Source organism: Ralstonia sp. UBA689, assembly GCF_002298975.1.
Lineage (GTDB): Bacteria > Pseudomonadota > Gammaproteobacteria > Burkholderiales > Burkholderiaceae > Ralstonia.
In genome coordinates this window covers 1-42,195 of the sequence record NZ_DBMV01000023.1, presented here as the reverse complement: position 1 = coordinate 42,195, position 42,195 = coordinate 1, and the positions used below count along the sequence as shown (strand labels likewise).

Below are 42,195 nucleotides of genomic sequence, written 5' to 3'. Positions count from 1 at the left end.
GGGCGAATATTAGGCAGGTTTCCGGAGCTTGGCAACACCTTTATCGTGACCGGCTGATGACGACCCCATGAAGAATGCCCGCCAGCCCAGTCTGAGCCTGAGATTGCCGGCCAAAATCGACAGCAAAATGGCGCTCAGGATACCCGATGTAGTTACTCGGGTATTCCCGAAGTCACCCAGGCAACCTCTGCCCTCTGCCTATTGGTGTTTGAACGCCGGCGGACGCTTGTCCAGAAACGCGCGCATGCCTTCCTTCTGGTCCTCTGTCGAGAAGGTGGCGTGGAAAAGGCGGCGCTCCAGGTGTACCCCCTCGGTGAGCGAGGTTTCGTAGGCGGCGTTGATCGACTCCTTGATCATCATGACCGTGGGTAGCGAGAAGCCGGCAATGGTTTCGGCGGCGGCGATGGCTTCGTCGAGAAGCTTGTCGGCGGGAACGACGCGCGAGACCAGGCCGGCGCGCTCCGCTTCTTCGGCGCCCATCATGCGGGCGGTCAGGCATAGGTCCATGGCCTTGGCCTTGGAAACGGCGCGGGGCAGGCGCTGCGTGCCACCAGCGCCGGGCATGGTGCCCAGCTTGATTTCGGGCTGGCCAAACTTGGCGGTATCTGCAGCCAGGATGATGTCGCACATCATGGCCACCTCGCAGCCACCACCCAGCGCGTAGCCGGCCACCGCGGCGATCACCGGTTTGCGCACGCGGCGGATGGTTTCCCAATTGCGCGTGATGTATTCATTCTTATAGACGGTGGCGAAATCGTAATCGACCATGGCGGCAATGTCGGCGCCGGCCGCGAACGCCTTCTCGCTGCCAGTGAGGACGATTGCGCCAATATCAGGGGCGGCATCGAAGGCGAGCAGCGCAGCGCCCAGCTCATCCATGAGCGCATCGTTGAGTGCGTTGAGTGCCTTGGGACGGTTGAGCGTAATCAGGCCGACACGGCCGCGCGTTTCGACCAGAATGTTTTCGTAGGACATGGAAGCTCCAGTTGAAATCGATGTAGCATTTGCCGACCAACCGGTCGGTTAATCAATCGACCTGTGATCAGAAGGAGACAAGATGACAAACCCCACCATTCTGCTCGACTGGCACGACCGCGTGGCCACTATCACGCTCAATCGCCCCGACCAGCTCAACAGTTTTACGGCCGGCATGCACCGCGAACTGCGCGAAGCCCTGGACAAGGTGGAGCGTCAGCACGCCCGTGCGCTGATCCTGACTGGCGCGGGACGCGGCTTCTGCGCGGGGCAGGATCTCTCCGAACTCAGCTTCACGCCCGGGCAGATGACCGACCTGGGGCAACTCATCGACGAACAGTTCAATCCGCTGGTGCGCCGGCTGCGCGCGCTGCCGCTGCCGGTGATTGCGGCTGTCAACGGCGTGGCGGCGGGCGCCGGCGCCAACTTGGCGCTGGCGTGCGACATCGTGCTGGCGGCCGAGAACGCGTGTTTCCTGCAGGCCTTCGTGAAGATCGGCCTGCTGCCGGATTCGGGCGGCACGTGGTTCCTGCCGCAGCGCATCGGCGTGGCACGGGCGATGGGGCTAGCGATGCTGGGCGAGAAGCTAGATGCCAAGACCGCGCTGGCCTGGGGGCTGATCTGGGGCGTCTATCACGACGCCAAGATCCTCATGACAGAGGTCAATGCGACGGCCGACCACCTGGCCAAACAGCCGACCCGGGCACTGGCCGCCATCAAGCGCGCCATGCACGCGGCACCCACGCAGTCGCTCGACGCGCAGCTCGACCTGGAGCGCGACCTGCAGCGCGAGCTGGGCAACTCCCGCGACTACGCTGAGGGCGTGGACGCCTTCCTCAACAAGCGCGTAGCGCACTTCACTGGTGAATAAGGGAAACCCGAGCGTGACCGAGACCGCCCTCCAAGATGCGCAGGCCCTGGCCGAAGCCGCCTGCAAGAGCATGTATGACGCCGACGCCTGCACCCGCTGGCTAGGCATGCGCGTGGAGGCGGTCGGCCCCGGCTACGCCCGCCTGTCCATGACCGTGCGGCCCGAATTTCTCAACGGGCACCGCACGTGCCACGGTGGGCTGATTTTTTCGCTGGCCGATTCCACCTTTGCCTTTGCCTGCAACAGCCACAATCACAACACGGTGGCTGCCGGCTGCAGCGTCGAGTTCCTGCGGCCGGCGCACGGCGGCGACGTGCTTACGGCCGAGGCGACCGAGCAGATCCTGTCCGGCCGCCACGGTGTGTACGACGTGCGCGTATCCAACCAGACCGGCGAGGTGGTCGCCATGTTCCGCGGCAAGTCGGCGCAGATCCGGGGTCACGTCATTCCTGTACCTGACAGCACGGAACACTGAGCACCATCCAGCTCCCTATATGTAGATGTAGAGTCCTCGACAGCGCCCACCATAAGAGGACGCCGCATGACGGCGCCCCGAGGAGACCCGCATGCGCCCCCGCTCGACCGACCTGCCGCTTGATCCCATCGAGACCGCCAGCCGCGATGCCGTCCAGGCGTTGCAACTGGAGCGCCTGAAGCGCAGCCTCGCCCACGCGTATGACAACGTGGCGGCGTACCGGGCCAAGTTTGACGCGGCTGGCGTACATCCGTCGGACCTGCGATCGCTCTCCGACCTGGCGAAGTTCCCGTTCACGACCAAGGCGGATCTGCGCGACAACTACCCATTCGGCATGTTCGCGGTGCCGCAGGATCGGATTGCGCGCATCCACGCGTCGTCGGGCACGACCGGCAAACCCACCGTGGTCGGCTACACGCTGGCGGACATCGATACATGGGCCGGGCTGGTAGCGCGCTCGATCCGCGCGGCGGGGGCTCGGCGCGGCGACAAGGTCCACGTGAGCTACGGCTATGGCCTCTTCACCGGCGGGCTGGGCGCGCACTACGGCGCCGAGCGCGCGGGCCTCACCGTGATCCCGTTCGGCGGCGGCCAGACCGAACGGCAGGTGCAGCTCATCCGCGATTTCGAGCCGCAGATCATCATGGTGACGCCCAGCTACATGCTGGCAATTGCCGACGAGTTCGCGCGGCAAGGCGTGGACCCAGCGGCATCGAGTCTGGAGATCGGCATCTTCGGCGCCGAACCCTGGACGCCCGAGATGCGCACGGCCATCGAGGCGCGCTTGGGGCTGTCGGCGGTGGATATCTACGGCCTATCGGAAGTGATGGGCCCAGGCGTCGCCAGCGAATGCGCCGAAACCAAGGACGGCCCGACCATCTGGGAAGACCACTTCTATCCGGAGATCATCGACCCCGACACCGGCGCGGTGCTACCCGACGGCGAATTCGGCGAGTTGGTCTTTACGTCGCTGACCAAGGAAGCGATGCCGGTGGTGCGCTACCGCACGCGCGACCTGACGCGCCTGCTGCCCGGCACCGCACGCCCGGGCATGCGCCGCATGGAAAAGATCACCGGCCGCTGCGACGACATGATGATTGTGCGCGGCGTGAACGTGTTCCCGTCGCAGATTGAGGAGTTGGTCCTCAAACACGCGGCGCTGTCACCGCATTACCAGTGCGTGCTGGGCAAAGAAGGGCCGCTGGATACTCTGACGGTGCGGGTAGAAGCGGCGCTGGGCACGTCGGCGGATGCAGCCAGCGCGGCGAGCCATCATTTGGCGCACGAGATCAAGTCGATGGTCGGCGTGACCGCAGTCATCGAAATCCTGCCGACAGGCGGCATCGAGCGCTCAGTCGGCAAGGCGCGCCGCGTGGTGGACTTGCGACGCGGCTAATGGCGGCTGGCTAGCGCGACGCGACACCGACGGGGCCGCCCTTCGGCACCAGCACCCACAGGCGGCCGGCCTGCTTCATGCGCCCGGCCAGATCGCCGGCGGCATCGCCGTGGCCGAAGTAATAGTCGGCACGCACAGCGCCACGGATGGCCGAGCCGACATCCTGCGCAAACACCAGCTTCTGGATCGGCTCGGTCGACAGCGGCTTGGTCGTCGACAGGAACACCGGCGAGCCGAGCGGGATGTACGTCGGGTCCACCGCAATCGAGCGCTCGTCCGTGAGCGGCACGCCCAGCTTGCCGATCGGGCCATCGTTATTGCCAGGGTTTTCGGTAAAGAAGACGTAGCGCGGGTTGATGTTGAGCATCTCGTCAACGCGGCCTGGGTTGGCGCGCGCCCAGGCCTTGATGCCCTGCATGGTCGCCTGCACGGGCGTGATCTCGCCCTGGTCGAGCAGCCAGCGCGCGAACGAGCGAAACGGCTGGTTGTTGGTGCCGCCCACGCCCAGGCGCATGATGCCGCCCTCTTCCAACTGGACCTGGCCCGAGCCTTGGATCTGCAGGAAGGCCGCCTCGACAGGGTCATCCACCCAGACGACTTCCTGCCCCTGCAGCGCCGGGCTGCGGATCAACTGTGCGCGCGACGGCAGCGTCTTGCCGCGCCAAGCGGCGGGCATGCGGTACAGCGGCGTCTGGTAAATGCCGTGGCGGGTACGCGAGCCGCGCAGCAGCGGTTCGTAGTAGCCGGTGATCAGGCCGCTGTCGGTGCCGTCGTCCTTGACCACGCGGTACGGCGTGAAGTTGTCTTCAAAGAAGAGGCGCATGGCGATCGGGTCGCCGGCGTCGACCATCAGGCCGGCGGCGCACACGCGCGACCAGTCGGCGCGGCGCTTCATTGCCTGGCAGTTCGACTGCAGGGCAGGCCAGACGGAGGCGAGGTCGTCGGTGGTCCAGCCGGTCACGTCGACCCAGGCGGTCGGGTCCAGGTGGCCGCCGAGCGCGCCGGTGGGTGGCTGCGGCGTTTCGACGCGCGGCGGCGGCCCGCTCGTACACGCCGCGAGCAAGACGGCAACCAGCGCTGCCGCCAGGCTGCCCCACCCGCGCCGGCCGCTGGAGGGTTGATGAGAAGGCGATGCCACCGCTGCTGCTGTCATACGTCGTTCTTCCTGTCCGGCATGCCGATGGGCTTGGCTACAATGCCCGCACCCACGCTTTTGCCGTCGATCATGAGCGAATTCTTTGAAAACCATCCGATGATGCTGTTCGGCCTGGAGGCCGGCGTGGCGCTGTTCCTGCTGATCTTCATCGTGATCTGGACGATGTCTGGCGCCAAGAAGCACCCGCGCCCGCTACGTGCCCCGCCCAGCCACCCATCACGCCAGGGTGAACAGAACCAACAATCCGCCAAGCCCTCGGAATCGACCGAGACGGCGCAAAAAGATTCGCAGCCGCCGCAAACTTCATCGTAGTCAGTGGAGCATGCGCGGCATCACCAGCGCAAATTCGGGGATCGGCGCTTCGAAGCGGTGACCGTCCTCGGCCACACAGAAATACTCGCCGCGCATCGTGCCCACGGGCGTCTTGATGGTCGCCCAACTCGTGTATTCGAACGATTCACCCGGCGGCAGCAGCGGCTGGTGGCCGACCACGCCCAGGCCGCTGACCTCCTGCACCTGATCTTCGGCATCGGTGATGATCCAGTGGCGTGAGATCAGTTGGCTCGGCACGTCGCCAGTGTTGCGGATGGTGATGGTGTAAGCAAAGGCGTAGTTGCCTTGCTCCGGCTCGGATTGCTCCGGCAGGTAGCGCGCCCGGACCTGGACGGTGAGTTCGTAGCTCGGCATGTCAATCCACAATTAGAATTGGCGCCCATTGTGCGGCATGGCCGTGGCAGCGGCAAGGCACGGACGGACGTCTGAACCGGCTAAAATGGCGGCCTCTTCTTCGCACCTTCGCGCGCATGACGCGCGTCTTATCCGTCTCCCATCATGCCCGCAGCCATCGATCCGTCCGGTTTCCGCATCGCCCCGTCCATCCTGTCCGCCGACTTTGCCCGCCTGGGCGAAGAAGTGCGCCGCGTACTTGAGTCGGGCGCCGACTGGATCCACTTTGACGTGATGGACAACCACTACGTCCCGAACCTGACGGTCGGCCCGCTGGTGTGCGAGGCAATCCGCCCGCACGCGCAGAAGGACGGCAAGCCGGTGCCGATCGACGTGCACCTGATGGTCAGCCCGGTCGACCGCATCATCCCCGACTTTGCCAAGGCCGGTGCCGATCTGATCACCTTTCACCCGGAAGCGTCCGAGCACATCGACCGCTCGCTGGCGCTGATCCGCGACAACGGCTGCAAGGCCGGCCTCGTGTTCAACCCGGCCACGCCGCTGCACTATCTCGATCACGTGATGGATCGTCTGGACATGGTGCTGATCATGTCGGTCAACCCGGGCTTCGGCGGGCAGTCGTTCATCCCTGAGGCGCTGAACAAACTGCGCGCGGTGCGCCAGAAGCTCGACGCGTACCAGGACAAGACCGGCCGCAAGATCCTGCTGGAGATCGATGGCGGCGTGAAGGCCGACAACATTGCCGAGATTGCCAAGGCAGGTGCTGACACCTTCGTCGCCGGCTCGGCCGTGTTTGGCAAGCCGGACGCAGATGGCGCCTATCGCGGCACGGTCGGCGCGCTGCGCCAGGCCCTGGCAGGCATCGCGGCATGACGGGCTTGCTGCCGGCGGGCCCGGTCCGCGCCGTCATCATCGATCTGGACGGCACAATGGTCGACACGGCGGGTGACTTCCACGCCGCCATCAACGCGATGCTGGAAACGCTGGGGGCCGTACCGGACATGTCGGCGGAAGAGGTCGTCAGCTACGTCGGCAAGGGCTCGGAAAACCTCGTGCGGCGCGTGCTCGATGCGCGCCTGCCGCCGGCCCGGACCAATAGCCGCTTCGCCGAGGCGCTGGACGCCTATCAACGCGCCTACATCGCCATCAACGGCCAATACGTGAACGTCTATGACGGCGTGCGTGAGGGATTGGAAGCGCTGCGCGACATGGGCCTCGCCCTCGCGTGCGTGACGAACAAGCCACACGATTTCACGCAGCCGCTCCTGACGCAGTTGGGGCTGGCCGAGCATTTCGACCTGATTTACCCGGGCGATGCGCTCCCATACCGCAAGCCCGATCCGTACCCCATGCTGCGGGTGGCCGAAGCATTTGGCGTGACGCCAGCCGAAGTGGTGGCCATCGGCGACTCCGAAAATGACGCCCGCGCGGCCCGCGCGGCCGGCATGCGCGTCCTGGCGGTGCCGTATGGCTACAACCACGGCCAGCCTATACAGGACGCGGGAGCCGATGCTATAGTCGACACACTTTTTGCGGCATCGCAATTGATTCAGCCTTACGCCGAGTCACACAACGCGACTTCTGCCGCTTCCAACTGACGATCCATGTTCCTGAATCGCAAACGCGTCGACGCTGGTAGTGACCGGGGGGCTTGGCCCTGGCGGCCCTGGCACGCCCTCGTCCGGGCGTAAGCGTTTGCACGGCTGCTGATCGTTCTCCCTCGGTTTTGGCTTCGGTTTTGTAACTTGACGCGTCACGAGCGCGCCTGCCTGAGCCACCACCGCATCTCCTGCCCCAAAACGCTGACCGCCCGCCGGTCTTCCGCTGGCAGTCGTTATCGGCTTGCGGACGACCCTTGCGGGATCGCACGGTTTTTCGCGTTCCCATCCCTGATGTTCTGCTAACGTTCCGTCGTCGACCCTGTGTGTCGCCACGGCGCGAAACGCATGCCGGTGGGCGCGCACTTGCCCGTCTGGCGAATCGACCTGACCGCTCATGACCGAACTCGAATTCAAATCGCTGGCCGACCAGGGCTACAACCGCATCCCGCTGATTGCCGAGGCACTGGCCGACCTGGAGACGCCGCTGTCGCTGTACCTGAAGCTGGCGCAATCGCACGACCGCGGCACGCACACGTTCCTGCTGGAATCGGTGGTGGGCGGCGAGCGCTTCGGGCGCTACTCGTTCATTGGCCTGCACGCGCACACGCTGCTACGTGTGAAGGGCAACCACACCGAGGTGGTGACCGACGGCAAGGTGGTGGAAACGCACGAGGGCAACCCGCTGGACTTCATCGCCGCCTTCGAGCGCCGCCAGAAGGTGGCGCTGCGCCCCGGCCTGCCCCGCTTCTGCGGCGGCCTGGCAGGCTACTTCGGCTATGACGCCGTGCGCTTCATCGAGCCCCGCCTGGCTGAGACTGCCCCGCCCGACGACCTGCAACTGCCCGACATCCAGCTCATGCTGTGCGAAGAGCTGGCCGTGATCGACAACCTGTCAGGCAAGCTTTACCTGATCGTCTACGCCGATCCGTCCAAGCCCGAGGCCTATTCGCGCGCCAAGCAACGCCTGCGTGCGCTGCGCACCAAGCTGCACCAGCCGGTGGATGTGCCGGTGACGTCGCCGTCGGTGCGCACGGACACCATCCGCGAGTTCGACAAGGCGGACTACATCACCGCTGTGCTCAAGGCCAAGGAGTACATCGCCGCTGGCGACATGATGCAGGTGCAGATCGGCCAGCGCCTGGTCAAGCCGTTCCGCGATGCGCCGCTGTCGCTGTACCGCGCGCTGCGCTCGCTGAACCCATCGCCGTATATGTACTTCTACAACTTCGGCGACATGCAGATCGTCGGGGCCTCGCCGGAAATCCTGGTGCGGCAGGAAGAGCGCCGTGTGCCGGCTGGCGAAGGCAGCAATGGCAATGGTGCGGATGAATCCGCCCGCATCGTCACGATCCGCCCGCTGGCCGGCACGCGCCCGCGCGGCAACACGCCCGAGCGCGATGCTGAACTCGCCACCGAGCTGCTCAACGATCCGAAGGAGATCGCCGAGCACGTCATGCTGATCGACCTGGCGCGCAACGACATCGGCCGCATTGCCGAAATCGGCTCGGTCAAAGTGACGGACCAGATGATCATCGAGAAGTATTCCCACGTGCAGCACATCGTCAGTTCGGTCGAGGGGCGCCTGAAGCCCGGCATGACCAACATGGACGTGCTGCGCGCGACCTTCCCGGCCGGCACGCTGTCGGGCGCGCCCAAGGTGCGTGCGATGGAGATCATCGACGAGCTGGAGCCGGTCAAGCGCGGCATCTACGGCGGCGCGGTGGGCTATCTCTCGTTCTCGGGCGAGATGGACCTGGCCATCGCCATCCGCACCGGCATCATCAAGGACGGCAACCTGTATGTGCAGGCCGCCGCCGGCGTGGTGGCCGATTCGGACCCCGATGCCGAATGGCGCGAGACCGAACACAAGGCGCGCGCCGTGCTGCGCGCTGCCGAGCAGGTGCAGGACGGCCTCGATGCCGATTTCTTTTGAGTGGTAAGGAGCCCAACATGCTTTTGATGATCGACAACTACGACTCCTTTACCTACAACATCGTCCAGTACTTCGGCGAGTTGGGTCAGGACGTGCGCACGTATCGCAACGACGAGATCACGATCGAAGACATCGAGCGCCTGAACCCCGAGCGGATCTGCCTGTCGCCCGGGCCGTGCACACCGGCGGAAGCCGGCATCCTCGTTCCGGCGCTCAAGCACTTTGCGGGGCGCGTGCCCATCCTGGGCGTGTGCCTGGGGCACCAGGCCATTGCCGATGCGTTCGGCGGGCGCGTGATCCGTGCGCAGAAGGTGATGCACGGCAAGGTCAGCACCATTGAGAACACCGGCGTCGGCGTGTTCGCCAACCTGCCGCGCCACTTCAAGGTGACGCGCTATCACTCGCTGGCGATCGAGCGCGAGACGCTGCCCGACTGCCTGGAGGTCACCGCCTGGACGGAAGATGGCGAAATCATGGGCGTGCGCCACAAGACGCTGCCCGTGGAGGGCGTGCAGTTCCACCCGGAATCGATCCTGTCGGAACATGGCCACGCGCTGCTCGCCAACTTCCTGAAGGAACGCGTCTGATGCGCGCCCGTGCGTGCGCGGCGCTGATGACGGCAGCGACGGCGATGCTGGCGCCGCTGTCGGCGATGGCCGGCACGCTGCAAGCCTGCCGCACCGCCCAGCCCGAAGCCGGCGACGTCGCCCACTGCGTGCAGGCCGCGCGCAAGGCTGCGCTGGCCGAGTTGGCGGCGGTGGAATCCGCACGACGCAACGACCTGCGCACACGCGTGGCCGCCAAGGACGGCATCGACCGCGGCGCCGCCATGGCCTTCGACCGCACCGTGCGCGCACACCAACTCTATCGGCAGGCCGAATGCGACCTGTCACGCCGCTTGGCCCGCAACACGCCCGATGCCGACCTGGCTGAAGCCGCGTGCGAGGCCGATCTCTCGCGCGAGCGCATCGGCGCCCTGCGTGAAGCCGCACAGCCGGCCACCCCGGCTGCGGCTCCGGCGGCGCCCAACTGAATACGGAACCACCATGTCCATCACCCCGCAAGAAGCGCTGACGCGCTGTATCGAACACCGCGAGATCTTCCACGACGAAATGCTGCACCTGATGCGGCTGATCATGCGCGGCGAGATGTCGCCCGTCATGGCCGCCGCCATCACCGTGGGGCTGCGCGTCAAGAAAGAGACCATCGGCGAAATCGCGGCTGCCGCCACCGTGATGCGTGAGTTCGCCACCAAGGTCGACGTACCGGCTGAGGTGTCGGATCACTTTGTCGACATCGTTGGCACGGGCGGCGACGGCGCCAACACGTTCAACATCTCCACCGCATCGATGTTCGTGGCGGCTGCGGCCGGCGCACGCATCGCAAAACACGGCGGGCGCGGCGTCAGCTCCAAGTCGGGCAGCGCCGATGTGCTGGAGGCACTGGGCGTCAACATCATGCTCACGCCCGAGCAGGTGGCCGAATCCATCGAGACGGCGGGCATCGGCTTCATGTTCGCGCCCAACCACCACCCCGCCATGAAGAACGTCGCCCCGATCCGCAAGGAGCTGGGCGTGCGCACCATCTTCAACATCCTCGGGCCGCTGACAAACCCGGCCGGCGCGCCGAACATCCTGATGGGCGTGTTCCATCCGGACCTCGTCGGCATCCAGGTGCGCGTGATGCAGCGTCTGGGCGCCAAGCACGCCGTGGTCGTGTACGGGAAGGACGGCATGGACGAGGTGTCGCTGGGTGCGGCTACGCTGGTCGGCGAGCTGAAGGATGGTGTGGTGACCGAATACGAGATCCACCCGGAAGACTTTGGGCTGCAGATGGTCTCGAACCGCAGCCTGAAGGTGGCCGACGCCGAGGAATCCAAAGCCATGCTGCTCGAAGCGCTGGAAAACAAGCCCGGCACGCCGCGCGAGATCGTCTCGCTCAACGCGGGCGCGGCGCTGTATGCGGCCAACATCGCCGGCTCGATCGGCGACGGCATGAAGCTGGCCCGCGAGGCGATCGCCTCCGGCGCAGCGCGCGCCAAGCTCGATGAACTCGTGCGCGTCACCAACCGGTTCAAAGCCTGACATGTCCGACATCCTGCAGAAAATCCTGGCCGTAAAGGCCGAAGAAGTGGCCGCCGCGCGCAAGCATCGTGACCTCTCCAGCGTGCGCGCCGAGGCCGAGGCCAACCGCACTGACAGCGCCCTCGGCCCCCGCGGCTTTGCCAAGTCCATGCGCGACAAGATCGGCGCGGGCAACGCTGCCGTCATTGCCGAAGTGAAGAAGGCATCGCCGTCCAAGGGCGTGCTGCGCCCGAACTTCAAGCCCGCCGACATCGCCCGCGGCTATGCAGAACACGGCGCCGCCTGCCTGTCGGTGCTGACTGACGAGCAGTTCTTCCAGGGCCGCGCCGATTACCTGCGTGAGGCCCGCGCCGCCTGCGCGCTGCCGGTGCTGCGCAAGGATTTCATGGTCGACCTGTACCAGGTGTACGAGGCGCGCTCGTGGGGCGCGGACTGCATCCTGCTGATCGTCGCTGCGCTGGACCAGGGGCTGATGACCGAGCTGGAAGCCTGCGCGCTCGAACTCGGCATGGACGTGCTGGTGGAAGTGCACGACGGCCACGAGCTGGACCGCGCGCTACGCCTGTCCACGCCGCTGGTGGGCGTGAACAACCGCAACCTGCGCACCTTCGAAACCACGCTCGACACCACGCTCGGCCTGCTCAAGCACATGCCGGACGACCGCATCGTCGTCACCGAATCGGGCATCCTCGCGCCGGATGACGTGCGCAAGATGCGCGCCGCCGCGGTCAACGCGTTCCTGGTCGGAGAAGCCTTCATGCGCGCCGACGACCCCGGTGCCGAACTGGCCCGCCTGTTTGCTTGATGTGCCTGAGCGATGGCACGTGAGATTGAACTGAAACTGGCTGTCCCGACTGGCGCGCATGCAGCGCTGGTCGGCTGGCTGGATGCGCATGCGCAAGCGGCTGGCTCGGTGGAGCTGGCCAACGTCTATTACGACACGCCCGATCACGCACTGGCGCGCAACCGCGCTGCGCTGCGTGTGCGCCTGCACGGCAGCCAGTGGTTGCAGACGCTGAAAACCGCAGCAGTGAGTACGTCTGGCCTCTCCGCACGGCACGAATGGGAAGTGCCGCTGGAGAGTGATGCACTTTCGGTCGAAGCCTTCGTCGCCCACAACGCAGCGGAGGCTGCCGACTATGTCCGCCCGCACGCCAGCGCCCTTGCCCCACTGTTCCGCACCGACTTCACGCGCCGCCTGTGGCACGTGGCAGCCGCTGGCGGCGAGATCGAGATTGCGTTGGATGCCGGCGCCATCCTGATCCCCGGCACGGATGCTCGCGAACCCATCGACGAACTGGAACTTGAGTGGAAACCGGCCGCCGGCAGCACGCTCGACGAAGTGGCGATTGCCGAACGCCTGCTCGCCTGGACGCAAACGCTGCGCACCGCCATGCCCGGCCTGACGCCGCTGGATGTCAGCAAGGCGCAGCGCGGCTATCAGTTGCGCGCGCAGGCCAAGGGAGCGCAAGCATGATGCGCCGCGCCGATCCGGCGCAGGCCGCCCTGTTTGACGAACCCGCCGCTGAAGCCACAAGCGGCGCTTTTGTTCCGCTCGCCAAGCAATTCGACGCCCTGCCCGCCGACTGGAAATCGCTGCTCACGCCCTGCCTTGCGCAGACCGACTGGCCCGCGCTGTGCGCCTTCGTCGACGGCGAGCGTGCGGCGGGCAAGCCGATCTTCCCGACTGATGTCTTCCGCGCCCTGCACCTGACGGCGGTGGATGACGTGCGCGTGGTGATCCTCGGTCAGGACCCATACCACGGCACCGGCATCGTCGATGGCCGCGAGATTCCCCAGGCGCACGGGCTGGCATTCTCGGTGCCCAATGGTGTGCGCGTGCCACCGAGCCTGCGCAATATCTACAAGGAAATCGAAGCGGAATTCGGCCAGAAGCTGGCCGGCACCTCGGGCAATCTGGAAGGCTGGTCGCAGCAAGGTGTGCTGCTGCTCAACACCGTGCTGACGGTCGAGCAAGGCCAAGCCGCCAGCCACGCCAAGCGCGGCTGGGAACGCATCACCGATTGCCTGCTGGAGCATCTGGCGCGCGTCGGTCACAAACGCGTGTTCATGCTGTGGGGTAGCCATGCGCAGGCCAAGCGGACACTGCTGCATGACGCGCAAATGGGGCATCTCGTGCTGGAGGCGCCGCACCCATCGCCGCTGTCGGCGCATCGCGGGTTCCTTGGGTGCGGGCATTTCAAAGCGGCCAATGATTGGCTCGCGTCGCAACACCAGCCGACGATCGATTGGCTGAAGCCGCAGGTAGGCTGAGGCTCACAGGCAACCCACTGAATCGCATCGATGACGGGTCGAACGTCGATGTTGACTCTCCGAGCCTCGATCTTGACCCTCTGAGACTCGACTTTGACTCTCCGAGGCTCGCCTTTGACTCTCTAAGCTTCGACTTTGACCCTCTGAGCTTCGACGTTGGCTCTCCGAGCGACGCGCCAATGACGCTCCGAGCCCCGTCGATGGCTCTCTGAAGCTCGATGTCGGCCTTCCAGGCCTGAGCGTCAACCTCAGAGCATCGCCGGCGGGTCTTTGCGTGTCGTTCAGATGGCGCTCCGAACCCTATTGACCGTGCGCCAGGCCTCATCAGTCGGCCTTAGAGCTTCGCCGATGGGGCTCGGCGCCTTGCATACGTGTCTTTCCGGCGCATCGTCGGATGCCCCGACGCCGGCCGTCGGGCCTAGTCCCTCGAAATGCGCAGCGCGCGGCCCAATGCGCCGCAGCGCAACGCGATCTTGGTCGTATCGGCCCGCAGCGCCTGCAGGCGCCGCTCCAGCAGGTGCATGGCCGACAGCGAATCGGACTCCGTCGCCGCATCGACCATGCGCGAACGCGCCGCCTGATCGGCAAAATCTGCCGCACCGAGTTCCTGTGTGTCTCGCGGGCGCACCCCCCAGCCACCTTCGTGCACGGCTTGGTCAAAGCGCTCCTTGGCACGCGTGAGGCTTTCCAGAGCGGACTCGACAGTCTGCTCGATGAGCGCGCGCGTGTCGGCCTCATCCAACTCCTGCGTGCGCTGGCGCACCAGGATGCGCACGGCGGCCACATGCGCGGCCACCAGGTAGTTCTGCACAATGAAGCGGTTCAGATTGTCCACCGCGCGGTGGCGGCTCTTGGGCTCGTCCAGCATGCGCGCGAAGGCGGAGATCAAGCCGGTCAGCGATTCCATGTATTGCTTGCGCTGCACGCGGTAGGCGAAATCGTCCTTAAGCGAGCCGAGCAGCAAGTCGCGCGCCGCCTCGATAAAGCGCCGGTTGGTGCGCAGCACGTCGTCCACCCGTTTGGGCAGGTTGCGGTATTCCCAGGCGGGCAACACGTAGCTGAAAGCGGTGGCGATGGCCGCGCCGATCAGCGTATCGATCAGCCGCTCGCCGACGACGTTCTTGGCGCCGGGCAGCAGCAGGTTGATCTGGATGAGCACCTGCACGCACGCGGCGATGGCCGTGTAGCGGTAGCGGACGGTGACGAAGGCGGCGCTGGCGGCGGCGGACAGGTACAGCACGCCCATCAGAATCCACGTCGAATGGGTGTAGTGCAGGATCACCGCCGCGATCACGCAGCCAATGAGGGTGCCGAGCACGCGGTCCACATTGCGCTGGCGCGTCATGCTGAAGGTCGGCTTGAGGATCACGACAATGGTCAGCAAGACCCAGTAGCCATGCGAGGCATACGGCAGGTGGCCTGCAATCCACAGCCCGGCCGCGACCGCCATCGAGATGCGCAGCGCAAAACGCAGCACAGGCGAGCGCCACGTCAACTCTTCCAGCACCAGCCGCAGTTCGTACTTCTGGCGCGTCAGGAACGGCGTCATGTCAGGACGCAGCAGCACCTTGGACGGCTCGACCTGCGTGGCGGTGGCGGCATGCAATTGCGCCATCAGGCGGATCGCGCCGCGCACCGTCGCCACCGATTCCTCCAGCGCGGCAATCGCCTCCAGCGGCGTGCCGTGGGGATCGCGCTGCAGTTCCTGCAACGCCGCGTCGATGGCGGCCATCTCCTGCTCGTACGACATCGGCGTGGGCGACGGGTGATCGCGACCGACAGCGTAGGCGACGCCCTCGATGTCCTGGCGCAGGCGCTCGATGATCCCGTGCAGCAGGCGCAGGATCTCGGCATCGGCCAGCCACTGGCGCAGCAGCGGGTAATCGGTGTTGGACGACAGCAGGTACTCGTAGATGTCGAGCATCCGCATGTGGATCTGCACCAGGCGCCCGTCGCTGGCGGTGCGGTTGTCGCGGAAGACGAAGTCGCGCGCCACCTGCTGCTTGTCGGCGACGGAAATCTGCTGGCGCACGAGCGCGTTGAACTGTTCGTCGAAATCCTTGGAGGCGTCGTAGAAGCCGGCCTTGCGCTCGACGTACACGGCCAGTTCGTACAAGCACTCGGCCAGCACCTGCTCCTTGATGCGGCGCCGCTGGACCCACGCCACCGCCATCGCAAAAGCCATGTAGCCGGCGGCACCGAGGAAGAACTGCACGGTGTGTTCCACCGCTTCGCGGAAGGCGAACTCCTCGGTAAAGGTGAGCGTCATGACGAACAGCGCCGCGAACTGCAGCGGCATCGTCTTGTTGCCGTACGCCACCATCAGCCCGGCCAGGAAAGTGACCAGCACGATCACCACCGGCAGGATCGGGTACGGCGTGGCCACCGCCACGATGAAGGTGATTGCTGTGGTCAGCAGCACGCACGCCAGCATCTCGTTGAACTTGTGCCGCAGCGGGCTGGGCAAGTCCATCAGGCTGGTGCACATCGCACCGATCGATACCACCATCGCGCCCTGCAGGTCCATCACCAGCAGGGCGAGCAGCGTCAGGCCGATCACGCCGGTGGCAGTGCGGATGCCGCGCGAGACGTAATGGCTGTAGAGGAAGGTGCGTGGATCGTGTACGTAGTCCATCGAGCGGCGCGGGTCAGGCCGCCTTGCCGCGCGCCGTGCGCACGTCGCGCACAACCCGACGTGCCGCCGCGCGCTTGCCCAGCCACGCCGAGCGCAGCGGCGACGGCTCGGAGGCCAGCGCCAGCGTGAACTGCGGCGTCGCATCCACGGCGAGCATCACGTCCAGTTGCAGCAGCTCGTCGCGGCGGAACACGTGCACGGGCACCGTGTCGCCAGCGCTGTAGCGCGTCAGGGTCTTGTCGAGCTGACCGGCCGGTACGCGCAGGCCGTCCACCGCGACGATCAGGTCACCGGCGGACAAACCGCCACGCTGCGCCGGGCTGCCGTCGAACACCTGCTGCAGCTTGACGAAACCATTCTCGGCGCCGGCCTTGATGCCCAGACTGAGCGCCGTCTCAGCCGCTTTGCGCGTTGCGCTCACGCCAATCGCCTTGAACAACGCGGGCAGCGGCAGATCATCGCGCCCTTCGGTCAACTGGCGCACCAGCGTGCGCAGGCGCAGGCCGGTGATCTCTTCCATCAGGGCGATCAGCTCGGCTTCGGTCACGCCGCGCTGCGTGTGGCCGGGCGCGTAGAAGTCGCGGCCGTAGGCGGCCCACAGCGCGCGCATGACGTCGTCGAGAGACCGTTCGCCGTCGGTCTGCGTGCGGATCGTCATATCCAGGGCCAGCGCCACCAGCGAACCCTTGGTGTAGTAGCTGACGATGGCGTTGGGGGCGTTCTCGTCCTGGCGGTAATACTTCGTCCACGCGTCGAACGAGCTTTCGGCCACGCTCTGCTTCAGGCGCCCGCTGCCGCGCAGCACGCCGTTCCACGTCTTGGCGATCATCTCCAGGTACTGCGCCTCGGAAATCAGGCCCGAGCGCACCAGCATCAGGTCGTCGTAATAGCTGGTAAAGCCCTCGAACAGCCACAGCAGCGGCGTATGCACCTCGCGGTCGAGCGCGTACGGCACGAAGGCGGCGGGCTTGATGCGCTTGACGTTCCAGGTGTGGAAATACTCGTGGCTGACAAGGCCGAGGAAGGTGCGATAGCCCTCCGTCGTCTCGTCGCGGCCGGTCACGGGCAGGTCATTGCGCGCGCACATGAGGGCCGTGCTGGCGCGGTGCTCCAGGCCGCCGTATCCATCGCCCGTCACCATCGTCATGAAGACGTAGCGGCGGTTGCTGTCGAGGAACGGCGCGACGGCGGTCTGCGGCTCGAACAGGCGGATCTGCGCTTCGCAGATGCGCTTGAAGTCGCGGGCAATGCGTTCGAGATCGAGGTTGGGCACGCGGCCGGTGAAGACGGCATCGTGCTGCGCACCGCAAGCCTCGAACGAGACCAGCGCGAAGGTGCCCATCTCGACGGGGTGGTCGATCAGCTCGTCGTAGTCGGCCGCCTCGTACCAGCCGAAGCCGTAGCGCTTGGCACCGGCCTTGCCATGGATGCGGCCACCGGCCTCGCGCAGCGCCGTGGCGACACGCCAGCCACGGTAAGCGTCACCGGCGGGCGGCTGGATGTCGACCAGGCAGCGCAGGCGGTCCGCGCCTTCCACGCGCAGGAACACCGACGTGCCGTTGAAGAAGCCGTGCGTGGCGTCCAGGTGCGCGGCCCGCACCGACAAATCCCACGCATAGACATCGTACGAAACGGTCAGCGGCCCGCTGCACGGCGCGGCCTGCCAGGTGTGCTTGTCGTGCTTGGTCAGGCGCACTGGCTTATCGCCCGATGCCGCCTCGATGCGCACGATGTTGCGTGCGAACTCGCGGATCATGTAGCTGCCCGGAATCCATGCCGGCAGCGAGAACCGCTGGCCTTGGCTGTCGGGCAAATCGACCGTGACGGTGACGGTAAAGACGTGCGCCTCGGGCGCGGTGGGGGCGATGGTGTAGCGGATCGGCTTCATGGCGGACATTGTAGCGTTGCCGTCCCATGCTGCCGATTCCGGAATCGCCTGGAAACCCGCGTGTCAGCCTAACGGTTGACGTCGACGACCACGCGGCCGCGCATCTTGCCGGCCATGATGTCGTGCGCCGCGTCGATGGCTTCCGACAGCGTCACCTCGCGCGTGATGGCGGCCAGGCGATCGGGGAGCAGATCAGCCGCCAGGCGCTGCCACGCCGTCTGGCGCAGCGCGCGCGGCGCCATCACGCTGTCGATGCCGTGCAGCGTCACGCCGCGCAGGATGAACGGCGCCACCGTGGCCGGAAAATCCATGCCCTGCGCGAGCCCGCAAGCGGTGACCACACCGCCGTAGCGCACCTGCGCGCACGCATTGGCCAGCGTGTGCGAGCCCACCGAATCCACCACCGCCGCCCAGCGCTCCTTCTGCAGCGGCTTGCCCGGGGCAGACAGTTCGGTGCGGTCGATCACATCCGCCGCGCCCAGCGCGCGCAGGAAGTCGGCTTCGCTCGTCTTGCCGGTGGAGGCCACCACGCGATAGCCGAGCTTGCCCAGCAGCGCGATGGCGATGGAACCGACACCGCCCGAAGCGCCCGTCACCAGCACCTCGCCGTCGCCGGGTTTCACGCCGGCACGCTCCAGCGCAAGCACCGACAACATCGCCGTGTAACCCGCCGTGCCGATCGCCATGGCCTGCCGCGCATCGAGCCCGGCCGGCAGCGCGACGAGCCAATCGCCGGACAGGCGCGCCCGCTGTGCGAGGCAGCCCCAATGCACCTCGCCGACGCCCCAGCCGTTGAGCACGACGGCATCGCCCGTCTTCCAATCCGGATGCGACGAATCCAGCACCACGCCCGCGCCGTCGATGCCGGCCACCATCGGCCACTTGCGCACCACTGGCCCTTTGCCGGTGATGGCCAGGCCGTCCTTGTAATTGATCGTCGACCAATCCACGCGGATCAGCACGTCGCCGGCGGTCACCTCGTTGGCGAGCGCCTCGGATGAGTTGAGCGCGGCCTCGTCGAGTTCGACGACGTGGGCCAGCGGACCGCCATCCTGCTTTTCCAGCATCAGTGCGCGAAACGACATGGTGTCTCCGGTGTGGTTGTGTTGGGCAGGGGCAAAGAAAAAGCGCCGGGGAGACCGGCGCGTTCATATTGTGGCTTACGACTTCTTGAGCGAGGCGAACTTGCGCTCCAGCGTGGCCGCATCGATCAGGCCCGGGGCCCGCGAGCCGTCGGGGAAGATGATGGCCGGCGTGCCCGTCACGTTGAGCGACTGGCCGAGCTTGAGGTTGGCCTCCAGCGGCGTCTCGCAGTTGCCGGCGCCGCCCGGGGCGGTTTTGGCGGTCATCCAGTCGCGCCAGGCCTTGGCCCGGTCGGCCGAGCACCAGATCTGCTTGGCCTTGGTGTTGGAGTCTTCCGAGAGGATCGGGAACAGGAACGTGTAGACCGTGATGTTGTCGACCTGCGTGAGCATCTGCTCCAGCTTGTGGCAGTACGGGCAGTTCGGATCCGAGAACACGGCGATCTTGCGTGCGCCGTTGCCCTTGACCCACTTGACTGCGCGGTCCAGCGGCAGGTCGGCCCACTTGACGCGGTTCAGTTCGGCCAGATGCTCTTGCGTGAGGTTGGTGGCGGTCTGTGTGTCCAGCAGGTCGCCGTTGAGCACGTAGCGGCCGGTGGCATCGCTGTAGACGACCTGGCTGCCAAGGTTGATCTCGTACAGGCCCGCCAGCGGCGACTTGGCGACGCTCTTGATCTCGACATTGGCTCCGAGTGCTTTCTGCACGCTGGCCTTGACCTTGTCCAGCGCGGGCTCGGCGGCGCCGGCCGTCAGCACATAACCCGCGCCAATGGCGGCCACTGCCACCGCCGAGGCGATGGCCGCCACCCGAATACGAAACGACATAAAAGCTCCTGGAACCCCGAAAGCGCAGGCTGATGGTTCAGCCGAGTGCATGCCTGACCAGCAGGCGTTTGATGAATGGCGTCATGCCCACCATGCGCATGCCCGCATTGCGTACCGTGCGGGGCAGCGCGCCCGGCAGGGCGAACAGCTTGTGCAGGCCGTCGGTGGCGGCCGTGAGCGAGAGCAGGTCTTCGCGGCGGGCACGCTCGTAACGGCGCAACAACCTCAGATCGCCATGATCGCGCATGGTTTCACGTTCCGCCATCACCTTGCCAATTTCAGCCACATCCCTAAGGCCAAGATTCATGCCCTGCCCGGCCAGCGGATGGATCACATGGGCCGCGTCGCCCACCAGCGCCACCCGCGGCGCGACCAGCCGGCTGGCGTGCTGCAGGATGAGCGGGAAGCCCTGCGCAGGCGTGATGCACGACAGGCGCCCGAAGCGTGCAGCGACGGCGCCACCCGCGGCGGCCTCCACAGCGCGGCACAGCGCGTCGGGCGACAGGGCCAGCAGTTCACGGGCATGGCCCTCGTCGGCCGACCACACCATCGACACGCGCCGGTCGGGCAACGGCAGCATCGCCAGGATCTCGCCGCGCGCGGGCGTCTTGTCGTCGGGCGCAGCGGCCTGGGCAGCCGAGGCGCCGAGAAACCACTGCCACGCGGTGTCCTGGTGCCAGTGCTCGGCCTGGAAGTTGGCCACGACGCCCAACTGGCGATACGGCCTCGCCTCGGCTTGGATGCCGGCCTGCTCACGCACCCACGAATGCTTGCCGTCGGCACCGATCACGCATTCGGCGCGGATCACCTGCCCGTCGGCCAGCGTCAGGCGCACGGCATCGGCTTCCATTTCGAAGCCGGTGGCGGCGTGCGGGAAGGTCTGCACGGTGTGGGCGAAACGCAGCGCGGTTTCCAGCGCGCGCTCGACCAGCGACGATTCGGCAATCCACGCCAGCTGCGGCGCGCCGGCCGCGTAGGCGGAGAAATGCAGATCGGCGTGGGCATGCTCGCCGCGCGCGGCTGCGTCGTCGCCAAAGATGCGCATGTCATGCACAGGCTGCACGCGCGTCATGTCGAGCGCGGGCCAGATGCGAAGCTGTTCCAGCAGCGCCTGCGAGCTGGACGAGAACGCGTAGACGCGCGCGTCCCAGGTGTCCGGGCCGGCTGGAGTGGCAGGCGGCGCGGGCGGTGCAATGTGCGCCACACGCAGGCCGATCTGCGCCAGCCGCAGCGCGCACGCGCGCCCGACAATGCCGCCGCCGACCACAGCCAGGTGGTAGGCCGGCGCCGCCTTGGAAGAGGAAAACGCGGGTGTATTCATGGTGGGGCCGATTATAGCGGCGGGGGTTGGCGCGGCTTTGCTGGCGCGCAAATGTGCCACGGCAGCCACCTGACGCTGAAGTGAGTACGGTCGGTGTTTACGCCTACGACGTCATCGAGATACGGTTGGATCACTTTCAAGAGTTGCGACCCGACATGCACTTGCTTGCCGTCTGAAGTGCTCCCTTCATCCTGAAAGTGGCCACGACTTGGCATGCAGCCGACCCGGGATGTGACGCTACTTCCACCTCGCAATCCACATGGAAGGCGTCGCTCAAGTCATCCCCCAGGATGGACGATAAAAGCCGGGCAATTCAACGTTTTGAGGCGCGCGACCCGCCGATACAGTGCGGGTCCGATCCACGGATTCCCGATCGCCATGTGGACTCTCTCCGAACCCATCGCCACATCGACGGCAAGGCTGGCGGCGAGCGTCGCCCTGCTTGCGCTGGTCGGCTGCGCCCAACTGCAGACGCAGGCGCCGGCCGCGCCCACCGCCCGCATCGCACCTGCGGGTGAGGTCATGAGCTTTACGATCCCGCCCGACGCGCTGGGCGCGCATGACCCGCAACTGACTGCCGTACTGACCAAGGCCGGCGCGCTGGCCGCTGCGCAAAAGCGCCCCGCGACAATCCAGGTGGCCGCGCTGGCGCAGGATTTCCGCTACCTGAACCAGGCACTGTGGAACGGCGTGCCTGCGCAGCGCGCCGGCTACGTCCGCCTGGAAAACCTGACCGTCAGCGCGAGCCAGCCATACAGCGTGACGATCCGCACGCAGGATTGACGGAGGCCGCATGCGTATGACTCATCTACTCTTTCCGCTCACCGTCGGCCTGCTGACCGTGCCGGTGTACGCCACGCCGCCTGACGCACCCATGCCGGCAATGGCCGCCGCGCCAGACAAGGTCTATCCGCCGCTGCCCTCGCTGGCCATGCTACCGCCCGGTGGAGGTAGCGAGGTCGAGCCCGCGCCCACCTCCGCAGTGCGCACGCGCGGCGGCAAGCGCAAAGTGGCCCTTGCCCAGGCACGCAAAGCGGCCGAGCCGGTGCCGCGCATGGTGGTGTCCGAGGCGTCGCACACATATCTGGCAGGCATCGAGCACCAGCTCGAAACGGCCCTGCAGAAATAACCACCCAACGACCGCCCGCCGGAGCCGCCATGCCAGCCACCCTCACCCGACGTCACACCTGGGGCCGATTCCGGGGCCGGGTCAGGGGCAAAATCGGCGCGGCACTTCTGCTGGTCCTGTCATGCTCCGCAGCCCATGCGGCCGACAATTGCTTCGAGCAGGCCGGCGCCTACCAGGGCGTCAACCCGACGGTGCTGCGCGCCATCGTGTGGTTCGAATCGAAGGGTGATGCAAACGCGATACACCGCAACGCCGATGGCTCGGTCGACATCGGCCAGGCGCAGATCAACTCGATCCACTTCAGCACGCTGGCGCGCTACGGCGTGCCTCGCCGCGCGCTGACCGACGCCTGCGTCAACGTGTTCGTGGCGGCCTGGCTGCTCAAGCAGAAGATGGTGCGGCACGGCAACACGTGGCGTGCCATCGGCGCGTATCACTCGGAAACGCCGACGCAACGCGACGCCTATGCGCGCAGCATCCAGCGCGTGCTGGTGTCATGGGGGGAATTGCGCGCCGAACGCTGATGTGGGTTCGGCAGAGCGCCGCGCCTGAGCCGTACTAGTAGTACGAAACGGCGGCGTAGGCCTGGCGTGCTCCGATGGAGCGGCGCGGGCCACTGACCAAGCGCATCAGCTCATCCTGGCGCGGGCAGACCAGTGCGCGCACGCGAGCGTCGTTCGCCAGGATACGCATCATCAGGTCGCGCTTGCGCTGCAACTCTTCGCGCGAGAGCGCCGGATGCTGGCCGGTATGGCCCAGGCGCTCCATGTAGACGGCGCATTCGCATTCCAGCGCGCTCACACCGTCCCAATCGCCCATCTTGGCGGCGTCGACCATCTCTTCTGACAAGGCGGCGATGGCTTCGTAGCAGGCAAACAGGCTGCTGCTTTCCGACATCGGGCGGGCGGGGGTGATGGTCCAGGACATGTTGTGCTCCGAGTGAATCTTGTTGTTTGAGACACCTCATTGCAATAGGCATGCCTGCTCGCAGCGCAGCCCGCTGCGCGCGTCGGCCGGATCGGGTCGAAGCGTTGCCCTGCCTGGCTTTGCGGGACACGACATGGACTCCCCTCCCCCGTGCAGGCGCGTACCAGGACGGCATTCCGAGCGCGGTTGTTACGTTCCTGAACGTAACGTGTTACGGCGCTGTAACGCCCACCTGATGGCTCGCCGGTTGCCCGCTTGCTTCGCAGGTACTGCTTCCTAGAATTGGGACATAGCGCGCCGCTGTCAGCTTGCGGGGTTGCTGACTCCACCTGTCGTGGATGCGATCGATACGGCCTCCAGCTTGTCCGCGTTTTTCCGTACCTCCATCCGGGCGGGGCTCCGACGTTGGCTCCCCCCCGTGGCGCGCCGTATTCGCCAACTGCGCACTCTGGAGGAAACCATGAGCTATCACCTGGAAGGCAGGCTGCTCGAAGTCTGCAACTGCCGCGTGCTGTGCCCCTGCTGGATCGGAGAAGACCCCGATTTCGGCACCTGCGACACGATCGTCGCGTGGCATATGGATCAGGGCACGGTGGACGGCGTCGACGTGTCGGGCTGCACCATCGCGGCCGTCGCGCATGTGCCCGGCAACATCCTGGAAGGCAACTGGACCGCCGCGATCTACCTCAACGATTCCGCGTCGGAGGCGCAGGAGCAGGCGCTGCTCAAGGTCTATACGGGCCAGGCAGGCGGGCCAATCGCTGAACTGGCCAAACTGATCGGCAAGGTCGTGTCGGTCGAACGCGCGCCGATCACCTTCGACATCATGGGAGCGAAAGGCACGCTCAAGATCGGCGCCGACTATTACGCCGAACTCGAACCCTACATTGGCCCGACCGGCGCGCAGACCACGCTGGCCGACACCGTGTTCTCAACCGTGCCCGGCGCGCCGGTGTTCGTCGGCAAGGCGCCGGTGTATCGCTCGAAGAACGCGACCATCGGCATCGACGTCGACATCAAGAACCACAACGCACTGCAGAGCACGTTCCTGTTTGACGCTTGACCGTGACACCAGCCATGCGCGCGGCAGCATCGCGTCATCAGCGCATCTTCCTGCCGGTGCTCGCCGGCCTGGTGACGCTTGCCTGGCTCACGCTGTGGCTGTGGACACGCAGCCCTTACGGCCGCTACCTCGACCACGGTGAATGGACGATGTCCGGCCCGGCGGCCTGGCTGTGCCGCGCGATTCCGGCGGGCTCGCTGATCGTGCCGGCGGCGCTCTATGCGCTGGCCTGGACGCTGATGATCCTGGCGATGATGCTGCCGACCACGCTGCCGCTGTTCAATGCCTTCGACCGTGTCGTGATGGAGCGACCGGATCGCTCGCGCCTCCTGGTGCTGCTCGGCCTCGGCTACGTGAGCGCGTGGAGCGCATTCGGCCTGCTGGTGCACGGCGTGCATGCGCTGCTGCTGGCGGGCATCACACGCGTACCGGTGCTCGGCTGGCATGGCTGGCTGATCGGCGCGGCCACCCTCGCCGGGGCGGGTGCGTTCCAGTTCAGCGCGCTCAAGTACCGGTGCCTCGACCGATGCCGCTCCCCGCTGAGCTACGTGATGAGCCATTGGCGCGGCCGCGCGCACGCGCGCCAGGCGTTCATGCTGGGCCTGCGTCACGGGCTGTTCTGCGTCGGCTGCTGTTGGGCGTTGATGCTGCTGATGTTCGTGGTGGGCGCCGGCAGCCTCGGTTGGATGCTCGTGCTGGCCGCCGCCATGGCCGTCGAGAAGAACGTCTCCTGGGGCCGGCAGCTCAGTGCGCCGCTTGGCGTGGCCCTGCTGGCGGGGGCGGCGGTACTGGTGATCATGCATGCCTCGAGCATGGCGCCGCTCGCCTGAGGCCGCCATGGACCCGGTCGACGACAATCGGCTCGCGTTGCGCACGGTGCTGCTCACCAGCATCACCATGGTGGCGTTTGCCTCCAACTCGCTGCTGTGCCGGCTGGCCCTGCAGCACGCTGCCATCGATGCGGCGAGCTTCTCCAGCGTCCGCCTGGTCTCTGGCGCCGCCATGCTGGCCATCCTCGCGCGGGCCGGTTCTGCCCGGGCAGGCAGCGCGCTGCAGTCACACACGGATTGGGTCGCCGCAGCCATGCTCTTTGCTTACGTCGCGTTCTTCTCGTTTGCGTATCTCACGCTCAGCGCGGGCACGGGCGCGCTGATCCTCTTTGGCGCGGTGCAACTCACCATGCTGGCCGCGGGCCTACGCGCGGGCGAGCGGTTCGAGCCGCTGGGCTGGCTGGGCTTTGCGCTGGCAGCGGGCGGGTTGGTCTACCTCGTGTCGCCTGGCATGACGGCGCCAACCCCGCTGGGCGCGGCACTCATGACGGCGGCCGGCATGGCCTGGGGCGTGTATTCGCTGCGCGGGCGCGGGTTGACCGATCCGCTGGGCGCTACCGCCGGCAATTTCCTGCGCGCCGCGCCCATGGCGCTGGTCCTGAGCGCGCTGCTGGCCAGCCGTGCGCACGCCAGCTCGGCCGGGATCGGGCTCGCCTTCGCTTCCGGCGCGGTGACCTCGGGCATCGGCTATGTGATCTGGTATGCCGCACTCAAGGGGTTATCGGCGATCCGCGCTGCGGCGGTGCAGCTGTCGGTCCCGCCCATCGCCGCATTCGGTGCGGTGGTGTTCCTGGCCGAACCGTTCACGCCGCGCCTGGCGGCGGCATCGGCGGCGATCCTCGGGGGGATCGCCGTGGTGCTGGTCAGCCGCACGCAACGCAAACGCGCCGAGGCAGCGCCGCAGGAACAGACGCCCACCCGGCAATAGCGCCTGCCCGGGAGCGGTTACAATCACGGCTTTCCGTGATCACCGCGCGCAGCCCGGCAAGCCCATGCCCCGTCGCTGTGTTGCAGCCTCCACCTGCGATCTTCCGGGGGTGCCCGGATCGGCGCATGCCAGCGACAGTGGGCAGCGCCCACGCAAACCCATTTGATTTAGAGCCTTTCGCCATGAGCCTCCAATGCGGCATCGTCGGTCTGCCCAACGTCGGCAAGTCGACCCTGTTCAATGCCCTGACCAAAGCCGGCATCGCCGCCGAGAACTACCCGTTCTGCACCATCGAGCCCAACGTGGGTGTGGTGGAAGTGCCTGACATGCGCCTGACCGCGCTGGCCGAGATCGTCAAGCCGGAGCGCGTGCTGCCGGCGGTGGTCGAGTTCGTCGACATTGCTGGCCTGGTGGCGGGCGCCTCCAAGGGCGAAGGCCTGGGCAACCAGTTCCTGGCCAACATCCGCGAGACGGATGCCATCACCCACGTCGTGCGTTGTTTCGAAGATGAAAACGTCGTGCACGTGGCCGGCAAGGTCGACCCGATTGCCGACATCGAAGTCATCAACACCGAACTGGCACTGGCCGACCTGGGCACCGTCGAGAAAGCACTGCAGCGCTACACCAAGGCCGCCAAATCGGGCAACGACAAGGAAGCCGCCAAGCTGGTCGCCGTGCTCGAAAAGGCGCAGAAAGTGCTGGACGAAGCCAAGCCGGTGCGCGGCCTCAACCTGACCGACGAGGAATGGGCGACGCTCAAGCCGCTCTGCCTGATCACTGCCAAGCCGACCATGTACGTTGCCAACGTCAAGGACAACGGCTTCGAGAACAACCCGCACCTGGACGCCGTGCGCGCCTACGCCGCCCAGACGAACTCGCCGGTGGTGGCCGTGTGCGCCGCCATCGAAGCGGAAATCGCCGATCTGGACGACGCTGACAAAACCGAGTTCCTTGCCGACATGGGCATGGACGAGCCCGGCCTGAACCGCGTGATCCGTGCCGCTTACAAGCTGCTCGGCCTGCAGACCTACTTCACCGCCGGCGTGAAGGAAGTGCGCGCCTGGACGATCCACATCGGCGACACGGCCCCGCGCGCAGCAGCCGCCATCCACACCGACTTTGAACGCGGCTTCATCCGCGCGCAGACCATCTCGTACGACGATTTCATCCAGTACAAGGGTGAACAAGGCGCCAAGGAAGCCGGCAAGATGCGCGCCGAAGGCAAGGAATACATCGTCAAGGACGGCGATGTGCTGCACTTCCTGTTCAACGTCTGATCAGGCACGCGCAACGAGCAAGCCCCGCACATGCGGGGCTCTTTCATGGGTGAGGCGCTGCGATCCGCCTCAGCGCCGCACCACTTGCGGCCGGATGCCCTCCCCGCACCAGCCGGCCATCGCGCAGTTCGATCACGGTGTCGAACTCGGTCTGCTCCTGCGGGCTGGCAAACAGATAGCGATAGCGCGCATTCTCGTAGGCGCCCCTGAAACCGGCAGGCACCTGGGCGTCGGGCAGGCGGCGCAGCTGGCCGAAGCGCGGCACGCCATCGCGTTCGGGCCAGGCCAGGTCGGACACCTGGCCGCACAGCAGGCTGCCGTTGCGCGAGAGATCGTGCATCGAGAAAAAACCCACCTCGTCGGCCAGGTAGCCGGCCACCGGCCCGCTCAGGCGACCGACATAGGGGCGGCTGACCTCGGTACAGGTCCGCACGGTGTAGGCCAGACCGGCCGCCGGCAGACTCAGCAGCAGGGCGCCGGCCGCCAGCCAGCCAGCTTGCCGCCGCCCACGCCGTGTCATCGACGGCCCCGCACCAGTCCCCACACCGCAGGCACCACCATCGCGCCGATCACGGCCGCCGTCCACGCCAGGATCTGCCCGTCGGCATACAGGTGTGCGAACTGGCCACCGTAGTAACCGGCCAACGCCCCGATCACGCCCGCCAGCAAGGCCGTCGCCCATCCCAGGCGCTTGCTGCCCGGATGCAGCCAACGCGCCACGAAGCCCACCGCCAACCCGATCCAAAGCGGCCCGATCCACCCCATCGCCATGTTCTCCAAGTTCGATTGGACGCGTACCTTAGCGCAAGCAAGCAGGGAAAACCATCGATGCAGCGCATGCCGCATAAATCACATTCATCCAATGAGCCGCGGCTGGTTTGACCTGCGTCCTGTCGGGTGTCGGCTCGGGCGTTATAATTTCGAGTACTCAAAATTCGTGCCGATCCACATCGGCCGGCCGCCCCCACATGCAGTTGCTCACCCTCGGAATCAACCACCACACGGCGCCGCTTTCTTTGCGCGAGAAGGTGGCGTTTCCGCTTGAGCAGCTCAAGCCCGCGCTGGGCACGCTGCGTCAGCACCTGCCGCACCTCAAGAGCACGGCTGAAGCGGCCATCCTCTCCACCTGCAACCGCACCGAGATCTATTGCGCCACCGACGGCAACCTGCCCGAAGACACCGCGCATGAGCACGCCATCCGCTGGCTGGCCCATCACCACAACATCGACGCGTCCGAACTGGCGCCCCACGTCTATTCGTTGGGCCAATCGCAGGCTGTTCGCCACGCTTTTCGCGTAGCCAGCGGGCTGGATTCGATGGTGCTGGGCGAAACGCAGATCCTCGGCCAGATGAAAGACGCCGTGCGCACCGCCACCGAAGCGGGCGCCCTAGGCACGTACCTGAATCAGCTATTCCAGCGCACCTTTGCAGTGGCCAAGGAAGTGCGCGGCACGACCGAGATCGGCGCGCATTCCGTATCGATGGCCGCCGCCGCCGTGCGCCTGGCGCAGCGCATCTTCGAGTCGATTGCCGAACAGCGCGTGCTGTTCATCGGCGCCGGCGAGATGATCGAACTGTGCGCCACCCACTTCGCCGCGCAGACGCCGCGCGAGGTGGTGATCGCCAACCGCACGCTGGAGCGCGGCGAAAAGCTGGCCGAGGCGCTGTCGAACCAGGGCCTGAATGCCCGTGCCGTGCGTCTGGCTGAATTGCCGACCAAGCTGGCCGAGTTCGACATCGTCGTCTCGTGCACCGCCAGCACGCTGCCCATCATCGGCCTGGGCGCCGTGGAGCGCGCGATCAAGCAGCGTCGCCACCGCCCGATGTTCATGGTCGACCTGGCCGTGCCGCGCGACATCGAACCCGAAGTTGCACGCCTGTCCGACGTGTTCCTCTATACCGTGGATGACCTCGGCGCCATCGTGCGCGAGGGCAACGCGCTGCGCCAGGCTGCTGTGGCACAGGCCGAGGCCATCATCGAGACGCGCGTGCAGAACTTCATGCACTGGCTGGATGCGCGCAGCGTGGTGCCCATCATCCGCGACCTGCACGCGCAAGCCGAAATGCTGCGCCAGAGCGAACTGGAGCGCGCGCAACGCATGCTTGCGCGCGGCGATGACCCGGCGCTGGTGCTCGAAGCGCTATCGCAGGCGCTGACCAAGAAATTCCTCCACGGCCCGACCCATGCGCTGAACCACACGCAGGGCGAGGGCCGCGAACAGCTCATCGACCTGCTGCCGGCGCTGTTCCGCCAGTCGAGCCACTCCGAGCGCTAGCGGCGCATTCTCCCGCACGCGCCCGACCCGGGCGCCTCCTGCGGCGCGTTATCATGCGCCGCCTTCGCCCTAGCGTTTCTCTGTCGCGACTGCCCGAATGAAGCCCAGCATGCTGTCCAAGCTCGACCAACTGGCCGAGCGCACCGTCGAAATCAACGCGCTGCTCGCGCGCGAAGACGCCACCGCCAATCTCGACCAATACCGCAAACTCACGCGCGAACACGCCGAGCTGGAACCCGTGGTCGCGCAATACGCGGCATGGAAGCAGGTTCAGGACGACGTGGCCACTGCACAGGAGTTGCTGGCCGATCCCGACATGAAGGCGTTTGCCGAAGACGAGATCCGCGCCGCGCGCGAACGCATGGAGTCGCTCGAAGGCGAGCTTCAGCGCCTGCTGCTGCCGAAGGACCCGAACGACCACCGCAACATCTTCGTGGAAATCCGCGCCGGCACGGGCGGGGATGAGTCGGCCCTCTTCGCGGGCGATCTGCTGCGCATGTACACGCGCTTTGCTGAACGCCAGCGCTGGCAGGTGGAGATCGTGAGCGAATCGCCGTCGGATCTGGGCGGCTACAAGGAAGTGATCGTGCGGCTGGCGGGCGAAGGCGCGTATTCGCGACTGAAGTTCGAGTCCGGCGGCCACCGCGTGCAGCGCGTGCCGGCCACCGAGACCCAGGGACGCATCCATACCTCCGCCTGCACCGTGGCGATCATGCCCGAGGCCGACGCGCTGGCCGACATCCAGATCAACCCGGCGGACCTGCGCATCGACACCTTCCGCGCCTCCGGCGCTGGTGGCCAGCACATCAACAAGACGGATTCGGCCGTTCGCATCACCCACCTGCCGACCGGCTTGGTGGTGGAGTGCCAGGACGACCGCAGCCAGCACCGGAACAAAGACCGCGCCATGCAAGTGCTGGCCGCGCGCCTGAAAGACCGCCAGGAGCGCGAAGCGCAAGCCAAGGAAGCCAGCGCCCGCAAGAGCCTGATCGGCTCCGGCGACCGATCCGACCGCATCCGCACCTACAACTTCCCGCAGGGCCGCGTGACCGACCACCGCATCAACCTGACGCTGTACAAGATCGACGCGATCATGGACGGCGATCTGGATGAACTGGTCGGCGCGCTGGCTGCCGAGCACCAGGCCGAGCAGCTCGCCGCGCTGGGCGAGGATGTCTGATCGCGCCAGATTGTTAAAAAGCGCGGGCTTCGTAACATCCGCTTGCGTTTGATACAGCTTTGCGCGGTGGCGCGACGGCTGCCCGTTCCTATAATCGATCTCGATCGCGCCGAGTGCGCCGCCGGTCTCATCCGGTGGCTCCCCCTCCCTGACAGGCGCGGCAACCACCACGACGATTAGGAGAATCGCAATGCGTACCCAACTGCTGGCCATTTCCGTTGCCACGACCCTCGCCCTTGGACTGGCCGCCTGCGGCAAGAAGGACGAAGCCCCGGTCGACGCCGCCAAGAGCACGATCCAACAATCGGCCGATGCGGCCAAGCAGGCTGTCGACAGCGCCAGCAATGTCGCGGGCAAGGCTGCAGATGCCGCCAAGGCCGGCGTGACCGAAGCCGCCTCCGGCGCGCAAGCCGCGATGGACGCCGCCTCGGGGGCGATGGCCCAAGCCAAGGACGCTGCCAAGGATGCCGCCAGCAAGGCGGCAGACGTTGCCAGCAAGGCCGCCGATGCCGCCAAGGAAGGCGCGGAGAAGGCCAAGGACGCTGCCAAGCAATAATCGCAACAACCTTCCGCCCGCACGGGCCCGCGCCGATACGGCCGGGCCCGTGTTATTTTGTGCGCCCGATCTTTGCCGTTGCCCAGCCTGCCGTGTCGTCTGTCTCCGTGATCCCGCCCGAAACCCTGGCCCGCGTCGCCGATGCGCTGGCCGCGCTCACACGCGCCGGCCTGCCTAGCCTGGAGGCGCGCATGCTGGTCTCGCATGCGACCGGCCTGTCGCGCGTGCAACTCATCACGCAGGACACCTACCCCGTGGACGAAGCCGTGCGCCGGCAGATCAGCGAACTCGCCGCGCGCCGCCTGGCCGGCGAGCCGATGGCCTATCTGCTGGGCGAGCGAGAATTCTTCGGCCGCGTGTTCAAGGTCACGCCGGCCGTGCTGATCCCGCGCCCCGACACCGAACTGCTGGTCGAGCAGGCACTGGACCGCATCAACGAGCGAGATGCACCCAACGTGCTGGACCTCGGCACCGGCAGCGGCATCATCGCCGTCACCATCGCGCTGGCGCGGCACGATGCGCGCGTGTGGGCCACCGATACTTCGGCCGATGCGCTGGCTGTGGCAATGGGCAACGCCCAGGCGCTGGGCGCGACGAACCTGCATGCGGCGCTGGGCGACTGGTACGGCGCGCTGGCCGAGGCCGACGCCCCGCCTGTCTTCGACCTGATCGTCAGCAACCCGCCCTACATCGCCGTGACCGACGAACACCTCGGCCAGGGCGACTTGCGCTTCGAGCCCACTGGCGCCCTCACCGATCACGAAGACGGCCTGCGGCACCTGCGCACCATCATTGCCGGCGCTCCGGCACGCCTGGCAGCGAATGGCTGGCTGCTGCTCGAACACGGCTATGACCAGGGCGGGGCCGTGCGCAAGCTGCTGGCCGAGACGGGCTTCGCCGAGGTCTTCACCGCGCAGGACCTGGCCGGCCACGACCGCTGCAGCGGCGGGCAGTGGTTAGCTCAAAACGCCGCCTGACGAACATCGCTAAAATAGCCAGGTTTTCCAATGCGGAAGCGGCGCCGTGCCGCCTCCCTCACCGAATCGAGTCTCCCCATGAGCACCACGCACGAAAAGATCGACCAGATCGTCAAGGGCCACCCAGTCGTCCTCTTCATGAAGGGCACGGCGCAATTCCCGATGTGCGGCTTCTCCGGCCGCGCCATCCAGATCCTGAAGGCCTGCGGCGTGGACCAGCCTTACACCGTCAACGTGCTGGAAGATGACGAGATCCGCCAGGGCATCAAGGAATACGCCAACTGGCCGACCATTCCGCAGCTCTACGTCAAGGGTGAGTTCATCGGCGGCTCGGACATCATGATGGAGATGTACCAGAGCGGCGAACTGCAGCCGCTGCTGGCTGCCTGATCGGCGATCGCCGCCTGAAAAACGCGTTCTCATTTCAGCGTGACCTCGCCTCAGACCACCGCCCTCGAACCGCAGCGCGTGCGCCGCATCATCGTGGCGATCACGGGGGCATCGGGGGCCATCTACGGCGTGCGGCTGCTGCAAGTCCTGCAGGGGCTGCGTGAATCAGCGGGGGTGGAATCGCACCTGCTGATGTCGCCCGCAGGGCTGATGAACGTGCAGCACGAACTGCACATGACGCGCGAAGAAGTGGAAACGCTCGCGCACGTGGTGCATAACGTGCGCGATATCGGCGCCACGATCGCCAGTGGCTCGTTTGCCGCCGAGGCAATGGTGGTGGCGCCGTGCTCGATGAAGACGCTGGCGGCCGTCGCGCACGGCCTGTCAGACAACCTGATCGCGCGCGCGGCGGACGTCACGCTCAAGGAGCGTCGCCGCCTGATCCTGATGGTGCGCGAGACGCCGCTGAACCTCGCGCATCTGCGCAACATGACGGCCGTCACGGAGATGGGCGGCATCGTCTTCCCGCCCGTGCCAGGCTTCTACCAGCGCCCCAAGACCATCGACGATCTGGTCGACCACACGGTTGGGCGCGTGCTCGACCTGCTGGGCCTGCCGCAGACGCTGGCGCCCGGCTGGCCGGGACTACGTTCAACGGATTAGGTCAACGCACCGCCGATCAGCGGTGGTGATAGTTGAAGTACACCGACGGTCCCCAATAGCCGTAACCGCCGTAGTAAGCCGGGGCTGCATAGACCGGCGCGGGTGCCACCGCCACCGGCGCCGGATACACAGCACAACCCCCAAGCGTCGCGGCCAACAAGGCCAGAGCCACGATTTTCATGATTCGCGTCCTTCAGCCCCTCCAGTGAGGCCATGCGGACGTTATAAGCCCGGCCGGGCGACGCCGGGGTCATGCGCGTGTAAGGGATGTAACGGAACACTACGAGCGTGTGTCCGTAAGCTCACCGCGGTGGCGTCGGCTTCCCGGCAGCAGGCTTGCCCGCAGCGGCGGGTGCAGAGGCAGCCACACCGGAAGCGGGCTTGGGCGCATCCGGATCGACTTCCGCGCGCATCTGGTCCATCACGGCGCCGGCACGCGGCGCCCAGAGGAATTCCACCGTGCCGTTCTGCGGTTCTTCAGGAATCGCGTACATCGTCACGATGGTCTGGCGTGCCGCCCAGCGGGCGCGCAGCGAATCGACCGTCTTGCCGGATTTCAGCTTGAGCGCGGCCTTACCCTCCTGCGCGGGCTTGCCGTAGCGGTCGGACAGTGCTTGGAAGACGCGCTGCTCCGTGTCGACGCCACGCGTGGGCACGAACAGTCCGGCGACGTTGCCCTGGTCGATCAGCAGCACCGCCTGCGGACCGTCCATCAACTCGGGACGCCTGGCCTGCGGCACGCCCAGCGAGCGCGTGCGGCCGTGCGATTCCAGCGCGTCCGAGCAGTATTCCGAGACATCCTTGCCGCCTGCAGTGCGCACGTCCTCACACGAGGGCAGCTTGGGCAGCGGCTTGCCGAGCGGAAAGGCGTCGAGCAGCACGGCCACGTCGCCGGGGTCGCGTACAGCCTTGGCCGGTGCAGCCGCAGCCGCCTTGGGCGCCTCCTTGGCGCCAGGTGCAGCAAACGCCACCGGCGCCAGCAGCGAAGTCGAGAAGGCGAGCGCAAAGGCGCGACGCGTCCAGCGGGTCATGCGAACTCCATGGGGGGGAAGTGCCGAGAGTGTGCCACGTGGACACGGGAAACCGGGTCTGACCCGTCTGCGACGGCCCGCGTTCCCGTTCAGCCGATGGCGGATCGGGCGGACGGCGCATATTTACACGCCAATTTACGCGGTTATGGGTGTTATGCCGACGAAAAACGTTTTCAAAATGTTGCCAGTTTTGATCTCGCAAAGGTCGGGCGGGTAAAATCTGGCCGGCACAGACGAATGACCGGTAGGCCCAAGCGTCACTTTTCGCTGGCCAACCGCATAGACGCGATCTCATTTTGAACATCCCCTACGCTGTTTCTCCTCATTCCCGGCGAACCCCACGTGCTCGCTCGGTGGCCGGCTACGCGCGGCTGGTCGTGGGCCTGCTGGCGCTGGCCTCGGCGCATGCGGTGCTGGCTTTCGGCTTCAACGATGTGGCCGTGCGCGCCAAGCAACTGGCCGCCAAGCCATACCAGGCACCAGCCAACACCCTGCCCCGCGAACTGCGTGAACTCCGCTACGACCAGTACCGCGAGATCCGCTTCAAAGCGGACCAAGCCTACTGGCGCAAAGACAAGCTGCCGTTCGAGCTCGGCTTCTTCCACGAAGGCTCGTACTATGACCAGCCGGTGAAGATCAACGAGGTCTCACCCGCCGGTGTGCGCGAGATCCGCTTCGACCCGCGCCTGTTCGACTACGGCCCCGTGCGGCTGGACCCGAAACAAGTGCACAAGCTCGGCTTTGCCGGCTTCCGCGTGCACTACCCGATGAACACGCCCAAGTACAAGGACGAAGTGGTTGTCTTCCTTGGCGCGTCGTACTTCCGGGGCATCGGCAAGGGGCAGGTCTATGGCCTGTCCGCGCGTGGCCTGGCCATCGACACCGCGCTCAATTCCGGCGAGGAATTCCCCCGCTTCACCGACTTCTGGATCGAGCGCCCCGCCGCCAACGCGAAGGAACTGACGATCTACGCGCTGCTCAACTCGCGCCGCGCCACAGGCGCCTACCGCTTCGTCATCAAGCCCGGCACCGACACGGTGGTCGACGTGAAGGCGCAGGTCTACATGCGCGAGAACGTCAGCAAGCTGGCGATCGCGCCGCTCACCAGCATGTTCTTCTTCGGCGAGAACCAGCCGGCCGCCGCGCTGGATTTCCGCCCCGAGGTGCACGACTCCGATGGCCTGTCGGTGCTCTCCGGCACCGGCGAATGGATCTGGCGACCGTTGACCAACCCGAAGCGCCTGCTGGTCAGCTCGTTTGCCACCACCAACCCCGGCGGCTTCGGACTGATGCAGCGCGACCGTGCCTTCTCCAGCTACGAAGAGATCGGCGACCGCTATGAACTCCGCCCGAGCGCCTGGATCGAGCCCGAGGGCAAGTGGGGAGCGGGCCGCGTGGAACTCGTGCAGATCCCGACGCCGGACGAGACCAACGACAACGTAGTCGCCTACTGGGTGCCCGAGAACCCACCCAAGCCACAGCAGCCGTTCAACCTGGAATACCGCCTGCTGTGGCAGAAGGAAGGCGACAAGAAGCCAGCCCTGGCCTGGGTCACGCAGACGCGCCGCTCGCACGGCTGGACCACCAAGCGCCCCGACGAGCGCAAACCCGACGATACGATCGCCTTCGTGGTGGATTTCGAAGGCCCGGCGCTGGCCAAGCTGTCGCCGAATGCCAAGGTGGAGCCGGTGTTCTCGGCAGACGCCAACGGCAAGATCGAGTCGATCTTCGGCCAACCCAACACTGCGACCGGTGGCTGGCGCGTGACCGTGCGCCTCAAGCGGGTCGACGACGATAAACCTGTCGAACTGCGCGGTTACCTGCGCAGCGGCGGTACCGGACTTTCTGAGACGTGGAGCTACCTGCTACCTCCGGGCTGAACGCCCGGCAAGACGAAGCTGCCAGCGCAATCGGCGCTGGCACCTCAGCCCACCCGGCTACGGCTCAGTCCGTAGCTAGGCGCTATCTTGAGGCGCTGCCGCTGGCTGCAGAGACCCGTGTCGCGCTGGTGCGCGACGCCGGCATCGCGGCCGGCGATGACGATGCCGCGGCGCTCGCCAAGCTGCATCGCGCACTGGCCAAGCTCGACCCCGCGCAGACAACGTCGCTCGACGGCAACGCGCCGGCCTACGCATCCATCGGCTCGCGCCTGGACGCCGCCTATGGCGCGACGCGCATCGATGCAACATCAACCGAACCCGCCGCCGAACCCGCCCCGCCACTCGAACACGACAGCGCAGGCCGCATCCATCTGGACACCGGCCCCGAGCCCGCACGGCGCTCGATGGTGCCGTGGCCATGGGTGCTCGGCCCGATCTGGCGCGCACGCCGTGCCGTCGATCGCTGGATGCACGGCGGCGAGGCGCCGGCGCCCTACGAGGCGCCCGACTCGCCGGACCCGAAGGGCATCTGGCGCTTTGTCGGCTCACGCCGCCGACTGACGCTGCTGGCGCTGATGATCGCGCAGACCATCGCCGCCACCTGGGCGATGAGCACGGTGCTGCCGTATCACGGCCGCGACTGGCTCGAGGCCATCATCATCGTGCTGTTCGCGGTGCTGTTCTGCTGGGTGTCGGCGGGCTTCTGGACGGCCATCACCGGCTTCCTGCTGCTGGCCTTCCACGGCGACCGCTTTGTCATCTCGCGCCGTGCCACGCCCGACTCCACGATTCCGGACGATGCGCGCACAGCCATCGTCATGCCGATCTGCAACGAGGATGTGCAGCGCGTGTTCGCGGGCCTGCGCGCAACATACGAATCCTTGCAGCACACCGGCCATCTGGAGCATTTCGACTTCTTCGTGCTGTCGGACTCGGGCGACCCGGACATCCGCACCGCAGAAGCCGACGCCTGGCTGCACATCTGCCGTGCCTTGGATGGCTTCGGCCGCATCTTCTACCGCTGGCGCCGCCACCGCGTGAAGCGCAAGAGCGGCAACATCGACGATTTCTGCCGGCGCTGGGGCGGCAAGTACCGCTACATGATCGTGCTCGACGCGGACAGCGTGATGAGCGGCGATTGCCTGACGCGCCTGGTGCAGTTGATGGAAGGCGCGCCGTCCGCCGGCATCATCCAGACCGCGCCGCGCGCCGCCGGCCGCGACACGCTCTACGCGCGTATCCAGCAGTTCGCCACGCGCGTGTATGGGCCGCTGTTCACCGCCGGCCTGCATTACTGGCAGCTTGGCGAGTCGCATTACTGGGGCCACAACGCCATCATTCGGCTGGCCCCGTTCGTCAAGCACTGCGCGCTGGCGCCGATTCCGGGCAAGGGCTCGCTCTCGGGCGAGATCATGTCGCACGACTTTGTCGAAGCCGCGCTGATGCGCCGCGCCGGCTGGGCCGTGTGGATCGCCTATGACCTGGACGGCAGCTACGAAGAGATGCCGCCCAACCTGCTCGACGAGCTGGGCCGCGATCGCCGCTGGTGTCACGGCAACCTGATGAACTTCCGCTTGTTCGGCGCGCCGGGCTTCCACCGTGTGCACCGCGCGGTGTTCATCACGGGGGTGATGGCCTATCTGTCGGCGCCGCTGTGGTTCCTGTTCCTGCTGCTCTCGACGGCGCTGCTGGCGAAGCACACGCTGATCGCGCCGGAGTATTTCACGCAGCCGCGCCAGCTCTTCCCGATCTGGCCGGAATGGCACCCGGAAAAGGCCGCCGCGCTGTTCTCGGCCACCGCCACCGTGCTGTTCCTGCCGAAGATCCTGAGCGTCCTGGTGCTGTGGGCGCAGGGGCCCAAGCGCTTTGGCGGTGCGCTGCATCTGGCGGCGTCGATGGTGATCGAGGCGGCGTTCTCGGTGCTGGCCGCGCCGGTGCGCATGCTGTTCCACACGCGCTTCGTGACCGCCGCGTTTCTCGGCTGGAAGGTGCACTGGAAGTCGCCGCCGCGTGAGGATGCGCAAACGCATTGGAGCGACGCCGTGCGCCGCCACGGCCTGCATACGGTCATCGGCGTGGTCTGGGCGGGCATCGTCTACTGGCTGAACCCGAGCTTCCTGTGGTGGCTGTCGCCAGTGGTGGGTGCGCTGATCGTGTCGATCCCGCTGTCGGTGTTCTCCAGCCGAGTGAGCCTGGGCCGGCGCATGCGCCGCCTGCATCTGTTCATGATCCCCGAGGAGGTGCGCCCGCCACGCGAGCTGCGCGCCACACGCAAGCATCTGCGCAATGCACCGCCGACGCCGGATTTCCGCCAGGCGGTGGTCGATCCCGTGACCAACGCGCTGATGTGCGCGATCGGCACGACGCGCCTCCCGCACGATCCGCGCCTGCTGGCAGTGCGTGAGGCGACTGTGCGTCACGCGCTGGAGGTTGGCCCCAGCCAGCTCACAGCCAAGCAGAAGCTGGTGCTGCTGTCCGATCCGCTGGCGCTCTCGGCGCTGCACCTGGCGGTGTGGGCGTCGTCGGACCATCGCACTGCCTGGCAGGCAGAAACCGCTGCCTGACAGACGCTGACGCGGCCCGGAGTACCACGCCCCACAAGGCTCTTGCCGTGTGGGGCGTTTTACTTTCCGTTACACCTGTAGGACTTGCGTAGCACCCAATACACGTTGCGGTTCGTAGAATGGCCTCAACAACCTGACACACGAAGTCGACGCAGCCGCCCGGCAACGCGCCGCACCGGCCTCGCAACTAGCCAAGGAGAAGCATCATGAAACGCACACTGCTCGCATTCGCTTTGGGTGGCGCCGCGCTGTGCGCCTCGACGGCGGCGCTGGCGCATGTGGACGTCGGCGTGTCGATCGGCGTGCCTGCGCCGGTGTATGTCGCCCCGGCGCCGGTCTATGCACCGCCGCCGGTGGTCTACCGTCCGGCTCCGGTGTACGCGCCGGCCCCTGTGGTCTACGGCGGCTACTGGCGTGATCGCGATGACTGGCGCGAGCGTGAGTGGCGCCGCCACGAGTGGCGCGAACGCGAATGGCGTCACGATCACGGCTGGCATCGCGGCTGGGATCGCTAAGCCCCAACGCAATCAACAGTAGTCTCCCAAACACGGGCCGCTCACACGAGCGGCCCGTTGCTTTTGTACGCCCCCCCCTGCGCAAATCGCAAACCGACCTATGCTGAGCGTAGCGGTCATCGCAATCCCGCCGCCGGCCGCACAGCATATGGGAGGACGCCATGTCGATCTCCAGCACCCTCGACGGCTGCCTGCGCAGCAAAGGCTGCCTGTACGAGGTGATCCGCCATCCGCATACCCAGACCAGCACGGAAACCGCGCAATCGGCCCATATCCCGGGCGACCGCCTGGCCAAGACGCTGCTGCTCGAAGACAAGCTCGGCTATGTCGCCGCCGTGCTGCCTTCGACGTATCACCTGCATTTATCGGAACTGCAAAAGGCGTCGGGGCGCGATAACCTGACGCTGTCCGACGAATCGGAGTTGCGCGAAGTCTTCAAGGACTGCGATGCAGGCGCCGTGCCGCCGGTGGGTATGGCCTACGGCATGCCAACATACCTCGACAGCAGCCTGATGACCCATGGCGACATCTACTTCGAAGCCGGCGACCACGAGAACGTGGTGCACATGGACATGGACCAGTTCATGGCGCTCATGCGCGACGCCAAGCCCGCGCGGTTCGCCCACCGGATGCAGGGCATCCTCTTCTGAGTCTGTTGCGCTGACGGAGTGCCATCATGGCCGACGATGTCGTCATCACGGTCCGCAACAACGGGCCATATCACGTCAAGGGAAGCTTTCGCGTCGTCACCCAGGGCGGGCGCGAGTTGCCGGTGGAGGAAGGTCAGGCATGGCTGTGCCGCTGCGGGCACTCGCTGAACAAACCGTTCTGCGATGGTTCGCACAAGCGCATCGAGTTCGACAGCAACCTCGACGCGCCCACGGCTGAAAGTTCTCCATAGGACGGTTCGAAGGCCGTAGCGAGCGACCCGAGGTCGGTTCGAGAAGCGCAGCCGTACATGGGTACGGCGAGCTTCCCAGGACCGAGATCGGGTCACGCAGTAGGCCTGCGAGCCGTCCTAGCGAACCACAGGCTTGTAGCGGATGCGCTTTGGCTTGGCGCCCTCTTCGCCCAAGCGCTTCTTCTTGTCGGCTTCGTATTCCTGGTAGTTGCCCGGGAAGAACTCGACGTGCGAGTCGCCTTCGAACGCGATGATGTGCGTGGCGATGCGGTCGAGGAACCAGCGATCGTGCGAGATCACCATCACGCAGCCAGCGAATTCGAGCAGCGCGTCTTCCAGCGCGCGCAGCGTTTCCACGTCGAGATCGTTCGACGGTTCATCCAGCAGCAGCACGTTGCCGCCCGAGATGAGCGTCTTGGCCAAGTGCAGGCGCCCGCGCTCGCCGCCCGAGAGCGTGCCGACATGCTTCTGCTGGTCGCCGCCCTTGAAGTTGAAGCGGCCGATGTAAGCGCGCGACGGCGTTTCATAGCGGCCCACCGTGAGGATGTCGGAGCCGTTCGAAATCTCTTCGAAGACGGTCTTGTCAGCGGACAGCGCGTCGCGGCTCTGGTCCACATAGGCCAGCTTGACCGTCGGGCCGATCTTGATGGTGCCCGCGTCCGGCTGCTCCTTGCCCGTGATCATGCGGAACAGCGTCGACTTACCGGCGCCGTTCGGACCGATAATGCCGACGATGGCGCCCGGCGGAATCGTGAAGCTCAGGTTGTCGATCAGCAGGCGATCGCCATAGCTCTTGCTGACGTTCTGGAATTCAATGACCTCGTTGCCCAGACGCTCGCCGGCCGGAATGAAGATTTCCTGCGTCTCGTTGCGCTTCTGGTATTCCTGGCTGTTGAGCTCGTCAAAGCGGGCCAGACGCGCCTTCGACTTGGCCTGACGGCCCTTCGGGTTCTGACGCACCCATTCCAGTTCTTTCTTCAGCGCCTTCTGGCGAGCCGACTCGGTGGACTCTTCCTGCTTGAGGCGCGTCTCTTTCTGATCGAGCCACGAGCTGTAGTTGCCCTTCCAGGGGATGCCGTGGCCGCGGTCGAGTTCGAGAATCCATTCTGCGGCGTTGTCGAGGAAGTAGCGATCATGGGTGACGGCCACCACGGTGCCAGGGAAGCGCGTGAGGAACTGCTCGAGCCAGTCCACCGATTCCGCATCCAGGTGGTTGGTCGGTTCGTCCAGCAGCAGCATGTCCGGGCGCGAGAGCAGCAGCTTGCACAGCGCCACGCGACGCTTCTCACCACCGGAGAGGTGTTCGATCTTGGCGTCCCACGGCGGCAAACGCAGCGCGTCGGCAGCAATCTCCAACTGCAGTTCGACGTTATCGCCGGCACCGGCGGCGATGATCGCCTCCAGGCGGCCCTGCTCTTCGGCCAGCTTGTCGAAATCGGCGTCCGGCTCGGCGTAGGCGGCGTAGATAGCTTCGAGCTGCTTCTGCGCGTCCATCACTTCGCCCATCCCGCTTTCCACTTCTTCGCGCACAGTCTTGGCCGGATCGAGCTGCGGCTCCTGCGGCAGGTAGCCGATGTTCAGGTTGGGCATCGGCGTGGCTTCGCCTTCGATGTCCTTGTCGAGGCCGGCCATGATCTTGAGCAGCGTCGACTTGCCCGAGCCGTTCAGGCCCAGCACGCCGATCTTGGCGCCAGGGAAGAACGACAGCGAGATGTCCTTGAGGATCTGGCGCTTGGGCGGAACGATCTTGCCCACGCGGTTCATGGTGAAAACGTACTGTGACATGGGGTAAAAGCGGGGATAAAGCGCGTGAAATTGGGAACCCGCGGAGTGTAGCAAAGGCGGGGAACAACGCCGCGCAGGCAAAAGAAAAGGCGCCCGCTAGGGGTAATGCCGTTCAGTTAA

The 42,195-nt window shown here is 66.3% G+C and carries 45 protein-coding genes; 31 read left to right on the top strand and 14 right to left on the bottom strand.

The features are described from left to right. Window positions 1–198 precede the first annotated feature (198 nt). Complete coding sequence (locus B4F51_RS11260; RefSeq protein WP_296225504.1) at window positions 199–975, bottom strand: enoyl-CoA hydratase; 777 nt, start codon at window positions 973–975, stop codon at window positions 199–201. 82 nt (window positions 976–1,057) lie between these two features. Between B4F51_RS11260 and paaG the strand changes: the two genes are divergently transcribed. From paaG to paaK, 3 genes are all read left to right on the top strand, one after another. Next, on the top strand, window positions 1,058–1,846 hold the full coding sequence (gene paaG, locus B4F51_RS11255) for a 2-(1,2-epoxy-1,2-dihydrophenyl)acetyl-CoA isomerase PaaG (protein ID WP_296225503.1): 789 nt from the start codon (window positions 1,058–1,060) through the stop codon (window positions 1,844–1,846). Between the two features lie 70 nt (window positions 1,847–1,916). Then, window positions 1,917–2,321, top strand: coding sequence for a hydroxyphenylacetyl-CoA thioesterase PaaI (gene paaI, locus B4F51_RS11250; RefSeq protein WP_296225511.1), 405 nt, complete (start codon window positions 1,917–1,919; stop codon window positions 2,319–2,321). 91 nt (window positions 2,322–2,412) lie between these two features. After that, complete coding sequence (gene paaK / locus B4F51_RS11245) at window positions 2,413–3,717, top strand: phenylacetate--CoA ligase PaaK (RefSeq protein ID WP_296225502.1); 1,305 nt, start codon at window positions 2,413–2,415, stop codon at window positions 3,715–3,717. 10 nt (window positions 3,718–3,727) lie between these two features. Here the strand turns inward: paaK and B4F51_RS11240 are convergent, their stop codons facing one another. Continuing rightward, window positions 3,728–4,870: a murein transglycosylase A gene (locus B4F51_RS11240; protein WP_296225501.1), complete on the bottom strand. Its 1,143-nt coding sequence runs from the start codon at window positions 4,868–4,870 to the stop codon at window positions 3,728–3,730. A gap of 72 nt (window positions 4,871–4,942) precedes the next feature. Here B4F51_RS11240 and B4F51_RS11235 point away from each other — a divergent pair, with 72 nt between their 5' ends. Next, complete coding sequence (locus tag B4F51_RS11235; RefSeq protein ID WP_296225500.1) at window positions 4,943–5,185, top strand: hypothetical protein; 243 nt, start codon at window positions 4,943–4,945, stop codon at window positions 5,183–5,185. Here the strand turns inward: B4F51_RS11235 and apaG are convergent, their stop codons facing one another. Further along, window positions 5,186–5,560, bottom strand: coding sequence for a Co2+/Mg2+ efflux protein ApaG (apaG, locus tag B4F51_RS11230; protein WP_296225499.1), 375 nt, complete (start codon window positions 5,558–5,560; stop codon window positions 5,186–5,188). It lies immediately after the preceding gene. Window positions 5,561–5,704: 144 nt separating this feature from the next. Between apaG and rpe the strand changes: the two genes are divergently transcribed. The 9 genes from rpe to B4F51_RS11185 all read left to right on the top strand — a co-directional run bounded on the left by rpe (window position 5,705) and on the right by B4F51_RS11185 (window position 13,452). Next, complete coding sequence (rpe, locus tag B4F51_RS11225; RefSeq protein WP_296225498.1) at window positions 5,705–6,433, top strand: ribulose-phosphate 3-epimerase; 729 nt, start codon at window positions 5,705–5,707, stop codon at window positions 6,431–6,433. Then, on the top strand, window positions 6,430–7,158 hold the full coding sequence (locus B4F51_RS11220; RefSeq protein WP_296225497.1) for a phosphoglycolate phosphatase: 729 nt from the start codon (window positions 6,430–6,432) through the stop codon (window positions 7,156–7,158). Before rpe ends, B4F51_RS11220 begins: the two co-directional genes overlap by 4 nt. A 397-nt stretch (window positions 7,159–7,555) precedes the next feature. Continuing rightward, the gene (gene trpE, locus B4F51_RS11215) at window positions 7,556–9,094 is read left to right on the top strand and encodes an anthranilate synthase component I (RefSeq protein WP_296225496.1); all 1,539 of its coding nucleotides are present in this window, start codon (window positions 7,556–7,558) and stop codon (window positions 9,092–9,094) included. 17 nt (window positions 9,095–9,111) lie between these two features. Next, complete coding sequence (locus B4F51_RS11210; RefSeq protein ID WP_296225495.1) at window positions 9,112–9,681, top strand: aminodeoxychorismate/anthranilate synthase component II; 570 nt, start codon at window positions 9,112–9,114, stop codon at window positions 9,679–9,681. Further along, window positions 9,681–10,127, top strand: coding sequence for a lysozyme inhibitor LprI family protein (locus B4F51_RS11205; RefSeq protein ID WP_296225494.1), 447 nt, complete (start codon window positions 9,681–9,683; stop codon window positions 10,125–10,127). Before B4F51_RS11210 ends, B4F51_RS11205 begins: the two co-directional genes overlap by 1 nt. A 13-nt stretch (window positions 10,128–10,140) precedes the next feature. Further along, the gene (trpD, locus tag B4F51_RS11200) at window positions 10,141–11,178 is read left to right on the top strand and encodes an anthranilate phosphoribosyltransferase (RefSeq protein ID WP_296225493.1); all 1,038 of its coding nucleotides are present in this window, start codon (window positions 10,141–10,143) and stop codon (window positions 11,176–11,178) included. 1 nt (window position 11,179) lies between these two features. Continuing rightward, complete coding sequence (gene trpC, locus B4F51_RS11195) at window positions 11,180–11,983, top strand: indole-3-glycerol phosphate synthase TrpC (RefSeq protein WP_296225491.1); 804 nt, start codon at window positions 11,180–11,182, stop codon at window positions 11,981–11,983. A gap of 12 nt (window positions 11,984–11,995) precedes the next feature. Beyond that, window positions 11,996–12,655, top strand: coding sequence for a CYTH domain-containing protein (locus tag B4F51_RS11190; RefSeq protein ID WP_296225489.1), 660 nt, complete (start codon window positions 11,996–11,998; stop codon window positions 12,653–12,655). Then, window positions 12,652–13,452 (top strand): uracil-DNA glycosylase, encoded by an 801-nt coding sequence (locus B4F51_RS11185; RefSeq protein ID WP_296225487.1) that lies wholly within the window; start codon window positions 12,652–12,654, stop codon window positions 13,450–13,452. Before B4F51_RS11190 ends, B4F51_RS11185 begins: the two co-directional genes overlap by 4 nt. Window positions 13,453–13,870: 418 nt before the next feature. On the opposite strand, the gene B4F51_RS11180 is transcribed toward B4F51_RS11185, so the two are convergent. From B4F51_RS11180 to B4F51_RS11160, 5 genes are all read right to left on the bottom strand, one after another. After that, entirely contained in the window at window positions 13,871–16,087 is a 2,217-nt protein-coding gene (locus tag B4F51_RS11180) for an FUSC family protein (protein WP_296225485.1), read from the bottom strand. Window positions 16,088–16,100: 13 nt separating this feature from the next. Beyond that, window positions 16,101–17,975 carry a M61 family metallopeptidase gene (locus B4F51_RS11175; RefSeq protein ID WP_296225509.1) on the bottom strand — a complete coding sequence of 625 codons (1,875 nt, stop codon included), beginning with the start codon at window positions 17,973–17,975 and terminating at the stop codon, window positions 16,101–16,103. A gap of 68 nt (window positions 17,976–18,043) precedes the next feature. Further along, entirely contained in the window at window positions 18,044–19,060 is a 1,017-nt protein-coding gene (locus B4F51_RS11170) for an MDR family oxidoreductase (RefSeq protein ID WP_296225483.1), read from the bottom strand. Between the two features lie 75 nt (window positions 19,061–19,135). Then, entirely contained in the window at window positions 19,136–19,882 is a 747-nt protein-coding gene (locus tag B4F51_RS11165) for a DsbC family protein (RefSeq protein WP_296225481.1), read from the bottom strand. Window positions 19,883–19,919: 37 nt separating this feature from the next. Beyond that, on the bottom strand, window positions 19,920–21,203 hold the full coding sequence (locus tag B4F51_RS11160; protein WP_296225479.1) for a UbiH/UbiF family hydroxylase: 1,284 nt from the start codon (window positions 21,201–21,203) through the stop codon (window positions 19,920–19,922). A 378-nt stretch (window positions 21,204–21,581) separates the two neighbouring features. On the opposite strand from B4F51_RS11160, the gene B4F51_RS11155 reads away from it, so the two are divergent. Genes B4F51_RS11155 through B4F51_RS11145 form a run of 3 tightly spaced genes read left to right on the top strand, consistent with a single transcriptional unit; the run spans window position 21,582 to window position 22,856 of the window. Then, entirely contained in the window at window positions 21,582–21,986 is a 405-nt protein-coding gene (locus tag B4F51_RS11155; RefSeq protein ID WP_296225478.1) for a hypothetical protein, read from the top strand. A gap of 10 nt (window positions 21,987–21,996) precedes the next feature. Next, window positions 21,997–22,332 carry a hypothetical protein gene (locus B4F51_RS11150; RefSeq protein ID WP_296225476.1) on the top strand — a complete coding sequence of 112 codons (336 nt, stop codon included), beginning with the start codon at window positions 21,997–21,999 and terminating at the stop codon, window positions 22,330–22,332. Window positions 22,333–22,361: 29 nt separating this feature from the next. After that, window positions 22,362–22,856 (top strand): lytic transglycosylase domain-containing protein, encoded by a 495-nt coding sequence (locus B4F51_RS11145; protein WP_296225473.1) that lies wholly within the window; start codon window positions 22,362–22,364, stop codon window positions 22,854–22,856. Window positions 22,857–22,890: 34 nt separating this feature from the next. Here the strand turns inward: B4F51_RS11145 and B4F51_RS11140 are convergent, their stop codons facing one another. Continuing rightward, entirely contained in the window at window positions 22,891–23,259 is a 369-nt protein-coding gene (locus tag B4F51_RS11140; RefSeq protein WP_296225471.1) for a flagellar protein FliT, read from the bottom strand. 460 nt (window positions 23,260–23,719) lie between these two features. On the opposite strand from B4F51_RS11140, the gene B4F51_RS11135 reads away from it, so the two are divergent. From B4F51_RS11135 to ychF, 4 genes are all read left to right on the top strand, one after another. Next, entirely contained in the window at window positions 23,720–24,322 is a 603-nt protein-coding gene (locus B4F51_RS11135; protein ID WP_296225470.1) for a DUF1326 domain-containing protein, read from the top strand. 14 nt (window positions 24,323–24,336) lie between these two features. Further along, window positions 24,337–25,152, top strand: coding sequence for a DUF2182 domain-containing protein (locus tag B4F51_RS11130; protein WP_296225468.1), 816 nt, complete (start codon window positions 24,337–24,339; stop codon window positions 25,150–25,152). 7 nt (window positions 25,153–25,159) lie between these two features. Next, window positions 25,160–26,080 carry a DMT family transporter gene (locus B4F51_RS11125; RefSeq protein WP_296225506.1) on the top strand — a complete coding sequence of 307 codons (921 nt, stop codon included), beginning with the start codon at window positions 25,160–25,162 and terminating at the stop codon, window positions 26,078–26,080. A gap of 182 nt (window positions 26,081–26,262) precedes the next feature. Beyond that, window positions 26,263–27,357 carry a redox-regulated ATPase YchF gene (ychF, locus tag B4F51_RS11120; protein WP_296225466.1) on the top strand — a complete coding sequence of 365 codons (1,095 nt, stop codon included), beginning with the start codon at window positions 26,263–26,265 and terminating at the stop codon, window positions 27,355–27,357. A gap of 43 nt (window positions 27,358–27,400) precedes the next feature. On the opposite strand, the gene B4F51_RS11115 is transcribed toward ychF, so the two are convergent. Together B4F51_RS11115 and B4F51_RS11110 are read right to left on the bottom strand one after the other, a co-directional pair. Next, a complete protein-coding gene (locus B4F51_RS11115) occupies window positions 27,401–27,877 on the bottom strand; it encodes a hypothetical protein (RefSeq protein WP_296225464.1) in 477 nt (158 codons plus the stop codon). Beyond that, window positions 27,874–28,122, bottom strand: a complete 249-nt coding sequence (locus tag B4F51_RS11110; RefSeq protein WP_296225462.1) for a GlsB/YeaQ/YmgE family stress response membrane protein — start codon at window positions 28,120–28,122, stop codon at window positions 27,874–27,876. Before B4F51_RS11110 ends, B4F51_RS11115 begins: the two co-directional genes overlap by 4 nt. A 203-nt stretch (window positions 28,123–28,325) precedes the next feature. On the opposite strand from B4F51_RS11110, the gene hemA reads away from it, so the two are divergent. From hemA to B4F51_RS11080, 6 genes are all read left to right on the top strand, one after another. Then, window positions 28,326–29,633, top strand: a complete 1,308-nt coding sequence (gene hemA / locus B4F51_RS11105; RefSeq protein WP_296225461.1) for a glutamyl-tRNA reductase — start codon at window positions 28,326–28,328, stop codon at window positions 29,631–29,633. Window positions 29,634–29,730: 97 nt separating this feature from the next. Continuing rightward, the gene (gene prfA / locus B4F51_RS11100) at window positions 29,731–30,813 is read left to right on the top strand and encodes a peptide chain release factor 1 (RefSeq protein ID WP_296225459.1); all 1,083 of its coding nucleotides are present in this window, start codon (window positions 29,731–29,733) and stop codon (window positions 30,811–30,813) included. 190 nt (window positions 30,814–31,003) lie between these two features. Next, window positions 31,004–31,369: a hypothetical protein gene (locus B4F51_RS11095; protein ID WP_296225458.1), complete on the top strand. Its 366-nt coding sequence runs from the start codon at window positions 31,004–31,006 to the stop codon at window positions 31,367–31,369. A gap of 92 nt (window positions 31,370–31,461) precedes the next feature. Then, window positions 31,462–32,346: a peptide chain release factor N(5)-glutamine methyltransferase gene (prmC, locus tag B4F51_RS11090; protein WP_296225457.1), complete on the top strand. Its 885-nt coding sequence runs from the start codon at window positions 31,462–31,464 to the stop codon at window positions 32,344–32,346. Window positions 32,347–32,424: 78 nt separating this feature from the next. Further along, on the top strand, window positions 32,425–32,736 hold the full coding sequence (grxD, locus tag B4F51_RS11085; protein ID WP_296225455.1) for a Grx4 family monothiol glutaredoxin: 312 nt from the start codon (window positions 32,425–32,427) through the stop codon (window positions 32,734–32,736). 39 nt (window positions 32,737–32,775) lie between these two features. Continuing rightward, window positions 32,776–33,399, top strand: coding sequence for a UbiX family flavin prenyltransferase (locus B4F51_RS11080; RefSeq protein WP_296225454.1), 624 nt, complete (start codon window positions 32,776–32,778; stop codon window positions 33,397–33,399). A 16-nt stretch (window positions 33,400–33,415) separates the two neighbouring features. Here the strand turns inward: B4F51_RS11080 and B4F51_RS11075 are convergent, their stop codons facing one another. Next, window positions 33,416–33,580 (bottom strand): hypothetical protein, encoded by a 165-nt coding sequence (locus B4F51_RS11075; RefSeq protein ID WP_296225452.1) that lies wholly within the window; start codon window positions 33,578–33,580, stop codon window positions 33,416–33,418. Window positions 33,581–33,701: 121 nt separating this feature from the next. Then, window positions 33,702–34,430, bottom strand: a complete 729-nt coding sequence (locus B4F51_RS11070; RefSeq protein WP_296225451.1) for a hypothetical protein — start codon at window positions 34,428–34,430, stop codon at window positions 33,702–33,704. A 353-nt stretch (window positions 34,431–34,783) separates the two neighbouring features. Here B4F51_RS11070 and B4F51_RS11065 point away from each other — a divergent pair, with 353 nt between their 5' ends. From B4F51_RS11065 to B4F51_RS11045, 5 genes are all read left to right on the top strand, one after another. Then, the gene (locus B4F51_RS11065; protein ID WP_296225450.1) at window positions 34,784–36,310 is read left to right on the top strand and encodes a glucan biosynthesis protein G; all 1,527 of its coding nucleotides are present in this window, start codon (window positions 34,784–34,786) and stop codon (window positions 36,308–36,310) included. Next, a complete protein-coding gene (gene mdoH, locus B4F51_RS11060; protein ID WP_296225449.1) occupies window positions 36,283–38,874 on the top strand; it encodes a glucans biosynthesis glucosyltransferase MdoH in 2,592 nt (863 codons plus the stop codon). Before B4F51_RS11065 ends, mdoH begins: the two co-directional genes overlap by 28 nt. Before the next feature lie 206 nt (window positions 38,875–39,080). Then, the gene (locus B4F51_RS11055) at window positions 39,081–39,389 is read left to right on the top strand and encodes a hypothetical protein (protein ID WP_296225448.1); all 309 of its coding nucleotides are present in this window, start codon (window positions 39,081–39,083) and stop codon (window positions 39,387–39,389) included. A gap of 161 nt (window positions 39,390–39,550) precedes the next feature. Then, window positions 39,551–40,039, top strand: coding sequence for an aminoacyl-tRNA deacylase (locus B4F51_RS11050; RefSeq protein WP_296225447.1), 489 nt, complete (start codon window positions 39,551–39,553; stop codon window positions 40,037–40,039). Window positions 40,040–40,065: 26 nt separating this feature from the next. Continuing rightward, entirely contained in the window at window positions 40,066–40,290 is a 225-nt protein-coding gene (locus B4F51_RS11045) for a CDGSH iron-sulfur domain-containing protein (RefSeq protein WP_296225446.1), read from the top strand. Between the two features lie 117 nt (window positions 40,291–40,407). Here B4F51_RS11045 and ettA read toward each other — a convergent pair whose 3' ends face one another. Then, window positions 40,408–42,075 carry an energy-dependent translational throttle protein EttA gene (ettA, locus tag B4F51_RS11040; RefSeq protein ID WP_296225445.1) on the bottom strand — a complete coding sequence of 556 codons (1,668 nt, stop codon included), beginning with the start codon at window positions 42,073–42,075 and terminating at the stop codon, window positions 40,408–40,410. Between the last annotated feature and the right edge of the window lie 120 nt (window positions 42,076–42,195).

Coding starts and splice junctions, on each gene's coding strand:
- B4F51_RS11260 (WP_296225504.1), bottom strand. CDS start 975: ATGTCCTACGAAAACATTCTGGTCGAAACGCGCGGCCGTGTCGGCCTG.
- paaG (WP_296225503.1), top strand. CDS start 1,058: ATGACAAACCCCACCATTCTGCTCGACTGGCACGACCGCGTGGCCACT.
- paaI (WP_296225511.1), top strand. CDS start 1,917: ATGTATGACGCCGACGCCTGCACCCGCTGGCTAGGCATGCGCGTGGAG.
- paaK (WP_296225502.1), top strand. CDS start 2,413: ATGCGCCCCCGCTCGACCGACCTGCCGCTTGATCCCATCGAGACCGCC.
- B4F51_RS11240 (WP_296225501.1), bottom strand. CDS start 4,870: ATGACAGCAGCAGCGGTGGCATCGCCTTCTCATCAACCCTCCAGCGGC.
- B4F51_RS11235 (WP_296225500.1), top strand. CDS start 4,943: ATGAGCGAATTCTTTGAAAACCATCCGATGATGCTGTTCGGCCTGGAG.
- apaG (WP_296225499.1), bottom strand. CDS start 5,560: ATGCCGAGCTACGAACTCACCGTCCAGGTCCGGGCGCGCTACCTGCCG.
- rpe (WP_296225498.1), top strand. CDS start 5,705: ATGCCCGCAGCCATCGATCCGTCCGGTTTCCGCATCGCCCCGTCCATC.
- B4F51_RS11220 (WP_296225497.1), top strand. CDS start 6,430: ATGACGGGCTTGCTGCCGGCGGGCCCGGTCCGCGCCGTCATCATCGAT.
- trpE (WP_296225496.1), top strand. CDS start 7,556: ATGACCGAACTCGAATTCAAATCGCTGGCCGACCAGGGCTACAACCGC.
- B4F51_RS11210 (WP_296225495.1), top strand. CDS start 9,112: ATGCTTTTGATGATCGACAACTACGACTCCTTTACCTACAACATCGTC.
- B4F51_RS11205 (WP_296225494.1), top strand. CDS start 9,681: ATGCGCGCCCGTGCGTGCGCGGCGCTGATGACGGCAGCGACGGCGATG.
- trpD (WP_296225493.1), top strand. CDS start 10,141: ATGTCCATCACCCCGCAAGAAGCGCTGACGCGCTGTATCGAACACCGC.
- trpC (WP_296225491.1), top strand. CDS start 11,180: ATGTCCGACATCCTGCAGAAAATCCTGGCCGTAAAGGCCGAAGAAGTG.
- B4F51_RS11190 (WP_296225489.1), top strand. CDS start 11,996: ATGGCACGTGAGATTGAACTGAAACTGGCTGTCCCGACTGGCGCGCAT.
- B4F51_RS11185 (WP_296225487.1), top strand. CDS start 12,652: ATGATGCGCCGCGCCGATCCGGCGCAGGCCGCCCTGTTTGACGAACCC.
- B4F51_RS11180 (WP_296225485.1), bottom strand. CDS start 16,087: ATGGACTACGTACACGATCCACGCACCTTCCTCTACAGCCATTACGTC.
- B4F51_RS11175 (WP_296225509.1), bottom strand. CDS start 17,975: ATGAAGCCGATCCGCTACACCATCGCCCCCACCGCGCCCGAGGCGCAC.
- B4F51_RS11170 (WP_296225483.1), bottom strand. CDS start 19,060: ATGTCGTTTCGCGCACTGATGCTGGAAAAGCAGGATGGCGGTCCGCTG.
- B4F51_RS11165 (WP_296225481.1), bottom strand. CDS start 19,882: ATGTCGTTTCGTATTCGGGTGGCGGCCATCGCCTCGGCGGTGGCAGTG.
- B4F51_RS11160 (WP_296225479.1), bottom strand. CDS start 21,203: ATGAATACACCCGCGTTTTCCTCTTCCAAGGCGGCGCCGGCCTACCAC.
- B4F51_RS11155 (WP_296225478.1), top strand. CDS start 21,582: ATGTGGACTCTCTCCGAACCCATCGCCACATCGACGGCAAGGCTGGCG.
- B4F51_RS11150 (WP_296225476.1), top strand. CDS start 21,997: ATGCGTATGACTCATCTACTCTTTCCGCTCACCGTCGGCCTGCTGACC.
- B4F51_RS11145 (WP_296225473.1), top strand. CDS start 22,362: ATGCCAGCCACCCTCACCCGACGTCACACCTGGGGCCGATTCCGGGGC.
- B4F51_RS11140 (WP_296225471.1), bottom strand. CDS start 23,259: ATGTCCTGGACCATCACCCCCGCCCGCCCGATGTCGGAAAGCAGCAGC.
- B4F51_RS11135 (WP_296225470.1), top strand. CDS start 23,720: ATGAGCTATCACCTGGAAGGCAGGCTGCTCGAAGTCTGCAACTGCCGC.
- B4F51_RS11130 (WP_296225468.1), top strand. CDS start 24,337: ATGCGCGCGGCAGCATCGCGTCATCAGCGCATCTTCCTGCCGGTGCTC.
- B4F51_RS11125 (WP_296225506.1), top strand. CDS start 25,160: ATGGACCCGGTCGACGACAATCGGCTCGCGTTGCGCACGGTGCTGCTC.
- ychF (WP_296225466.1), top strand. CDS start 26,263: ATGAGCCTCCAATGCGGCATCGTCGGTCTGCCCAACGTCGGCAAGTCG.
- B4F51_RS11115 (WP_296225464.1), bottom strand. CDS start 27,877: ATGACACGGCGTGGGCGGCGGCAAGCTGGCTGGCTGGCGGCCGGCGCC.
- B4F51_RS11110 (WP_296225462.1), bottom strand. CDS start 28,122: ATGGGGTGGATCGGGCCGCTTTGGATCGGGTTGGCGGTGGGCTTCGTG.
- hemA (WP_296225461.1), top strand. CDS start 28,326: ATGCAGTTGCTCACCCTCGGAATCAACCACCACACGGCGCCGCTTTCT.
- prfA (WP_296225459.1), top strand. CDS start 29,731: ATGAAGCCCAGCATGCTGTCCAAGCTCGACCAACTGGCCGAGCGCACC.
- B4F51_RS11095 (WP_296225458.1), top strand. CDS start 31,004: ATGCGTACCCAACTGCTGGCCATTTCCGTTGCCACGACCCTCGCCCTT.
- grxD (WP_296225455.1), top strand. CDS start 32,425: ATGAGCACCACGCACGAAAAGATCGACCAGATCGTCAAGGGCCACCCA.
- B4F51_RS11075 (WP_296225452.1), bottom strand. CDS start 33,580: ATGAAAATCGTGGCTCTGGCCTTGTTGGCCGCGACGCTTGGGGGTTGT.
- B4F51_RS11070 (WP_296225451.1), bottom strand. CDS start 34,430: ATGACCCGCTGGACGCGTCGCGCCTTTGCGCTCGCCTTCTCGACTTCG.
- B4F51_RS11055 (WP_296225448.1), top strand. CDS start 39,081: ATGAAACGCACACTGCTCGCATTCGCTTTGGGTGGCGCCGCGCTGTGC.
- B4F51_RS11050 (WP_296225447.1), top strand. CDS start 39,551: ATGTCGATCTCCAGCACCCTCGACGGCTGCCTGCGCAGCAAAGGCTGC.
- B4F51_RS11045 (WP_296225446.1), top strand. CDS start 40,066: ATGGCCGACGATGTCGTCATCACGGTCCGCAACAACGGGCCATATCAC.
- ettA (WP_296225445.1), bottom strand. CDS start 42,075: ATGTCACAGTACGTTTTCACCATGAACCGCGTGGGCAAGATCGTTCCG.